The following is a 57,671-nucleotide window of genomic DNA, read 5'->3' as shown; positions in this document are numbered from 1 at the left end:
CAGGCCAGATCCTCGTCCTTGGCGGGACCATAGATCAGGTCCTCGGCCATGCGCTCGCCGAAGGTGGCGCGGTCGCCGTCCATCAGCTCGTCGCCGTCGCAGTCGTCGAGCACCGCGCGGAACAGCTCCTCCTTGGAGCCGAAGTAGCGGGAGATCAGGGCCGGATCGACCCCCACGTCGCGGGCGATATCGCGCATGCCCACCTGCTCGTAGCTCTCGGCCGCGAAACGTTTGGCGGCGGCGTCGAGAATCGCCGTGCGCGTCGCGGCGGCGTTGCGAGGGCGTGGGCAGACGGCGGCGAAACCCAATGTGATCTCCCTGGAAAGTCCCGAATCTGCGGCGTTCAGGTCCTGTCTTGCTGTTATCCCGATATGACGATGTCACCACGTGTTGACAAGCGTGAGGGTTCGTCACATCTAAGTCAACAGGCGTTGACCACCCCCCGGTAGATTGGGTCGCCGCCTGACAGGGAAATCCTCCGACAGGGAGATTGCGCGCATGCGCGGGCTGAAGATTCTGGCCGTGTCCGTCCTTCTGACGGGCGCGCTTTACGGCTGTTCGCAACGTTCGGAGGCCCAGGGGCCGCCGCCCGCCGCCCCGGTCACGGTCGCCGTGCCGCTGGCCGAGAGGGTTGTGGACTGGGACGACTTCACCGGCCGGTTCGAAGCGACCAGCCAGGTCGAAGTGCGCGCCCGCGTCGGCGGCTTTATCCAGGCGGTTCACTTCCGCGACGGCGATTTCGTCCGGCGCGGCCAGTTGCTGTTCACCCTCGATCCGCGTCCGGCTCAGGCCCAGCTGGCCGCCGCCCGCGCGGCGCTCAGCCAGGCCGAGGCCCAGCTGACGCTCGCCCGCACCAACCTGACCCGCTCGGAAGGGTTGCTGGCCAGCCAGGCCGTTAGCCAGGCCGAGGTCGACACCAACCGCGGCGCGCTGCAACAGGCCGAGGCGGCCGTCGCCTCAGCCCAGGCCAATGTCCGCGCTCGCCAGCTGGATCTGGAGTTCACGCGCGTCGTGGCTCCGGCGTCGGGTCGCGTATCGGACCGCCGCGTCGATCCGGGCAACCTGATCGCCGGTGGTTCGTCGCAAGCCGACGTCCTGACGACCATCGTCTCGTCCTCGCCGATCTACTTCGTTTTCGAGGCATCTGAGGCCCTGCTGCTGAAGTACCAGCGTGACGCCCGCGCGGGCCGCTCGGCCCCAGTGCGCGTGCGCCTGCAGGACGAGGCGGAGTTCACCCGCGCCGGTACGCTCGACTTCACTGACAACGCCGTCGATCCGGCGTCGGGCACCATCCGCGCCCGGGCTGTCATTCCCAACGCCGACGGCTTCCTGAAGCCGGGCATGTTCGCGCAAGGGCGCGTGGCCGGCGCCGGGGCCTATGACGCCCTGCTGGTCCCCGACAGCGCCGTCGCCACCGATCAGGCGCGCCGCGTGGTCATGGTCGTTAACGCCGACGGCACCGTCACGCCGACGCCGGTTCAGCTGGGGCCGCTGGTCGATGGGCTGCGGGTCATCCGCTCGGGCATCCGGCCGACGGACCGCATCATCATCGACGGCCTGCAACGCGCCATGCCCGGCATGAGGGTCCAGCCGACCAATGGCCGCATCCAGCGCCAGCCGCGCCAGGAGCAGGCCCCGGTCACCACCGCCCCGCCCGCCGCCACCGGCACCTCGGCCGGGGCCCTGACGCAATCGCTCGCCTCCGGCGACTGAAGGCCTGATCGATGAACATCTCGCGCTTCTTCATCGACAGGCCGATCTTCGCGGCCGTCCTGTCGGTCTTCATCACCCTGGTCGGGGTGTTCGCCTATCCGCTGTTGCCCCTGTCGCAGTACCCGGAGATCGCGCCGCCCACGATCACCATCAATACCGCCTATCCCGGCGCCTCGGCCGAGACCCTGGCCGAGACCGTTGCCGCTCCCATCGAGCAGGAGGTGAACGGGGTGGAGAACATGCTCTATCTGACGTCGTCCTCGACGTCGGACGGGGCGGTCGCCATCACCGTGACCTTCCAGCCGGGCACGGACCTGGATCAGGCCCAGGTGCTGGTCCAGAACCGGGTCGCGCTGGCCGAACCGCGCCTGCCCGAACAGGTGCGTCAGGTCGGGGTGGTGGTGAACAAGCAGACCACCAGTTTCCTGATGGTCATCGGCCTGACCTCTCCGGGCGAGGTGCTGTCCAACGACTACGTCGGCAACTACGCCAACGCCAACATTCGCGACCGCTTGCTGCGGCTCGAGGGCGTGGGCGCCGTCCAGGTTTTCGGCGGCGGCAACTATTCGATGCGGATCTGGATCGATCCGAACAAGGCCGCGGCGCGCGGGCTGAACGCCACCGACATAACCGCCGCGCTTCAGGCCCAGAACGTCCAGGCCGCCGCCGGCTCCATCGGCCAGCCGCCGTTCGCCACCAACGCCGCCGCCTTCCAGCAGCCGATCCAGGTCCAGGGCCGGCTGTCGGACCCGGAACAGTTCGCCGACATCGTCATCCGGACCGACCCGACCACCGGCGCCGTCACCCGCATCCGCGACGTGGCCCGTGTCGAGCTGGGGGCGCAGGACTACGGCATCCGCGGCTTCTTCGACGGCGAGCGCGGGGTCGGCATGGCCATCCTGCAACAACCGGGATCGAACGCGCTCGGCACCGCCGACCGGGTGCTGGCCGAAGTCGAGGCCATCCGCGCCGAACTGCCCCAGGGCATGGAGGTCAGCGTCCCCTACAACCCGACCGAATTCGTCGCCAAGTCGGTGGAGAAGCTGCAGACCACCCTGATCGAGGCCATCGTCCTCGTGGTCCTGGTCGTGCTGATCTTCCTGCAGAGCTGGCGCGCGGCCATCATCCCGATCGTGGCCATTCCGGTCTCGCTGGTCGGCACCTTCGCGGTGTTGCTCGGGCTCGGCTATTCGATCAACTCGCTCTCGCTGTTCGGCCTCGTCCTGGCCGTCGGCATCGTGGTCGACGACGCCATCGTCGTGGTCGAGAACGTCGAACGCTATCTGCGCCAGGGCCTCAGTCCCAAGGAGGCCGCCTACAAGTCCATGCAGGAGGTGTCGGGCGCCCTGATCGCCATTGGCCTGGTGCTGGTCGCGGTGTTCGTGCCGACCATGTTCGTGCCGGGGATTCCGGGCATCTTCTATCGCCAGTTCGCCGTGACCATCGCGGCCGCCTCGGTGATCTCCCTGTTCGTGTCGCTGACGCTGTCGCCGGCCATGTCGGCGGTGTTGCTGCGCCATCATCAGCCGCATGACGATGCGACCGCCCGGCGCGGCGGCTGGCGCGAGATCCCCTACCGGGCGGCCTGGGCCGGGCGTCAGTTCAACCGCGGTTTCGAATGGCTGTCGGAGAAGTACGGCCGCTTCACCGCGCGCGCGGTGCGGGTCATCGGCCTGGTTCTGGCGGTCTATGTCGGCATGCTGGCGCTCACCGCCTGGCGTCTGATCGACACCCCGTCGGGCTTCATCCCCGAGCAGGACCAGGGCTACCTGATCGGCGTCATCCAGCTGCCGGCCGGATCGTCGCTGGACCGGACCCAGGCGATCATGACCCAGGCGTCCGACATCATGAAGTCGACCGAAGGCGTGGACGGCACCGTGGCCTTCGCCGGCCTGGATGGCTCCAGCTTCTCGTTCGGCTCCAACGCCGCGACCATCTTCGTGCGGCTGGACGACTTCAAGTATCGCACCACGCGCGAAACCGCGGCCGTGGCTCTGGCCGGCGCCATCACCGGCGCGTCCCAGGGCATCCAGGGCGCCAACATCTTCGTCATCGCCCCTCCGGCGGTCCAGGGTCTGGGCAACGGCAACGGCTTCAAGATGATGATCCAGGACCGCCAGTCCGCCGGCTACGGCGCGCTGGAGGGGGCCACCTTCGCCATGATGGGCGCGGCGGCCCAGACCCCGGACCGGGTCCAGCAGGTGTTCTCCCTCTACAACACCGGCTCGCCGCGCGTGACCGCCGACGTCGACCGCGACCGGGCCCTGATGATGGGGGTCCAGCCCAACGACGTGTTCAACACGCTCGGGGTCTATCTCGGCTCGTCGTACGTCAACGACTTCAACCTGCTCGGCCGCACCTTCCGGGTGACCGCCCAGGCCGAGCCCGCCTATCGCGATGATCTCGCCGACATCGCCAATCTGAAGGTCCGCGCGTCCTCTGGCGCCATGGTCCCCATCGGCTCGCTGGCGACTTTAAAGGAGGAATCCGGACCTGCCCGCGTGGTCCGCTACAACCTGTTCACGGCTTCCGAGCTTCAGGGCGCGGCCGCTCCGGGCGTCTCGTCCGGCCAGGCGCTGGCCCACATGGAGCAGATGGCCGAACAGGTCCTGCCGCCGGGCTTCAGCTATGAATGGACCGAGCTGGCCTTGCAGGAGAAGGCGGCGGCCGGGGGCGCGGCGCCCATCTTCATCGTCGCCGTGCTGATGGTCTTCCTGGTGCTGGCCGCCCAATACGAGGCCTTCACCCTGCCGCTGGCCGTGCTGCTGATCGTGCCGCTGTGTCTGCTCGCCGCCATGCTGGGGGTGAACGCGCTGGGTCTCGACAACAACATCCTGGTGCAGGTGGGTCTGATCGTGCTGATCGCGCTGGCGGCCAAGAACGCCATCCTGATCGTGGAGTTCGCCAAGCAGGCTGAGGAGGAGCAGGGCCTCGACACCCGCGACGCCGCCGTCGAGGCCGCGCGCATCCGCCTGCGTCCGATCCTGATGACCTCCTTCGCCTTCATCCTGGGCGTGCTGCCCCTGGTGCTGGCCACCGGTCCGGGGGCGGAGATGAGCCGCTCGCTGGGGGCCGCCGTCTTCTTCGGCATGCTGGGCGTGACCCTGTTCGGCCTCGTCTTCACCCCGGTCTTCTATGTGATCACCCGGGCGCTGGCGAAGCGGCTGCCGCAGGGCGCGAAGAAGAAGCCGCCCACCTCCGGCGGCCACGACGAAGGCGACTTCGCCGGACCGTCCACCATCACCCAGCCTGGACCCGCGCCCGCGCTCGGCGCGCCGCGGCAGGGAGACGCCGCATGATCCGCTCCAAGATCACCCCCCTCCTGACCGCGGTCGCCGCCACCGCCCTGTTGGCGGCCTGCGCGGTCGGGCCGAAGGCGCCTGACGCCCCTCTCCCCCCCTCGGCGTCGGGCGCCTTCGTGAGCACGCCGGTCGGGACCGCCAACGGCGCGGTCTCGACGGCCGAGGCGCGCGACGACTGGTGGCGGCTCTACGCCGACCCGGTGCTGGACGGCCTGATCGAACAGGCCTTCGCCGAGAACAACGAGCTGGAAGCCGCGATCGCCAATGTCCGCTCGGTGCGTGCCACCCTTAGCGAGACCCGTGGCGGCCGCCTGCCCACCCTGACGGCCACGGCGTCGGGCACCTACAGCCGCCAGTCGGCCGGCTCGATCCCGCCCGGCCAGGGTCCCGGCGGGGCGCAGGAGGAGCTGGAGACCTACGACGTCGGGCTGGAGACCAGCTACGAGGTCGACCTGTTCGGTCGCGTCTCGGCCGCCATTCGCGCCGCCCGCGCCGACGCCGACGCCTCCGAGGCCGCCATGCGCACGGTCCAGATCACGGTAGCGGCCGAGACCGCCCGCGCCTATGCCGACGCCTGTTCGGCCAACGCCCAGATCGCCGTGGCGGAACGGACGATCTCGCTCCAGGGCCGCACTGCCGATCTGACCCGGCGCCTGCGGGACGGCGGGGCGGGTTCGGGCCTCGATGTCGCCCGGGCCGAATCCCAGCTGGCCTCCACGCGGGCCCAGTTGCCCACGCTGCGCGCCCAGAGGGACGGGGCTTTGTTCCGGCTCGCTACCTTGACCGGCCGCACCCCGGCCGAGGTCAGCGAGGCGGCGCGCGCCTGCACCCGTCCGCCCCAGCTGTCCCAGCCCATTCCGGTCGGCGACGGCGCGGCCCTGCTGGCCCGTCGCCCCGACGTCCGCGAGGCCGAACGTCGGCTGATCGCGGCGGCGGCGCGGGTCAATGTGGCCGTCGCCAACCTCTATCCCCGCATCACTCTGGGCGGCTCGCTGGGCGCCACCGCGCTCGACATCGGCGAACTGGGCGAGGAGGACAACTTCCGCTTCAGCCTGGGCCCGCTTCTGACCTGGTCCTACACCAACCCCGGCGTCGCCCAGGGGCGTGTGAATCGGGCAGAGGCCAACACCGACGCCGCGCTGGCCACCTTCGACCAGACGGTGCTTCTGGCGCTTCAGGAGACCGAGACGGCGCTGACCAACTACGCCAACGAGCTGGACCGCCGCGCCGCCCTGACCGAGGCCCGAGACCAGGCCGCCGAGGCCGCGCGCCTGGCCCGGTTACGCTTCGACGCCGGGGCCGACAGCTTCCTCTCGGTGTTGGACGCCGAACGCACCGAGGCTTCGGCCGAGGCGACGCTGGCGCAGTCGGAAGCCCTGGTCACGACCTACCAGATCGCCCTGTTCAAGGCCTTGGCGGGCGGTTGGGAAGCTTGACCGTCGATCAAGCAGATCGAGCATGTTTCGTGCTCGATCTGCCGTCTGTGTCGCGCCAATCGGAAATCGTTTGCGCTATCCGGCCCGCTTGTCGTTAAATGCTGCCATGCAGCAAAAGGGCCCTTCCGAGCCGCGAGGCTTCGTCGTCCAACCGCGCCGCCTGCCCAAGGCCGACGCGACCGCGCGCGTGCGCGATTTCGGCGAGATCATCGTCAAGCCGACGGCCGAGGCGCTCGAGACCCAGGCCGGGCGCTGCACCGACTGCGGCGTGCCCTTCTGCCAGAACGCCTGTCCGCTACAGAACAACATCCCAGACTGGCTGAACCTCGCCGCCGAAGACGACCTGCGCGAGGCCTGGCGCGTGGCCTCGGCCACCTCGACCATGCCCGAGATCTGCGGCCGCATCTGCCCGCAGGACCGGCTGTGCGAGGGCTCCTGCACGCTGAACCAGTCCGGCTGGGAGGCTGTGACCATCGGCTCGGTCGAAGCCTTCATCGGCGACACCGCCTTCGACAACGGCTGGGTCGAGCCGATCCGTCCGGCCCATGAACGCGGCGAGAGCGTCGGCATCGTCGGGGCGGGTCCGGCGGGCCTGGCCGCCGCCGACCGGCTGCGCGAGCAGGGCTATGCCGTCACCGTCTACGACCGTCATGACCGGCCGGGCGGCCTGCTGATCTATGGCATCCCCGGCTTCAAGCTGGAGAAGCGCATCGTCCAGCGCCGCATCGATCGCCTCGTCGACGGCGGCGTGGTCTTCGTCACCGGCTGCGAGGTCGGACGCGACGTGACCCTGCCCGAGCTGCGGGAACGGCACGACGCCGTGCTGCTGGCCTTCGGCGTTTATCAGGCGCGGGCGCTTCAGGTCCCGGGCGCGGGGCCGGGCGACACGGTCGCGGCGCTCGACTTCCTGATCCACCAGAACCGCCGCGATCTGGGCGACGCGGCCGGAGCCGACTGGCACACCGCCGAGGGCCGCGAGGTCGTCGTCGTCGGCGGCGGCGACACGGCCATGGACTGCGTCCGCACCGCGATCCGCCAGGGCGCCAAGTCGGTGACCTGCCTGTATCGGCGCGACCGTGAGAACATGCCGGGTTCCGCGCGCGAGGTCGCCAACGCCGAGGAAGAGGGCGTGGTCTTCGAATGGCTGGCCGCGCCCAAGGCCCTGATGTCGAAGCGCGATCAGGTCGCCGCCGTCCGCGCCGCCCGAATGGCCCTGTCCGAGCCGGAGTTCGGCAAGCGCCGCGAGATCGTCCCGGTCGCGGGCACCGACTTTGACGTCAAGGCCGACATGGTGATCGAGGCCTTGGGCTTCGAACCCGAGGCCTTCGCCGCCCATGACCCGGACCTGGCCCTGACCGACTGGGGGACGCTGAAGGTCGCGGGCCGCAGCAGCGCGACCAGCCTGCCGGGCGTCTTCGCCGCCGGCGACGCCGTGCGTGGCGCCTCCCTGGTCGTCTGGGCCGTGAAGGACGGGCAGGACGCCGCCGCCGAGATCGATCGCTATCTCCGCGCCGGTACGCAGGAGGTGGCGGCATGAGCCACCCCCTCCTCTCCGCTCACCCCGGCGAAAGCCGGGGCCCAGTTCTTTGGGCGAAGACTCTCACCCGCCTCATCCGAAAACCCAGTCCAACGCAGCATGCCTCGCGAAAGAACTGGGTCCCCGCTTTCGCGGGGATGAGCGGATTGGGAAGTGACTGAGATGAGTTGGCTGCAAAACCACGAGCGTGATCGTCAGAGATTGATCGACGCCCACGCCTATGATCCCTTATCCGAGCGCGACGCCTGCGGCGTGGGCCTCGTCGCCGCCATCGACGGCAAGCCGCGCCGCGAGGTGGTCGAACTCGCCATCAAGTCTCTGAAGAACGTCGCCCACCGGGGCGCGGTCGATCCGGATGGCTTGTCGGGCGACGGCGCCGGCCTGATGGTCGAGGCGCCGCAAGCCTTCTTCGCCGAACAGGTGCGGATGATCGGCCAGCGGCTGCGGCCCGGCCCCATCGCTATTGGCCAGATCTTCCTGCCGCGCACCGACCTGGGGGCCCAGGACCGGGCCCGCGCCATCGTCGAGACCGAGGTGCTCAGAGCGGGGTTCTATATCTACGGCTGGCGCCAGACGCCGATCGATCTGTCGGTCGTCGGCTCAAAGGCCGATGCCACCCGGCCGGAGATCGAGCAGATCATGCTGGCCGTGCCCGCTGACCTGGCCGGGGACGACAAGCGCGAGATCGTCGAGGGCGAGCTCTATCTGGTCCGCCGCCGCATCGAGAAGGCGATCACGGCCGAGGGCGTGCCGGGTTTCTATGTCTGTTCGCTGTCGTCGCGGTCGCTCATCTACAAGGGCATGGTGCGGGCCGAACTGCTGGACCGGCTCTATCCCGACCTGCTGGATCCGCGCTTCGAGGCGGCCTACGCCATCTTCCACCAGCGCTATTCCACCAACACCTTCCCCGAATGGCGGCTCGCCCAGCCGTTCCGCATGCTGGCCCACAACGGCGAGATCAACACGCTGAAGGGCAATCTGAACTGGATGCGGAGCCACGAGATCCGCATGGCCGCCACCGCCTTTGGCGACCACGGCGAGGACGTGAAGCCGGTGGTCCAGGCGGGCGGATCGGACTCCGCCTCGCTCGACAATGTGTTCGAAGTTCTGGTCCGGGCGGGGCGGCCCGCGCCGATGGCCAAGGCCCTGCTTATCCCCGAGGCCTGGGCCAAGGACGAAGGGCTGATGAAGCCCGAGCACCGGGCGCTCTACGCCTACTGCAACGCCGTGATGGAGCCGTGGGACGGCCCGGCCGCCATCTGCGCCACCGACGGCCGCTGGATCGTGGCGGGCAAGGACCGGAACGGCCTGCGCCCCTTGCGCGCCATGGAGACCCACGACGGCCTGCTTCTGGCAGGGTCCGAGGCCGGGCTGGCGGGCCTGCCCGAGAGCCGGATCAAGCGCCGCCTGCCCATCGGCCCCGGCCGCATGATTGTCGCCGACCTCAAGACCGGCGTCGTGCTGGACGAGACCCAGGCCATCGACGCGCTCGCCGCCGACCACCCCTATACGGAGTGGCTGGAGAACATGGTCGATCTGGAGCCCCTGATCGGCCCCGGACCCGAACCCCGCGCCGCCACCGGCGAAGCCCTGACGCGCCGCCAGATCGCGGCGGGATACAGCCGCGAAGACCTCGACCTCCTGCTCGATCCCCTCATCAAGGACGGCAAGGAGGCGGTCGGCTCCATGGGCGACGACGCCCCGCCCGCGGTGCTGTCGGCCCTGCCGCGCCCGCTGGCCCACTACTTCCGCCAGAACTTCAGCCAGGTCACCAACCCGCCCATCGATCCCCTGCGCGAAGCCGGGGCGATGAGCCTTAAGACCCGGTTCAAGAACCTGGGCAACATCCTCGCCGAGGAAGAGGCTCAGACGAACGTCTTCGTGCTGGACAGCCCGGTTCTGACCACCGGCATGTACGAGCGGATGCTTGATGTGGTCGGCGCGGGCTCGACCGTGGTGATCGACTGCTCCTATCCGCTGCCGGGGCCAGAGGATCGCGCGGGCGCGGGCCTGCGTGCCGCGCTTGATCGCATTCAGGCCGAGGCCCAGGCCGCCGTCGAGGGCGGGTCGGGGCTGGTCGTCCTGACCGACGAGCGGGCATCGGACAGCCGCATCGCCATCCCGATGATCCTGGCCACGGCCGCCGTACACAAGCGGCTGACGGATGCCGGTCTGCGGACCTACGTCTCCATCGTGGTGCGTTCGGCCGAGGTGCTGGACCCGCACGGGTTCGCCGTGCTTGTCGGGGTCGGTGCCACGGCGGTCAATGCCTGGCTGGCGCAGGAGATGTTCCAGGAGCGGCTGGATCGCGGCGCCTATCCGGGGCTGAGCCTCCGCGACGCCTGCCTGAACTACAAGGCCGGCATCGAGGCCGGGTTGATGAAGACGCTCGCCCGTAAAGGCATCAGCGTCATCTCCGCCTATCGCGGCGGCTGCGAGTTCGAGGTGCTGGGCCTGTCCCGCGCCGTCACAGCCGAGTTCTTCCCCGGTGCGCCCTCGCGCATCTCCGGCATCGGCCTGGCCGGTCTGGAGAAGGCGGCGATGACCCGCCACGCGCTGGCCTGGACCGAGGCGACGCCGACCCCGGCCATGGGGGGCTTGTTCCGCATCCGCGCCGGCGGCGAGGCCCACGCCAACGACGCCCGCACGATCCATCTGCTGCAGGACGCCTGTAATCGCGGCGACTATCGCCGGTTCAAGCAATACTCCGAGGCCGTGCGCGAGCAGCCCGATCTGGCCCCGCGCGACCTGCTGGACTGGAAGGAGGGCCTGACGCCCGTCCCGATCCATGAGGTCGAGAGCGTCTCGGACATCCGCCGTCGCTTCCTGACGCCGGGCATGAGCCTGGGGGCCCTGTCGCCCGAGGCTCACGGCGTGCTCAACGTCGCCATGAACCGCATCGGGGCGCGCAGCGTCTCGGGCGAAGGCGGCGAGGACCCGGACCGCTACGCGACCCGTCCCGACGGCGACAACATGAACTCGGCGGTCAAGCAGATCGCGTCGGGCCGTTTCGGCGTCACGGCCGAATATCTGAACCAGTGCCGCGAGATCGAGATCAAGATCGCCCAAGGGGCCAAGCCCGGCGAGGGCGGCCAGCTGCCCGGCTTCAAGGTCACCGAGTTCATCGCCCGGATGCGGCACTCCACGCCCGGAACGACCCTGATCAGCCCGCCGCCGCACCACGACATCTATTCGATCGAGGACTTGGCCCAGCTCATCTACGACCTGAAGTCGATCAACCCGGACGCGCGGGTGACCGTGAAGCTGGTCTCGGCGTCAGGCATCGGCGCCATCGCCTCGGGCGTCGCCAAGGCCAAGGCCGACTGCATCCTGATCGCCGGCCACAACGGCGGCACGGGGGCCTCGCCCCAGTCTTCGATCAAGCACGCCGGCCTGCCGTGGGAGATCGGTCTGGCCGAGACCCATCAGGTGCTGAGCCTGAACAACCTGAGGAGCCACGTCGTCGTGCGCGCCGACGGCGGCATGCGGACCGGCCGAGACATCGTCGTCGCCGCCATCCTGGGGGCCGAGGAATTCAACATCGGCACCGCAAGCCTGATTGCCATGGGCTGTCTGATGGTGCGCCAGTGCCATTCCAACACCTGCCCCGTCGGCGTCTGCTCCCAGGACCCGCGGCTGCGCGAGAAGTTCACCGGCACGGCCGACAAGGTCGTGAACCTGTTCAGCTTCATCGCCGAGGAGGTGCGCGAGATCCTGGCGTCGCTCGGCGCGCGGACGCTGGACGAGATCGTCGGGCGCACCGACCTGCTGCGTCAGGTGCGGCGCGGCGGGTCGCACCTGGACGACCTCGACCTCAACCCGCTGCTGGTCCGGGTCGAGGCCGCCGAGAAGAAGGCCTGGGCCGAGAAGGGCCGCGCCGAGGTCCCGCCGACGCTGGACGCCCGCATCCTCAACGACGCCTGGGCCTTCCTGGACCGAGGCCAGACGTCGGAGCTCAGCTATCCCATCTCCAACGTCATGCGGACGATCGGGGCGGGCGTCAGTTCGGCCATCGTGCGCCGCTGGGGGCCGACGGGGCCGACAGGCGTCCTGACGCTGAAGCTCGCCGGTTCGGCCGGTCAGTCGTTCGGCGCGTTCGGCGCGAAAGGGCTGAAGCTGGAGCTGACCGGCGAAGCCAACGACTATGTCGGCAAGGGGCTGTCCGGCGCCGACATCGTGGTCAAGCCCATTGAATGGCGCGAGCACCAGCCCGCCATCGGCAACACGACTCTCTACGGCGCCACCTCCGGTCGGCTGTTCGCGGCAGGCAGCGCGGGCGAGCGGTTCGCCGTCCGCAACTCGGGCGCTGAGGCCGTGGTCGAGGGGGCCGGCGCCCACGCCTGCGAATACATGACCGGGGGTCGCGTCGCGATCCTGGGGCCGGTGGGCTGGAACCTGGCGGCGGGCATGTCCGGGGGAGAGCTGTTCGTACTGGACGAGGCGGGTCGCACAGGACTGGCGCTGAATGGCGACCTGGCCTCCTTCGCGCCGGTCACCGAGGCGGCGGCGGGGCGGTTGAAGGCCCTGATCGAGGCGCATCTGGCGGCGACGGGATCGCCTCTCGCGCGGCGGCTGCTGGGAGCCTGGGGCGACAGCCTGAAGCGGTTCGTTCGCATCGTGCCGACCCCCGTCGCCGAGGCCGAGCGCAAGCTTGACGCAGGCGAGGCGGTTCCGGCGTGATGCTTCACGCGCTCTGTCCGATCCCTCCCCAAAGCTTCGTCATCACCGGGCTTGTCCCGGTGACCCATAGACACGGTCCTACGAAATGACGCACTGCGGCTCGAGGGTCGGTGCGAACTCGCGCCGTTCGCGTCTATGGGTGGCCGGGACAGGCCCGGCCATGACGATTTGGGGGTTGGTCGCCCTTGGTGCCGCTCTGCCCACCCAGGCCTCCGCCGCCCCCGCCCTCCTCGCGCATCAGGCGCCGCTGGCCATCGACGCGGCGGCGACGGGCTGGATCCTGGTGTCGACGGCGCTGGTCCTGATGATGACCCTGCCGGGGCTGGCGCTGTTCTATGGCGGCATGGTCCGCAAGAAGAACATCATCTCGACCATCGCCCATTCGGCGGCGTCCTTCATGGTCGTGACGGTGCTGTGGTTCGTCGTCGGCTACAGCCTGTCGTTCGGCGTCTCGGGCGAACCCACCAACGGCTTCATCGGCGGCTTCCAGGCCCTGTTCCTGAATGGCGTGACGATCGAGACGGCACACAGCCTGGCCCCCGGCCTGCCGGAATACCTGTGGATCGCGTTCCAGCTGACCTTCGCCATCATCACCCCGGCCATCATCGCCGGGGCCTTCGCCGAGCGGATGAAGTTCTCGGCCAGCGTCCTGTTCTTCGCCCTGTGGCATCTGATCGTCTATGCGCCGATCTGCCATCAGGTCTGGGGCGGCGGCTGGCTGGGCGGCTGGGGCGTGCTGGACTTCGCGGGCGGGGCGGTGGTCCACGTCAATGCCGGCGTAGCCGGCCTGGTCTGCGCGCTTGTGCTCGGCCCCCGCCACGGTTTCGGACGGGACAATATGGCGCCCGCCAACCTCGCCTATGCCGCAATCGGCACCGGACTGCTGTTCGTCGGCTGGCTCGGCTTCAACGCAGGCAGCGCATGGGCGGCGGACGGCATCGCGGCGGTGGCGGCGCTGAACACCATCCTGGCCCCCGCTGCCGCCGCCTTCGGCTGGATGGTGGTGGAGTGGATCGATCAGAAGCGGCCGACGCTGCTCGGCCTCCTGTCCGGTCTCGTCGGTGGCCTCGTGGCCGTGACCCCAGCCGCCGGTTTCGTTGACCCTAAGGGCGCCTTCCTGATCGGCCTCGTCGGCGGCCCGGCCTGCTATGCCGGTTCAGTCTGGCTCAAGCGCGCGCTGAAGTACGACGACAGCCTGGACGCCTTCGGCATCCACGGCGTGGGCGGCATCGTCGGCGCGGTCCTGACGGGCCTGCTCGCCAGCGCCTCGATCAACGGCCTGTCGGAAGGGGCCGACGTCGTGAAGCAGATCCTGGGTCTGCTCGCCGTTATCGCCTGGAGCGCGGTCGGGACCTGGATCGTGCTGGTGGTCTGCCGTTTCACCACAGGTCTGCGCGTTGATCGGGATGGCGAAATCGAGGGGCTGGACTACTCCCAGCACGGCGAATCCATCCACTGAACGCCCGGGGCGAAATTGCCACGCGCCCGTCGTGGTGAACGGATTTTGGAACTTTCTTCCAATTTCGTCTTGTGCGGCGCAGCGATGTCTGGCCTTATGGGCGAGTAGCAAGGAGCCGGCCGTGAGCCCGTCGACCCGTCACACCCCGAACGCCCGCACGGCTCGCGCCGTCGCAGCTTCGCGCGTCCAGACCGTCTCGATCGCCCTGAACACCCTCATTCTCAGCGTACTTCTTGGCCTGCTCGCCGGAGCGGCGTGGACGCTGACGACCTGAACCCAACCAAAACAGGATCGCTCGCAGCCACCCGCTCCCGAAAGGAAGCGGGTTTTTTGTTGCGCGCGGTCCGGAGAAGCCACCGGACCCGAACTCGTGACGACGCAAGATTTCACCTCCAGCCCCCGGCACCGCAGCGCGGTGGTCACGCGCGGTCCGAACCGCGCGGCAGCCCGCAGCTACCTGCGCGCGGCGGGCATGCAGGACGCCGACTTCGACAAGCCGATGATCGCGGTGGTCAACACCTGGTCGTCGGTCACGCCCTGCAACATGCACCTGGACCGTCTGGCCGCCGACGTGCGCGCGGGCATCCGGGCGGCGGGCGGATACCCGGTCGACTTCAACACCATCGTGGTGACCGACGGCATCTCCATGGGCACACCGGGCATGAAGGCCTCGCTGATCTCGCGCGAGGTCGTCGCCGACTCCATCGAGCTGGCGGTGCAGGGGCACCAGCTGGACGGCGTGGTCTGCATCGTCGGCTGCGACAAGACCATCCCAGCCGCCGCCATGGCCCTGGCGCGCATGGATATCCCCGGCCTGGTCTATTACGGCGGCACCATCCTGCCGGGCGTGGTTGGCGGGCGTGAGGTCTCCATCCAGGAGGTGTTCGAGGCCATCGGTGCGCATGGCGCGGGCGCGCTGGACGACGATGGGCTGAAGGCAGTCGAAAGCGCGGCCTGTCCCGGTGCCGGGGCCTGCGGCGGACAGTTCACGGCCAACACCATGGCCATGGCCCTGTCGGTCATGGGCCTGTCGCCGATGGGGGCCAACGACGTGCCCGCCGTCGACCCGGCCAAGGCGGAGGAGGGCGAACGCTGCGGCCGTCTGATCGTCGAGCGGGTCTTCGCCGGAGACACGGCGCGCAAATACATCACCCGCGCCAGCCTGAAGAACGCCGCCGCCGCCGTCTCGGCCTCGGGAGGATCGACCAACGCGGTGCTGCATCTGACCGCCATCGCGGCCGAGGCGGGGATCGCCTTTGGCGTCGAGGACATGAACGCGGCCTGCGAGGCCACGCCGGTCATTTGCGACCTGAAGCCCGGCGGGCGGTTCCTGGCCAGCCATCTGTACGCGGCGGGCGGCACCCGGCTGGTGACCCAGCGGTTGGCGGAGACGGGCAAGATCACCAACACCCCGACCGTCTCGGGCCGCAGCCTGTTCGCCGAGGCTGCGGAGGCGCAGGAGTCGCCCGGCCAGCAGGTGGTCTCGACCGTAGCTGCCCCATTCAGCCCGCGCGGTTCCTATGCCGTGATCTATGGCGACGTCGCGCCTGACGGGGCGGTGATCAAGCTGACCGGGCACAAGGTCGACCGCTTCGAAGGCCCGGCCTGCGTGTTCGATAGCGAGGAAGACGCCTTCCATGCCGTGCAGGATGGGTCGGTGGGCGAGGGCGACGTTATCGTCATCCGCTACGAAGGCCCGCAGGGTGGCCCCGGCATGCGCGAGATGCTGCAGGTGACCGCCGCGCTGAAGGGCCGGGGCATCCACGACGTCGCTCTGATCACCGACGGGCGGTTCTCGGGGGCCAGCTATGGTTTCGTCGCCGGACACGTTTCGCCCGAAGCGGCGGCCGGCGGACCGATCGCCCTGATCCGCGACGGCGACCGCATCACCATCGACGTCACCGCGCGCCGGATCGATGTCGCCGCCGACCTGGCCTCGCGCCGGGCCGGTCACACGCCCCCGCCGCTGAACGCCGCCACGGGCGTCTTCGCCAAATACCGCGCCTCGGTCGCCTCGGCGGCCCAGGGCGCGGTGACCATCCCCAATCCTCCGCCCGCTCAAGTCCGGGCCGACGCCAAGCAAACCCAGGAAGCCTGAGCCATGCAGATCTACACGAACGACGACATCCGCCCCGGTGCCATCGCCGGCCAGCGCATCGCCATCATCGGCTACGGCTCGCAGGGCCGGGCCCATGCGCAGAACCTGAAGGAAAGCGGCCACGACGTGATCGCCGGCGTTCGCCAGGGCGGCAAGGGTTGGCGGAACGCCACCGCCGATGGCATCGCCACGGCCGAGCCGGCGGACGCCGTGAAGGGTGCCGACATCATCGCCATCCTGACGCCCGACATGGCCCAGGCGGCGATCTACAAGGAGACGATCGAGCCGCACGCCAAGAAGGGCGCGGCCATCCTGTTCGCTCACGGTTTCTCGATCCTGTACGGCCGGGTCCAGCCGCGAAAGGACATGGACGTCATCCTGGTCGCGCCCAAGGGGCCGGGCGATCTGGTGCGCCGTGAATACGCGCGCGGACGGGGCGTGCCCGCCCTGTTCGCCATCGAGCAGGACGCGACCGGCAAGGCCCGCGACCGGGCCATGGGCTATGCCAAGGGCATCGGCGGGGCGACCGGCGGCCTGTTGGAAACCAGCTTCAAGGAAGAGACCGAGACCGATCTGTTCGGCGAACAGGCCGTCCTGTGCGGCGGGGCCAAGGAGCTGGTCATGGGCGGCTTCACCACCCTGGTCGAGGCCGGCTACCAGCCCGAGATCGCCTACTTCGAGTGCATGCACGAGCTGAAGCTGATCGTGGACCTGTTCTACGAGGGCGGCGTCACCAAGATGAACGAGTTCATCTCCGAGACGGCCAAGTGGGGCTCGGTCTCGTCCGGTCCGCGCGTCATCAACGCCGAGACCCGCGCCCGGATGAAGGAGATCCTGTCCGAGATCCAGTCGGGCCAGTTCGCCCGCGAATGGATCGCCGAGAACGAGGCGGGCAAGGGTGCCTACGATGCCCTGGTCAAGGCCGACGGCGACCACCTGATCGAGTCGGTCGGGGCGGGTCTGCGCGAGCGGATGGCCTGGCTGCACGCGCCGAAAACCGCCGAAGCCGCCTGATCCTGAAACTGCAAAAACGTCAGCGCCAATAGTGCCAATGTCCGCCGTCGCCACCGCCATCAGCGCCAATACCGCAAACCCGCCCCAGAGCGGCGCGCGGTTGCTCGTCCGCACCCTGGAGCGGCTGGGGGTCGAGGTGGTGTTCGGCTATCCCGGCGGGGCCATCATGCCGGTCTATGACGCCCTGACCGGCTCGGGCCTGAAGCACATCCTGGTCCGGCATGAGCAGGGCGCTGCCTTCGCCGCCGACGCCTGGGCGCGCTCGACCGGCAAGGTCGGGGTCTGCATGGCGACCTCCGGCCCCGGCGCGACCAACCTGATCACCGGCATCGCCAACGCCATGATGGATTCGGTGCCGATGGTCTGCATCACCGGCAATGTCGCGACCCATCTGATGGGCACCGACGCCTTCCAGGAGATCGACATCCTGGGCGTCACCCTGCCGATCGTGAAGCACAGCTGGGTTGTGCGCGACCCCGCCGATATTCCCGCCGTGATCGAGGAGGCCTTCCACGTCGCGCGCTCGGGCCGGCCGGGCCCGGTTCTGGTCGACCTGCCCAAGGACATCCAGGTCGGGATGGCGGCGGACGACTACGGCTTCCACTATCCAAACGAGGCTGAGCCCCTGGATCACGCGGCGATCGCCGAGGCCGAGCAGCTGATCCGCGCGGCCGAACGCCCGCTGATCTATGTCGGCGGCGGGGTGAAGATCGCGGGCGCGGTCGAGGCCCTGCGCGACTTCGCCGAGCGGACGGGCATCCCGGCGGTCTCGACCCTGAACGCCCTGGGCTCGATCCGCACAGATGCGCCGGGCTTTCTGGGCATGCTGGGCATGCACGGCACCCGTGCCGCCAACGAGGCGGTGCAGGAGAGCGATCTGCTGATCGTCTTTGGTGCCCGCTTCGACGATCGGGCGACCGGCAAGCTGAACGCCTTCGCGCCGCATGCGAAGGTCGTGCATTTCGACATCGACCCGGCCGAGATCGGCAAGCTGCGGGCCGTGCATGTGCCCGTCGTCGGCGACCTGACGGCCGGGATCGAGGCTCTGACGGCGCGGGTCACCACGGCCGCCCTGACCATCGATCCCTGGATCATCCGCTGCACCTCATCGGCCAAGCGCAACGCCTTCCGCTACGACGCGCCGGGAGAGGGGGTCTATGCGCCGGCCCTGTTGAATGAGTTGTCGAAGACGGCCGGCGATACGTTCGTCGCCGCCTGCGACGTCGGCCAGCACCAGATGTGGGTCGCCCAGCACTGCGAATTCTCGCGGCCCGAAGCCCATCTGACGTCCGGCGGTCTGGGGGCCATGGGCTACGGCCTGCCCGCCGGGCTGGGGGCCAAGATGGCCAACCCCGATGCGCACGTCGTGACCGTGTCCGGCGACGGCAGCTTCATGATGAACATCCAGGAGCTGGCGACGCTGCGCCGCTACGGCGTGGCGCTGAAGATCGTGCTGTTGGACAACTCCAGCCTGGGCCTGGTGCGCCAGTGGCAGGAGCTGTTCTTCGAGGAGAACTATTCCGAGGTCGATCTGTCGGACAATCCCGACTTCGTCGCCGTGGCCCAGGCCTTCGGCATCGAGGCCTTCCGAATTAGCCGGCGCGAGGAGGTCTCCGCCGGGATCCAGCGCCTGCTGGATGCGCCCGGCCCCTGCCTCGCGCACGTCCTAATCGACCCGAAAGAGAACGTCTGGCCGCTGGTGCCGCCGGGCAAGTCCAACGCCGAAATGATGCACAACACCCGCTTCGAGGGGGATATCTGATGACCGACACGATCCATATCACCATCGACCGCGCCGACGGTTCGCTCCAGCGCCTGATCGGCCTCGTCGAGCGTCGTGGCTTCCACATCGACGGCATGAGCCTGTCGGACGAGGGGGCCATGCGCCGCGTGTCCATGCAGGTGCGGGGCCGCGACGCCGGGCGCTGCGCCGACAACCTGGGCCGCCAGATCGACAAGCTGCACGGGGCGACCCGCGTCGGCTTCGCCGCTGCGACCTACGGCTTCCAGACCGGGGCGGCGGCATGACCACCGAACCTCGAGTATCCGATCCGAACCGCGTCGTCGTTTTCGACACGACCATGCGGGACGGCGAGCAGGCGCCGGGCTTCTCCATGTCCCCCGCCGACAAAGTGCGCATGGCGCGTCAGCTGAAGGCGCTGGGCGTCGACGTCATGGAGGCGGGCTTCGCCGCCGCCTCTCCGGGCGATGAGGACTGCCTGCGCGCCGTGGTCGGCGAGGTCGCCGAGGACGACAGCGGGCCCGTCTTCTGCTCCCTGTCGCGCTCGACCGAGTCCGACATCGACGCGGCGTGGCGGGGGCTGAGCGCGACCAAGCGGCGGCGCATCCACATCTTCCTGGGCACCAGCCCGATCCACCGCTCGGCCAAGCTGCGGATGACGACGGACCAGGTGATGGACGCCGCCATCCGCTCGGTCCAGTACGCCCGCACCCGGTTCGACGACGTCGAGTTCTCGGCCGAAGACGCGATCCGGACCGAACCGGAGTTTCTGGCCGAGGTGCTGGAGGCCGTGGCCGACGCCGGGGCCACGACCCTGAACGTGCCCGACACCGTCGGCTATTCGACGCCGGAGGAAATCCGCGAGCTGTATCGCTTCCTGATCGCCCGCATCCGGCCCCGGCATCCGGACGTGGTCTTCTCGACCCACTGCCACAACGACCTGGGGCTGGCGGTCGCCAACAGCCTGGCCGCCGTCGAGGGCGGGGCGCGGCAGGTCGAGTCGACCATCAACGGCATCGGCGAGCGGGCCGGAAACGCCTCGCTCGAAGAGGTGGTGATGGCCCTGCGCGTCAGGGCCGAGCGGTTCGGCGTGACGACCGGCATCGACGCGACCAAGCTGGTTTCGACCAGCCGCCTGCTGAGCGAGATCACCCATTCGCCGGTGGTCCGTAACAAGGCCATCGTCGGCATCAACGCCTTCGCCCACGAGGCCGGCATCCACCAGCACGGCATGTTCGCCGACGCCCGCACCTATGAGATCATGCGGCCACAGGACGTGGGCTTTGAGGGCAGCTTCTTCGTGCTCGGCAAGCACTCCGGCCGCCACGCTGTGGCCAAGCGCGCGGAAGTGCTGGGCCATCCCCTGGTCGGCACGCACCTGACCGACGCCTTCGCCGCCTTCAAGGCGCGGGCCGACGAGATCGGCGAGATCAACGACGCCGAGCTGACGGCCATCTGCGTCGCGACCCAGCCGAGGGAGCGCGAACATGCAGCCGCCTAGGACCCTGTTCGACAAGGTCTGGGACCGCCACGTCGTCGTTCCCGAGACCGCCGAGACGCCCGGCGTCCTCTATATCGACCTGCATCTGGTCCACGAGGTCACCAGCCCCCAGGCCTTCACCGAGATCGAGTCGCGGGGCCTGAAGGTCCGGCGGCCGGATCGGACCTTCGCGACCCTGGACCATTCGACCCCGACTCTGCCCGCCGGGCTGAACGGTCTGAAGCCCTATGTCACGCCAGAGGCCGAGGCTCAGGTGCATCGGCTGGAGGCCAACTGCGCTCGGCACGGCGTCACCCTGGCGGGCTGGGATAGCGCCGACCGGGGCGTGGTCCACGTCATGGGGCCGGAGCTGGGCCTCACCCAGCCCGGCATGACCGTCGTCTGCGGCGACAGTCATACGGCGACGCACGGTGCCTTCGGGGCCATTGCCTTCGGTATCGGCACGTCGGAGGTGGCCCATGTGCTGGCGACCCAGTGCCTGATCCAGAGGAAGTCCAAGGCCATGCGGGTGACGGTAGACGGCGCCCTGTCCCCCGGCGTTTCCGGCAAGGACGTGGCCCTGGCCGTCATCGCCGAGCTCGGCTTCGGCGGCGGCACCGGCTTCGTCATCGAATACGCGGGCGAGGCGGTCCGGTCGCTCGACATGGAGGGGCGGATGACGCTGTGCAACATGTCGATCGAGGCGGGCGCGCGGGCCGGCATGATCGCGCCGGACGACAAGACTGTCGCCTGGCTGAGGGGGCGTCGCCACGTCCCGACCGGCGGGGCGTTTGAGCGCGCTGCGGCCGACTGGCTGACGCTCGCGAGCGATCCCGGGGCGACGTTCGACTCCGAGGTGACGATCGACGGCAGTGCCATCAGGCCCATGGCGACCTGGGGCACGACGCCGGATGCGGGGTCCCCCATCGGCTCGCGCGTTCCGGAGCCGAAGTCCGACAGCGACCGCAAGGCCCTGGCCTATATGGGCTTTGAGGCCGGGCAGACGACGACGACCCAGGCGGTCGACGTGGTCTTCATCGGGTCCTGCACCAATGGCCGTTTGCCCGACCTGCGGGCGGCGGCGGACGTGCTGCGCGGCCGCAAGGTCAAGCCGGGTGTGCGCATGCTGGTCGTTCCGGGTTCCGAGGCCGTGCGGCGCGACGCCGAGGCCGAGGGGCTTCACACCGTCTTCACCGAGGCCGGAGCGGAGTGGCGCATCCCAGGCTGTTCCATGTGCATCGCCATGAACGGGGACTTCGTCCTGCCGGGGCAGCTGGCGGTCTCGACCTCGAACCGCAACTTCGAAGGCCGGCAGGGCAAGGGCGCGCGGACCATCCTGGCCAGCCCGGCGACGGCGGCCGCGAGCGCGATCGCGGGCGTGCTGACGGACCCGCGCGTCTATCTGACAGAGGCTGTCGATGCCTGAGCCCCTGAAGACGCTGACCTCCAAGGTGCTGGTCCTGTCCCAGGCCAATATCGACACCGACCAGATCATTCCGGCCCGCTTCCTGACGACCACAAGCCGCGAGGGCCTGGGCCGTCACGCATTCCACGACTGGCGCTACGAGGCCGACGGGACGCCCAAGCCGGAAGCCGTGCTGAACCGGATCGATCCGACAGAGCACCGCATCCTTCTGGCCGGCGACAACTTCGGCTGCGGATCATCGCGGGAGCACGCGCCCTGGGCCCTGGTGGACTACGGCTTCCGCGCCGTCATCTCGACCTCGATCGCCGATATCTTCACCTCCAACGCCCTGAAGAACGGTTTTCTGCCGGTGGTCGTCGATCAGGCGACCTGGGACGATCTGGCGGCGCATCCGGACCAGCCCGTGACCATCGACCTGGAGGCCCAGGAGGTGCGTCGGGGCAACCACGCCCCGGTCGCCTTCGCCGTCGAACCCTTCGCCCGCCAATGCTTGCTGGACGGGGTCGACACCCTGGGCTGGCTGCAGAAGTCCATGCCCGCCATCGAAGCCTATGAGCGCGCCCACGCGCCGGAGCCCGTCTGATGCCCAATACCCGGACCTACAACATCGTCCTCCTGCCCGGCGACGGCGTCGGCCCCGAGGTCACGGCGGCGGCCAAGGCCGTGCTCGGCGTTATCGGCGACTTCTACGGCCACCGCTTCGATTTCGCCGAGCATCTGATCGGCGGCGCGGCCATCGATGCCACCGGCGATCCCCTGCCGCCCGAGACGACCGCCGCCTGTCTGGCGGCCGACGGCGTTCTGCTCGGCGCAGTCGGCGGGCCCCAATGGGACGGCGGCAAGCGACGGCCCGAAGAGGGGCTGCTGGGCATCCGCAAGGCCATGGGCCTGTTCGCCAACCTGCGTCCGCTACAGGTGTCCCCGGTTCTGGCGCATCGCTCGCCGCTGAAGAAGGAGATCGTCGAGGGCGTCGATCTGATCGTGTTCCGCGAGCTGACCGGTGGCGTCTATTTCGGCGAGAAGACCCGGACGGCCGACATGGCCTCGGACCTGTGCATCTACACTGTGCCCGAGATCGAACGGGTGGCGCGCGCCGCCTTCAAGACCGCCCTGCAACGGCGCGGCAAGGTCACCTCGGTCGATAAGGCCAACGTCATGGAGACCAGCCGCCTGTGGCGCGAGGTCGTGACCCGCATCCACGCCGAGGAGTTCCCGCAGGTGAGGCTGGAGCACGCCCTGGTTGACTCCATGGCGATGCACCTGATCCGCAAGCCCCGCGAATACGATGTCATCCTGACCGAGAACATGTTCGGCGACATCCTGTCCGATGAGATCAGCGTGCTGGGCGGGTCGATCGGCCTGCTGCCGTCGGCGTCGCTGGGCGAATCGGGGCCTGGCCTGTTCGAGCCCATCCACGGCTCTGCGCCCGACATCGCGGGTCAGGACCTGGCCAATCCGGTCGGAACCATTCTGTCGGCGGCCATGATGCTGCGCCACAGCCTGGATATGGAGGACGAGGCGTCGTCCATCGAGGCGGCGGTGGCGGCGGTGCTGGCGGCGGGCGCGGTCACGGCCGATCTGGGCGGTGAGCTCGGCACCCGGACGGCGGCGGGGGCGGTCATCGACGCCATCAAGGCGATCCACTGGGCGGCCTCGCATCGGGTACAGATGCACTGGGGATGATCCGGGGTTAACCTTTTCGTCGCGGAGCCGTCACACAGTTGCGTTGTGCGTTGCAGCGAAGTTTCGGAGCAATAATCTTTTCAATGGCCGCGGATATGTGCTCTCTAGCACACGAAACTTGCGCAAAACCGCAATATACCCCTTGCGCCGAACAGCGTTGCGGTAAACAGTTCGCAACTGCGAGATCGAAGAGGGGATGCTCATGTCGCAGTTGCTTAATCGACTTCCGGGGGCGATCGCCCTCTGTCTGCTGACCGCAGCACTGTTCTACGCCGGGGGTGCCTTCGCGGCATCCGCCGAGCCTGTAACGGCCGCGGCCGCCGCCGTCGCCGAAACGGCCGAAGCCGTGACCACCGAAGCCGCCGCTGCCGTCGAGGCGGTCGCCGCGCCTGAGGAAGAGGCCGCTCCGGCCCCCGTGCTTCTGGCCCATCAGGCGGTGGCCGAACCTGACGCCGCCGCCAGCTCGTGGATCCTGACCTCCACGGCGCTGGTCCTGTTGATGACCCTGCCGGGCCTGGCCCTGTTCTACGGTGGCATGGTGAGGCGCAAGAACGTCATCGCCACCATCACCCAGTCTCTGGGCGTCGCCGCCGTGGTCAGCCTGGCCTGGTTCGCGGCGGGCTATTCTCTGGCCTTCGGCGTCGGCCAGCCGATGTTGGGCTTCGACGGCGACACGGTGCAGTCGTTCATCGGTAGCCTCGACGCCGCCTTCCTAAACGGCGTGACCATGGAGACGGCCTATTCCGCCGCGCCGGGTTTGCCGGAGTATCTCTGGATCGCCTTCCAGCTGACCTTCGCCATCATCACACCAGCGCTTGTGACCGGTGCCTTCGCCGAACGGATCAAGTATTCGGCGCTCCTGCTGTTCACCGGCCTGTGGACGCTCCTCGTCTATGCCCCGATCTGCCACTGGGTCTGGGGCGGCGGCTTCCTGGGCTCGGCGGGCGTGCTCGACTTCGCCGGTGGCGCGGTGGTGCACGTCAACTCCGGTGTCGCGGGTCTGGTCTGCGCCCTCTTCATGGGGCCGCGCAAAGGCTATGGTGCCGAGGTCATGAACGCCCACAACCCGGTCCTGACCATGATCGGGGCGTCTCTGCTGCTCGTCGGCTGGATCGGCTTCAACGCCGGCTCGGCCTGGGCGGCCGACGCCATCGCGGGCGTGGCCTTGCTCAACACCCTGCTGGCCGCCTTCGCCGCCTCCCTGACCTGGAAGATCGTCGAGGTGATGGAGAAGAAGAAGCCGTCGCTGATCGGCGTGCTGTCCGGCTTGGTCGCCGGTCTGGTGGCCATCACCCCGGCGGCGGGCTTCGTCGATCCCAAGGGCGCGGTCATCATCGGCCTGATCGCCGGTCCGGTCTGCTACGCCTCGTCGGTCTGGCTGAAGAAGCTGCTGCGCTATGACGACAGCCTGGACGCCTTCGGCATCCACGGCGCGGGCGGCCTGCTGGGTGCTATCCTGACCGGCGTCTTCGCCACCACGGCGGTGAACAGCCTGTCGGAAGGGGCCAACATCCCGACCCAGGCCATGGGCCTGGCCTGGACCATCGCCTGGTCCGCCGTTTTGACTTTCCTCATCCTGGTGATCTGCAAGTTCACCACCGGGCTGCGCGTCAGTGACGCTCAGGAGGCCGAGGGCCTGGACACCACCCTCCACGGAGAGGCGCTGGAAGGCGCCTGAGTGCCGCGTACCCGCCGGGGGCGATCCTCCCTTCGTGCCCGGCGGGCCCAATCCAACATCATCACGAGGGGATATCGAGATGAGACTGCAGACCACCTTCGCCGCGCTCGCCGCCGCGCTTCTGACTGGCACCGCTTCGGCCGTCTCGGCCCAGGACGTGGACATCGCCTTCAACGCCGCCGTCAGCACCGACTATGTCTTCCGGGGCGTCAGCCAGACCAATGAGGATCCGGCGATCTCGGGCGGCGTCGATCTGACCGCCGGTTCCTTCTACGCCGGGGCCTGGGCATCGAACGTCGACTTCGGCGATGACACCGATCTCGAGGTCGATCTCTACGGCGGATTCCGCACCGAGGCGGGGGGCTATGCGCTCGACTTCGGCGTGGTGGGCTACCTCTATGGCAATGCGCCGGGTGGGGCCGACTATGACTACGTCGAGTTCAAGGCTGCGGCCTCGCGCGCCGTGGGGCCGTTCACCGGGGGTGTGGCCCTGTACGTCTCGCCCGACTTCTTCGGCGTCGACGACGAGGCGGCCTATCTGGAGCTGAACGGTGCCTATGCCACGACGGTCGGCTGGACGGTGTCCGGCGCGGTCGGTCAGCAGTGGCTGGACGTATCCGACGACTACGTCACCTGGAACCTCGGCGCAGCCTATGCCGTGACCGACAACCTGACGCTGGACCTGCGTTATCACGACACCGACATCAACGGCCTGGCTATCGCCGAGGACCGCTTCGTGGCGACGGTGAAGGCAGCGTTCTGAGAAACGACAACAGCGCTCTCCCTGCCCCTGCGGGGCAGGGCAGATCGCGAAGCGATCGGATGGGGGCGGCAAGGCCATACAGTGGCAATGCCGGGCATTGGGCGCGCCCGGCCGTCCCCACCCGGTCTCCGCTGCGCTCCGACCACCCTCCCCCGAGGGGGAGGGAGAGATCCTTGACTACCGCCCGTAACGCTCGGCCACTGGAGCATAACGGTCCCAGACCTGCCGGTCGGCCAGCGAGCGCAACAGCTTGATATATTCCGCGTGGGTCCACGCCAGCGGCGTCGCCGAATTCGTGCCTTGGCCGGGGTCATAGTTGAATCGCGTGCGGTTGCCGACGCCGTCCCAGACCTGTTCAGGCAACAACAGACCTCCATTGGCGAAGCTCTCCATACCGGCGACGTAGGTGTCACGGATGCGGGCGAGTTCGCCGGGAGAGGCCGAGCCGCCCTGAAGCGCCCGCGCCAGTTCGTAGTGTCCGCGCTCTCCGGTGAAGAAGGGCCAGACCCGGCCGCGCTGGCCGGGCGTCATGCCGCCGACGCCGTAGCTTCCGCCCGTCTCGACATTCTCGCCGTAGCCGTCGTTGCCGTAGCGGCGGAAGGCCGGAAAGCCGTTGAGGTCATAGCGGACCCGCAGCCGATCCTCTCGGGTCTGATCGTCATACTCGGGCAGGGTGGCCAGGATCGACGGCGCATCGGCCCGGCGCACGCCATAGCGCACCAGCTCCAGGAAGCCGCCGTCGACGATCTGATCCTCGGGCAGGCCCTGCTGGGCGTTGGCCTCGCCGATCGGAGCGCGGTCGTTCGGATCCTCGTTGCGGGTGATGCGCACGAAGTATTCGCCATCGCCCAGCGAGCCGTTCGTCGTGAACATCCGGCTCTCGATCTTTGAGGCATAGTCGTCGGCGGTGGCCAGATAGCGGTCGGCGGAGGCCGTGTCGCCCGACGCCCGGGCGATCTCGGCGGCGGTCACCAGCCCCGCCACCACGGCGGCGGTGGTGGACGGAGAATAGCCCTCCTGCTCTTCCCACCGCTCCTGCTGGGTCCAAGGCGGGGTCACGGTGCGGTCGTTCCAGAGGATGCCCAGCGTGCCGCCGTCGACCAGGAAGTCTGCGGCCGGCTTGATCATGTCGCGGTACATCCGCGCCATCTCGGCGTCGGAGACCACGCCGTCCTTCCACAGCCGCCAGCCCAGCATGATCGGCATGGCCGTCTGGTCCAGCTGGACCGCGACCCATTCGATGGTCCCGTCGACCCAGGTCTTCTGCAGGAACCAGCCGGTGGCGCCCGTATTGCCCGGCGTCTCGGCGCGGACCTGGACCTGGGGCAGGTAGCGGAAGGCCGCCAGCGGCGTCTCGGTGTCGCCCAGCGCCAGCATGGCCATGGCCACCTGATAGAAGTCGCGCGGCCAGACGGCCTTGTAGCCGGTCGAGGGGTTGGTCGCGTCCACCGTGTCGCCCCAGGGGTTTGACAGGCTGGCGATCAGGGCACCGGCATAGGTGCGATCCTCCTGGACCTTCAGCATCAGGGCCGAGGAATAGGCGAGCCTGCCGCCGTCGGTGGACTGTTCGGCGAGCCGGGGCAGCTGGTCCAGCGAGGCGATGTAGTCCTCCCAGCCGACCGCCGCGCCTTCGCCGTTGAAGTTGGCCAGCACCGTCTCGTAGCCCGTGGCCAGGGCTCCGTCGGCCGCGCCTTCCGCGCCCTCGCGCGTTTCGCCGAAGCCGATGACGAAGTCGCGGGTCAGGCTCTCTCCCGCCCGGATCGTCGGCAGGCCGCCCGCCAGCATGATGTTACCACCCTCGTCGCCGGTCGAGCGATAGGCGATGTCCAGATCGCCGTCCGCCAGATCGGCGAGGGGATCAGACGCGCCGACGAACCCCACACTGGCGGTCTCGAAGGGTGCGCCGGGGCGCAGCAGCAGATGAGTGTCGCCCTCGAAGGCGTGCAGCGCTTCGGGCCTCGCCTCGCCGCGGTCCCCGACGCCGGTGTTGGCCACATGCGGCTCCAGCAGCAGCCAGGGCGTGACGTCGGACGACAGCGCGCGGACTGTGACGCGCATCATCAGGGCCTGTCGATCCGGATCGGTGAAGACGTGCTTCTCGATTTCGAAGCGACCGTTCCGGTCGGTGGTGGTGACGCGATAGGCGGGGGACAGGGGGCGACCCTGGGCGTCGGTGTGAAGATACTCGGTGCGGTCGGTCGTATCGGGGCCTTCGACGGCCAGGCCGCTTTCGGTGGCGACGGCGAAGCGCAGTTGCTTGATCTGGGCCTCGTGGATCAGGCCGTACATGGTCTCGGTCAGGACGCCGTCGGCGATGGAGAACCACACCCGCGACACTACGCCGGTCGGTCCGCCGTCCTGATAACGGCCATCGACATAGGCTTCGTAGGACGAGCCCGCGCCGGTCTTGGCGGCGTTGACCCAGGTTGGCTGGTCGCCCGGCGCGCCGGGGGCAATGGCGACGTCGGCCGGAACGGAAACGGCACCCTGCATCCGCATCGGCTGGGGCAGCAGGGCGCAGGCGCTGAGCGCCAGAGCGGCCGATCCGGCCATCAGGATCGAGGTCAGTCTACGCATGGCGGTCACTCTCAGGCAGCGGGAAGAAGGAAGGTCAGGGGCACGTCGAGGCGGCTGTTCCAGCTCTTCTCGTTGTGTTCGGCGGTCGGGAAGACTAGCGTCTTGAACCGGTCGGGGCCCCAGCCAGCGTCGCGGATCACCGCGTCGATGCGCGACTGAAAGAAGGCGTAGAACTGATCCAGCGTCTCGTCGCCCCGGTCCATGTAGAGGCGGTGGGTCGCCGGGTCGGGTAGACCGCGCCGGATGACGTCGGACCAGGCCTGGACCACCGCCTCACGCCAGGTGTTGAGCGCATCGCCCTCCAGCCGCTCCAGACGCAAGGGCCAGTGGGTCGACAGGCAGCCGGCGGCTCCGAAGACGTTCGGATGCTTCATCATGGCGTAGAGAGAAATCAATCCGCCCATGCTGCTTCCCATCAACATCGTGTCGTCCCGGCCGGGCAGGGTGCGGTATTCGGCGTCGATGCGGGGCTTCAGCTCCTCGACCAGGAACCGCAGATAGGCGTCGGACAGGGGCGGGCCGCCGTACATCGGCATCAGGCTGTCGCGGACCTCGACCGGCAGGGCGTCGATCAGGTCGGCGGGCACATATTCGCGCAGGCGCAGCGGCGTGTTCCAGACGCCGACGACGATGGGCGCGCGCACCTGACCGGTCTCGATCAGCCGCACCAGATGCTCGTCCACGCCCCATTCGCCGAATGCCGCGCGGGCTGGATCGAACAGGTTCTGGCCGTCGTGCATGTAGAGGACGGGATGGCGGTCGGGGCCCGCGTCATAGCCGGGCGGAAGCCAGACGGTGACATTCCGGGGTCCGAGATGCGCCGAGGCGACGGCCTCGTACTCGACCAGTCGACCGCCTGCGATCGCGCCCGTTTGGGCGAGCGCCGAGCCGGCGAAAGGCAGGGCGGCGAGGGTCGCCAACAGGTCGCGCCGGTTCACGCCTTCACCTCCTTGACCCTCAGGCTCATGGCCGCGGCGATGAAGAAGCTGATCCCGCCGACGACTAGCGCCCAGATCGCCTGGGACTGGAACAGGGCGTTCAGCATCAGGCCCAGAAGGGTGGCGGCCACCAGCTGGGGCACCACGATGAAGATGTTGAACACCCCCATGTAGACGCCCATCTTCCGGCCCGGCACGGCGCTGGACAGAATGGCGTAGGGCATCGAGACGATCGACGCCCAGGCGATGCCCACCCCGACCATCGGCAGCCACAGCATCTGTGGATCGCGGATCAGGAAGATGCCGATCAGGCCGATCCCGCCCATAGCGAGCGCCACCGCATGGGTGCCGCGCTTGCCGATGCGGCGCGCTAGAACCGGCAGGCCGAACGCCACCAGGGCCGCGACGCCGTTGTAGACGCCGAACAGCACGCCGACCCAGTCCGCGCCCTCGTTGTAGGCCGCCGAGGTCGTGTCCGAAGACCCGAAGTGGACGGCGGTCACGGCTGCGGTGGTGTAGATCCACATGGCGAACAGGGCGAACCAGCTAAAGAACTGAACGACCGCCAGCCCGCGCATGGTCTCGGGCATGCCGAACATGTCGTCGAGCACTTCGGTCAGACCATTGGATTTGGCGGCGCGGCGCAAGGCGGCGACGATCAGCTGCAACGCGCCGAAGCCCGCGACGAAACCAGCCAGGACATAAAGCTCCTTGCCGACGGCCTTGCGCCAGTCCTCGATCTCGGCGGGCAGGGCGGCGGCCTGGTCGCGCACGAACCAGACAGCGAGGAAGGCGAGCGCGCCGGCGATCAGCCACAGCATACCGCCCGACAGATAGCGCGAGGCGGGACGCATCGCCTCATGGGCCAGGGGTGCGGTGCGAGCACCTTCGAAGGCGTCGATCTGTTCGGGGCTGTATTCCTTCGTCGAGAAGACGGTCCACAGCACGGCCGTCAGCATGAAGGCTGCGCCCACGTAGAAGCTGATCCGCACGCTGTCCGGCACGATGCCTTCCGGCGCGGTATTGGCCACCCCGATCTGCGTCAGCACCCACGGCAGACAGGAGGCGAAGACCGCGCCCGTGCCGATGAAGAAGCTCTGCATCGCATAGCCCGTGGCCCGCTGTTCCTCGGGCAAGTTGTCGCCGACGAAGGCGCGGAACGGCTCCATGGTGACGTTGATCGCCGCGTCCATGATCCAAAGCGTCGCCGCTGCCATCCAGAGGACGGGGGCATTGGGCATGAAGACCAGGGCGATGGTCGTGGCGACCGCGCCGAACAGGAAATAGGGCCGCCGCCGTCCCAGCGGCCCCCAGGTCTTGTCGCTGAAATGGCCGATGATCGGCTGGACGATCAGGCCGGTCAGGGGCGCGGCGATCCACAGGATAGCCAGGCTGTCGACCTCGGCGCCCAGCGTCTGGAAGATGCGGCTGGTGTTGGCGTTCTGCAGGCCGAAGCCGATCTGGATGCCGAAAAAGCCGACGCACATGTTCCAGATGGCCAGCCGCGTCAGGCGCGGCCGCACGCTGGGAAAGGTCGCGGACAGGGTCAACGCCGCGCCCTCCCCAGCGGCACGAAGCGGATGGCCTGGCCGCCGCCGGGAGCGAGCACGAGCGTCAGGGTCTCGGCCGAGGTGACCTCGCGCTGCTCGATGACGATGTCGGTACGGCTGCGGCCGTTGCCGTCGCGCCAGTCGGCGTTCGGCCCATCGCGATAGATTTCTGCGCGATAGCGCACGCCGGGCTCGAGGAAGTTCAGGTCCGCCGACAGCACCCGCGGATGCTCGTCGGTGATGGAGCCCAGGAACCACTCCCGCCCATCGCGCTCGCGCCGTGCAATGGTGACGTAGTCGCCGATCTCGCCATTCAGGACGCGGGTCTCGTCCCAGTCCACCGCCACGTCCTTGATGAACTGGAACGGCCCGGGGTTGGCCTCGTAGTTGTCCAGCAGGTCGGCCGCCATCTGCAGCGGGCTGTAGATGGTGACATACAGCGCCAGCTGCTTGGCCCACGTCGTGGCGATGCCGTCCGGGCTGCGCGTCTCCATGCCGAAGATGCCCGGCGTATAGTCCATCGGCCCGGCCAGCAGGCGCGTGAAGATCAGATTGACCTCGTGCTCGGGCGGATTGCCCGGCTGGCCCCAGGCGCTGAACTCCATGCCGCGCGCGCCTTCGCGGGTGACCATGTTGGGCCAGGTGCGGCGCAGGCCCGTGTCCTTGAAGGGCTCGTGCGGATTGACGGAGATTCGACGCTCGGCGGCTTCCAGGGCCACGGCGAGGTGGTGACGCGCCATGGCCTGGCTTTCGTGCCAGGCGAAGGTCGGCTGGCCGTCAGGCCCGGTGACTCTCGCCCCGCCGGCGTCGGCGACGTAGCCGGTCTTCACTGCCCCGATGCCGAGGCGCTCATAGAGGTCGAAGCCGGCCTCCATCTGCTGCTCGTAGTGGTAGGCGTTACCGCCGGTCTCATGGTGGCCGATGATCTGTACGCCGCGCTCGCGGGCATAGGCGGCCAAGCCTTCCAGATCGACGTCCGGATAGGGCTGGGTGAAGGAATAGTCCCAGCCGTTGCCAAACCAGTTGCCGTCCCAGCCAACGTTCCAGCCCTCGACCAGCACCCCGCCGAAGCCGTGCTCGGCGGCGAAGTCGATGTGACGCCGGATATTCTCATTGGTCGCGCCGTGACGCGGGCCCGAGGCCCAGGTTTTGGTGTCCAGATGCATTTCCCACCAGACGCCGACGTACTTCATCGGCTGGACCCAGCTGACGTCGCCCAGGGCATTGGGCTCGTTCAGGTTCAGGATCAGGCTGGATTCGACCAGCGCTCCGGCCGTGTCGGTGATCTGCAGCGTCCGCCACGGGGTGGGGAAGGGGGCGTCCCTCTCGACCGCCGCATTCGTGAATCCGGGGGTCAGGGCCGCGACGAAGCGGCGGCCCTCTGACCGGCGCAGGTTCATGCCGGAATAGTCCACCAGCGCCGCTTCATGGATCGAGACGTGCAGGCCGGAATCGAGCCGCATCGTCATGGGCGTCTGCGTCGTCCCCGCGCCCTCGATGGGCGTGCGGTGATAGAGGTATTCCTCGCGGTTCCATTCCCAGGCGGGGATCCACCAGGCCTCGCCGTCCTCAGCGATGTTGAACTCGGTCAGCTCCGAACCGATGCGGACGGTGCGCAAGGCATCCTGCTCGGGAAACTCGTAGCGGAAGCCCAGGCCATCGTCATAGACGCGGAAGACGACGTCGAACGTCCGGCGCAGGTCGGCGCGCTCGGTGAAGGTGACGCGCAGCTCACGGTAATGATTGCGGATTTCGCGCCGCTCGCCCCATGGCTGCTCCCAGGTGTCGTCATGATCGGTGGGTGGCCGCGCGGTCAGCTCCAGGCCGCGCTCCAGCTTGGGCGCGTCGGTCAGGATGAAGCCCAGCCGTGAGGGTTCGATCACCGGGCGGCCCAGGCGGCTCACGGCATAACTGGGGCGACCGTCGCCGTCTGTTGTGACGCTGACAACCAGTGCGCCATTCGGGGAGGTCACCGACGCCAACGGCCGTTCCTGTGCGACCGAGGGCAAGGCCAAGGCCAGGAAGGCGAGGATCATCAACAGACTACGCATGGTGTTCACTCCCTGGGGGCTTCTATAGCGAAGCTCTTGCCAAGCGCCTCGCCCGGTGGGCAGATGCGCCGATGACGTGTTTTGCAGCAAAATTTGCACTGGTGATCCGGTGAGCCGCCGGTCGACCCGCCTTGAGGACATCGCGGCCCTGGCCGGAGTGTCCATCTCGACCGCGTCGCGGGCGCTCAATGACCATCCCGCCGTCAACGACCGCACCAAGCAGAAGATCTGGAAGCTGGCGCGCGAGCACGACTATCCGTTTCGCCGCTACATGCCGGCCGGCCCCATCGGGGCGTCTGGCACCATCGCCGTGGTGACACCGCGTCCGCAGGGCCGGGAGGGTCGACTCAGCGACCCGTTCTTTCTGGAACTTCTGGCTGGGGTCGGCGAGGCCGCCCGCGAGCGCGGCTGCGACATCGTTCTGAGCCACGTCTCGCCCCAGAACCTCGACGACCTGAACGCCGCCATGACCACCAACCGAGCGGACGGCGTGATCTTCCTGGGCCAGTCGACCCTGCACTCTGCCTTCAACCGCATGGCCGAGACCGACGGACGCTTCGTGGTCTGGGGCGCCGAACTCCCGGATCAGGTCTACTGCTCCATCGGCTCGGACAATGTCAGCGGCGGCCGCCGCGCGACGGCCCATCTGGCGCGCCTGGGCCGCAAGCGCATCGTCTTCCTTGGCGACCTCGATCCGCCCGAGGCCATGCAGCGCCAGCGCGGCTATGTCGAGGCTCTCGACGCGGCCGGTCTGGGCGTCGACCCGGACCTGATCCTTCCCGCTCACTTCGAGGTCGAGAGCGCCGAGGGAGCGGTCGATTCCATGCTGCGGCGCGGGCTCGATTTCGACGGTATTGTCTGCGCGTCGGACCTGATCGCGCTGGGGGCCGTGCGCGCCCTGCTGCATGGCGGCAAACGCGTGCCCGACGATGTCTCCGTCATCGGCTTCGACAATGTGCCGTTCAGCCGCTACTCGCGCCCGGCACTTTCGACCATCGCCCAGGACACGATGAAAGCCGGCCGGCTGATGGTGTCCAAGCTGCTGGACCACGCCGGGGAGGGTGGAGGGCGCTCCGAGCGCATCCCCACCGACCTGATCGTGCGCGAGACCTGCGGCGGTTGAGGTCATTCAGCGGGGCTCGCTCAGGACCAGCCCGGCCAGCGGTGGCAACTCGCCTGGCCACGGGTCGGAACAGTTGACTGCCTGAACCACGCCCCAGCCCGCGGGCGGACGCCAGGCGATCGGATCGTGGCCAATGTTGAAGGCGCAGAGCAGGTTCTCATCCCATTCCTGCCGCGTGAACAGCAGCAGGTGATCGGGCGAATCCAGCATGGTCATCGATCCAGTCCGCAGGGCCGGATGAGCCTTCCTGAGCGCGATCAGACGGCGCGCCAGATGTAGGGTCGCCGAGGGATCCTTCTCCTGCTCAGCCACGGCCAGCGCCCGGTGGCGCGGATCGACCGGCAGCCAGGGCTCGGCCTCCGAGAAGCCCGCGAAGCCGTTGTCGGCCTTCCACGGCATGGGTGTGCGCGCCCCGTCGCGCCCCAGGGTCTCGGGCCAGTTGATGATGGCTTCGGGATCGACCAGCCGCTCGAACGGCACCTTGGCCTGGGGCAGTCCCAGCTCCTCGCCCTGATAGACGAAGACGTTGCCGCGCAGCGTCATGAGCAGCAGCAGCGCCATCTCGGCGAAGGCCTTCTCGTCGCGGCCCTCGACCCAGCGTGACAAGGCGCGCGGCGCGTCGTGGTTGGAGAAGGTCCAGGACGGCCAGCCTTCACCTGGTCCGCCCGGCCACATGGCGGGGCCCCGGTCGACAAGGTCGGTCGTCAGCCGGTCGGCGTAGAGATAGAGGAACCCATAGGCCGAATGCAGCCGGTCCGGCCCCTGGGTGTAGAGCTTCATTTCCTCATTGGCCCGCTCGCCGCCGACCTCGGCGACCAGGAAGCGGTCGTCGCCATAGCTGTCAGCCACCTGTCTCAGGCGTGTCAGGAAGGCGGGGATGTCCTCGTGCGACTGGTTGAAGAAGTGGTGCTGATAGTCGAATGGCCGCGTCCGCTTGCCAGGCGTCAAGACGGGCGGATTATCGGTCAGCGCCGGGTCGTGCATCGAGAAGTTCAGCGCGTCGCAGCGGAAGCCATCCACCCCCCGATCCAGCCAGAACCGCGCGACCGACAGCAGGGCCTCCTGCACCTCCGGGTTCCTGACGTTGAGCTGCGGCTGCTCCTTCAGGAAGTTGTGCATGTAGTACTGGTGCCGGCGCGCGTCCCAGGTCCAGGCCGGGCCGCCGAACACCGACTGCCAGTTCGAGGGCGGCGTGCCGTCCGGCTTGGGATCGGCCCAGACGTACCAGTCCGCCTTGGGATTGGACTTGTCCTGGCGACTTTCCTGGAACCAGGCGTGCAGGTCCGAGGTGTGCGAATAGACCTGGTCGATGATGACCTTCAGGCCCAGTCGGTGGGCCTTTTCCACCAGCCGGTCGAAGTCATCCATCGTGCCGAAGATTGGATCGATGCCGAGGTAATCGGCGACGTCGTAGCCGAAGTCCTTCATGGGCGAGGTGAAGAAGGGCGATAGCCAGACCCCGTCCACGCCCAGCGAGGCGATGTGCTCCAGATGCTCGGTCACGCCCGGTAGGTCGCCAATTCCGTCACCGTTGGTGTCGGCGAAGCTGCGGGGATAGACCTGATAGATCACCGCCCCGCGCCACCACTCGCGGCGGGGCTCGGCCACCGCGATGGGTAGGCTGTGCGTTCGGGGGCTCAGGGCTTCTAGCGTCAACGCACACCTACTCGGATCGGCACAGGATGAAATCGAGCGCGGGCACGGTGACCCGGACGCTGGCGGGGGCGGTCGCTGCCGTCGGGCAGGCACCGCGAGACGAGGACCATGCGACCGAGGCGGCGTCCACCTCGATGTTGGCGGAAATCTCGGAGGTCGACGTGTTGTAGACGATCAGGGTCTCTCCCGCCTCGCCGTCGATGCGGCGCGTGACGGCGAACAGGCCCGGTTCCTCGGCTGCGAACCGCACGGTCTGAAGGCCCCGGCGCAGGCGTGGGTCCGCCGCGCGCAGCCGCGCCATTTCCGAGATCGCGCGATAGAGCGGTGCTTCGGTGGAATAGGGGGCCTGGGCTCCGCCGATGATCCGGTCGTCGGCGTAGCTGGCGACCTGTGTAGGAAAGAGCGTCTGCCGAGCCCCGCCATAGCCGCCGTCGCCCGTGAATCCCTGTTCGTCGCCGTAGTAGATCGTCGGCACCCCCCGGCTGAACATGAGGAAGGCGTGGGCCAGCGTCGTGCGCGCCAGCAACTCCTCGTCCGAGATGTCGGGCCTCGACATCAGGATGAAGTTGCCGATTCGGCCCATGTCATGGTTGCCGAGGAAGGTCGGCAGAGCCAGCGCCGCCGCCTCCCCGCCCTCGTAGAGCACGTCGGTGGAGAACAACCGCGCCAGGGTGTCGGGCGCCGCATCGCGCGCCACGATCTCCGTCACCGTCGACTGGAAGCCGAAGTCCAGAACGGTCGGATAGCGATCGACCCGGGTGTAGCGGGCCAGCTGGGCCGGATCGACGTCATAGACCTCGCCGAAGATATGAAAGTTCGGGATGCCGTTGGCTTCGGCCCGTTCCAGCATGGCCGGGACGAAGGCCTGCCAGAACTCCGGATTCACATGCTTGGCCGTGTCGATGCGGAAGCCATCGACCTTGTAGCGATCGATCCAGTCGCCAAAGATCTCGATCATCCCTTCGATGACGCGCGGGTGCTCGGTCATCAGGTCGTCGAGGCCCGCGAAGTCGCCGTCCGTCGAGCTCTCGTTGCGAAACGTCGTGTCGCCCCGGTTGTGATAGTAGATCGGGTCGTTCAGCCAGGCCGGGACCTTCACCGTCTCCTCGCCCTCAGGGATGTAGGGCGTGTAGGCATAATCCGGCCGTGTCAGGCGCTCGAAATTGGTCCCGTCAAATCCGTCGTTGATCGGCTCGCCGTCCACCCCGCCGCGCCGGGTGTAGGGATAGTCGGCCCGGCTGCGGTAGGCGCAATCGTTGGCCGGGCATTCCCGGTATCGGATCACGTCGGCCGTGTGGTTGGCGACGATGTCCATGTAGACCTTCATGCCGCGCGCATGGGCGGCTTCGACCAGGGCCGCCATGTCGTCATTCTCGCCGAAGTGAGGATCGACCCGGGTGAAGTCGGTCGCCCAGTAGCCGTGCGCGCCCGAGAACTCCCGGCCCGGCTCGCCCTGAACCGGCTTGTTCTTGAAGATCGGCGCGACCCAGATGGCGGTGGCGCCCAGGCCCTGGATGTAGTCCAGCTGCTGCATCAGGCCGACAAGGTCGCCGCCCTGGTAAAAACCGGCGTCGGTCGGATCGAAACCATGGTTCAGCCGTCCGCCCGGTATTCCGCCCGTGTCGTTGGAGGTGTCGCCGTTGGCGAAGCGGTCGGGCAGCAGGAAGTAGATCACCTCGTCCTGGGGCAGGCGCTGTCTGTAGGTGGCATCCGCCTGGGCCAGGGCCGCCGGTGCTGACAGGGCGGTCGCCGCAGCCAGCATCGCCAGGATGCCGCGTCTCCTCGCGCCCATGGACGCCCTCCCTTGCTTCACTCCCGGCCGGACGCGACGTGGCAAACCGGTCTCTTTGCAAGATTTTGCAGCGATGTTTCCCCGTGTCAATCCTGCAACGATGCGGCTGTGACTCAGGACTTGTGGACATGGTGCGCCGCAATAACGGGCGATATCGCCTCCGGGACGGCATGACGCATTTCCGACAGGTTGATTACGGGCTTGCAAGGACGCGCAAACTTTGCATAGATTTGCGAAGCGGGACGGGATCGGTTCGATAGAAACGCGAGACGTCCGCAGGGAGGAAGAGAATGAGCCATCGCACCAACACGCGCGCCCGCCTGCTGTCGGGAGGCGCCATCGGCGTCCTCGCCGCTCTGGCTTTTGCCGGCGCCGCCCACGCCCAGACCGCGCCGCAGGACGAGGACGCGACCGAAGTTGACGAGATCATCGTCACCGGCATTCGCGCGGCGATCCAGAGCTCGATCGCGGCCAAGGCCCGCAACACCTCGATCGTCGAGGTCATCACCGCCGAGGACATCGGCAAGCTGCCGGACGTGTCGATCGCCGAATCGCTGGCGCGGCTGCCTGGTCTGACGGTCCAGCGTCTGGACGGCCGGGGGCAGCTGATCTCGGTGCGGGGCCTGGGCCCTGACTACACCACCGCCCTCCTGAACGGCCGCGAGCAGGTCACCACCGGCGACAACCGCGGCGTTGAGTTCGACCAGTATCCGTCGGAACTGCTGAGCGGCGTGACCGTCTACAAGACGCCGGACGCCCAGCTGATCGGCCAGGGTCTGGGCGGCACCGTCGATCTGCAGACCGTCCGGCCGCTGGCCTTTGGACGCCAGGCGCTCGCGGCCAATGTTCGCTACGAGCTGAACGACATCGGCGCCCTGAACGCCGGTTCGACCGATGAGGGCGTCCGTTACTCGGTCTCCTACATCGACCAGTTCCTCGATGGCACCCTGGGCATCGCTCTGGGCTATGCCCACATCGAAAGCCCCTATCAGTCCGAGCGCTTCAACGCCTGGGGCTATCCCAACGCGTCCAACGGGGCCTTCGTCATCGGCGGCACCAAGCCCTACGTCATGTCGTCGGAGCTTGAGCGCGACGGCTTCATGGGAACCCTGGAGTTCCGTCCGAACGACCGCTTCCACACCACGGTCGACGCCTTCTATTCCGAGTTCCAGAACACCCAGATCCTGCGCGGGATCGAGTTCCCTCTGGCCTGGGGTGGGTCTTCAGGAGCGTGTGGCACGCCACAGGTCCAGACCCCGACCTGCCGACCGGGCCCCGTCCTGACCATCAATACGACCGAGGACGGGTTCGTCACGGCCGGGTCGTTCTCCAACGTCAAGGGCGTTCTGCGCAACGACGTGAACACCCGCGACAGCGAGATCCTGTCGGTGGGCTGGAACACGGTGTTCAACGCGACCGACAACTGGTCCTTCATGGCCGACCTGAACATGTCGCGGGTCGAGCGGACGGACGTGGTGCTGGAGACCTACGCGGGCACGGGACGCGATGTTGCTGGCGCGCTCGATACGCTTGGCTTCACCATCAACGACGATGGCGTGCCGCGCTTCACCAGCCAGCTCAACTACGCCGATCCGAACCTGATCCGCCTGACCAGCCCTCAGGGCTGGGGCGGGGACATCATTCCCGGCGGCCAGGACGGCTATCTCAACAACCCCTCGATCGAGGACGAGATCAACGCGGTCCGCCTCGAGACGCGCTATGACTTCGGCGACGAAACGCCCTTCAGCCGCCTGACGGTCGGGGTCAACATCTCCGAGCGCGAGAAGACCTTCGTCAACGACCAGTTCTTCCTCGGCATTCCGGGGGGCGGGTCGCCTATGGTCCCCACGGCCTTCCTGCTGCCGGCGACCCAGTTGACCTATCTCGGCCTTGGCGGGGTGCTCAGCTATGACGCCCTGGGCCTGGTGAACTCCGGATTCTACAACCTCGTGCGCAACCCCAATGCTGACGTCCTGTCGGGCAACTGGTCTGTGACGGAGAGGGTGGACACCGGCTACGTCCAGCTGGGGATCGACCACATGCTGGGCTCCATGCCCCTGCTCGGAAACATCGGCGTCCAGTATGTGCGCACCGACCAGAGCTCGAACGGCTTCGCGGCGTCGGGCACCGGGGCCAGCACGGCGTCCGTCCCCGTCAGTGGTGGGGCCGAGTACGACGAAATCCTCCCGGCGGTGAACCTGATCCTGGAGATGCAGCCGGACTTCTTTGCCCGCTTCGCGCTGGCCCGGACGCTGGCCCGGTCGCGCATGGACGACATGCGCGCCTCGCGCAACTTCGGCTTCAACAACACCTTCAACATCCCCGGTGCCACGCCGGATGTGAACTCGCCCTGGAGCGGGGGCGGCGGCAACCCCGACCTGCGTCCCACCACGGCCAATGTGGTCGACCTGTCGTTCGAGAAATACTTCGCGGATCGCCGCGGCTACGTCTCGCTGGCTGGCTTCTACAAGGACCTGGAGACCTTCGTCTTCAACCGGAACCAGATCTTCGATTTCACCGGTTATCCGACAGGCGGGATCGTTCCGGTGATCAACCAGGGTGTCGTCTCGGCCCCGGATAATGGTCAGGGCGGCTACATTTCGGGGGTCGAGTTCGCGGTGTCCACGCCGTTCGACATCTTCCACCCGTCGCTGGAAGGCTTCGGGGCCCAGTTGTCGATTTCGCAGACGTCCTCCGAGATCAAGCCGGACGGCCAGAACGCCACCGCTCTTCCCGGCCTGTCGGAAACGGTCGCCAACCTGACCGTCTACTACGAGAACAACGGCTGGCAGCTGCGTGCGTCCAACCGCTATCGCTCCGACTTCCTGGGCGAGGTCGCCGGCTTCGGCAACGGCCGCACCCTGCGCTCGGTCGCGGCGGAGAACATCGTCGACGCCCAGATCGGCTATGAGTTCCAGTCTGGGATCCTGGAAGGGGCCAGCGTCCTGTTCCAGGTCAACAACCTGACCGACGAGCCGTTCAAGACGTTCCAGAACGGCGACGAGCGCCAGACGATCGACTTCCAGCAGTATGGCCGGACGTTCCTGTTCGGCATCAACTACCGCTACTGATGATCGACCTTGGCCGCCCATCCCCCCGAGGGGCGGCCGCCTCCTCCTGAGGCAACCTGGCCGCGCGGATCCGCTCCGCGCGGCCATTTTTCTGTCTGGACGCGACGCGCGAACCGCGCGACTCCTTGATCCGTAACCGTTTGCGGGCTGACGCCGCCCGATCCCATCAGAGGCCGCCAACCATGACGACCGAAACCGCCGCCGCGCCACCCAAGGGCACGGGCCTTGCCTTCGCCTATGTGACGACGCTGTTCTTCGCCTGGGGTTTCGTGACGTCGCTGATCGGCCCGCTGATCGCCGCCGTGCGCCGGGTCTTCGAGCTATCCTATGCCGAGGCGACGCTGACGACCTTCGCCTGGTTCATTGCCTATGGCATCGCCTCGATCCCGGCTGCGGCCCTGCTGGCGCGGCTGGGCTACAGCCGCGCCATCATCTTCGCCCTTGTGACTATGGTCGCAGGCTGTCTGATCGTGCCCATCGCCACGATCGTCGATTGGTATCCGGGCGTGCTGATCGCCCTGTTCGTCATTGCGTCGGGCGTGACCCTCCTGCAGGTCGGCGCCAATCCTCTGGTGGCCGCTCTCGGTCCCCAGAAGAGCTCCCACGCACGGCTGAACTTCTCGCAGTTCTTCAACTCGCTGGGTACCACGCTCGGGCCGCTGCTCGCCGCGCCGATCCTGCTGACGGGGGGCGTGTTCGCCGCCGACGCCGTCATCACCGATCCGGCGGTGCGGGCCGAATCGCTGCGCAGCATCGATATCGCCTTCCTCGCCGTCGGCCTGTTCTTCGCCGTCGTTGCCGCATTCATCTTCACGGCGCGCAAGACCATCAACGCCGCTGCCCCGGCCCCGACCGCCGAGGACCGCATGTCACCCCTGGTGGCGCTGAAGTCGCCCTGGGCCGTCTTCGGCGCGCTCGCCATCTTCTTCTACGTCGGCTCGGAAGTGACCATCGGCGACCTGATGACGGATTTCCTGCATCGGCCCGAGATCCTCGATATTCCGATCGCCCAAGCGGGCCAGTTGGTGGCCTTCTACTGGGGCGGGGCCATGGTCGGACGCCTGATCGGCGGTCTGCTGATGCTGACGTCCATCCGCGCCAGCACGATCCTGATCTTCAATACGGCGGTCGCGGCGATCCTGTGTCTGGTCGTCACCCAGACGGGCGGAACCACCGCCGCCTATGCGGCCATCGCCATCGGCTTCTTCAACTCGATCATGTTCCCGACCATCTTCACCCTGACGCTGGAGCGGTCGACCGCGCCGGTACCGGCCACGTCGGGCCTGCTGGTCTTCGGCATCATTGGCGGAGCCATCCTGCCGCCGATCGCGGGGTCGATCGCGGACAACTCGGCGACGCTCAACCCGCTCTTCTACGTGCCGATGGTGGGCTATCTGATCCTGGTCGCCTTCGCCCTCGCGGCATCGCGGGCCAAGACCCATTCCATCGCGGCGTCGGGCACTCCTGGCGGGCACTGAGGCACGTCAGGGATTCTCCGGGCTGACAGACGCGAGCGCGCATTGTAAGCGGTTACACTCCCAGTATGGAGGTCCGCGTATTCGTGTCTCGTCTTCCCTGCCGTCGCAGCGTCCTGATGGGCGCGGCCGCCCTGGGCGCTAGCATGCTCATGACCGCAAGCCAGACTCGCGCCCGTGTCGCCACCCACGCCGAGCGCATCGAGGCGCTTATCGCCCGCATGACCATCTTCGAGAAGGCGGGTCAGCTGAACCTGGTCGGCGACCCGTTCCGGTTCCGGCCCCAGGATGTCAATCCGCTGGACGGCCAGGGCGACCCGGCGCGTATCACCGGCCTGATCCGCGAGGGCAAGGTCGGCAATCTGTTCAACGGCATCGGTGCTGAGGCCGGCCGCCGCATCCAGACGATCGCGGTCGAGGAGACCCGGCTGGGCATCCCTCTGCTGTTCGCCGCCGACATCATCCACGGGCTGAAGACGGTCTTCCCGGTCCCGCTGGCCGAAGCCGCCGCCTTCGATCCGGACCTCGCTTACCGCACCGCCCGGGCGGCGGCGCTGGAAGGCGCTGCGTCCGGCGTGCACCAGACCTACGCCCCCATGGTCGACGTGGCCCGCGACCAGCGCTGGGGGCGGGTCGTCGAAGGGGCCGGCGAGGATGTCTGGCTGAACGAGGTCCTGGCCGCCGCCCGTACGCGCGGTTTTCAGGGCGAGCGGGGCCTGGCCGACCGCGACGCGCTTCTGGCCACGCCCAAGCACTTCGCCGCCTATTCCGCCGCCGCCGGTGGGATGGACTACAACACCACCGACATGTCGGACTCGACCCTGCGCGGCATCTATCTGCCGCCATTCCAGGCCGCCTTCCAGGCCGGGGCCTTGTCGGTCATGACCGGCTTCAACGACCTGAACGGCGTGCCGGCGTCGGGCAACCGCTATCTGCTGACCGAAATCCTTCGCGAGGAGTGGGGCTTCGAAGGGTTCGTCGTCTCCGACTACACCTCCGAACAGGAGCTGATCGCCCACGGCTTCGCCGAGGACGGCCGGGACGCCGCCCGCATCGCCCTGATGGCCGGCATCGACATGTCGATGGTGTCCGGCCTGTTCCTGGAGCACATCCCCGATCTGGTCGAGAAGGGCGATGTTCCCATGGCCCGCGTGGACGAGGCGGTCCGCCGCGTCCTGACGACCAAGGCGGCCCTGGGTCTGTTCGACGACCCCTATCGCGGCTGTGACCCCGAGCGGGAGCGCATCGTCGTCGGCTCGCAGGCGCACCGGGACCTGGCCCGCGAGGCCGGGGTCAAGTCGATCGTCCTGCTGAAGAACGAGGGCGTCCTGCCGCTGAAGCCATCGGGTCAGAAGATCGCCCTGATCGGGCCCTTCGCCGACGACGTCGAGAATATCTTCGGTCCCTGGACCATCTGGGGCGACGAGAGCCGTCGCATCTCGCTGGAGGCCGGTTTCCGTGCGGCGATGGCCGAGGCCTCGCTGCTGACCGTAGCCAGGGGCTCGGATGTCGAGACGGCGCTGGAGGGCGGCATCGACGCCGCGGTCGCCGCCGCGCGCGATGCCGACGTCGTCGTCCTGGCGCTCGGCGAAAGCACGCGCATGTCGGGCGAGGCCCAGTCCCGCACCGAGATCGATGTGCCTGCCCCTCAGCGCGCCCTGGCAGAGGCCGTTTCTGCGCTCGGCAAGCCTGTCGTCGTTCTGCTGCGCAACGGCCGGGCCCTGGAGCTGTCCGGCGCGGTCAAGGACGCCGACGCCATCCTCGTCACCTGGTTCCTCGGCGGAGAAATGGGTCACGCGGTGGCCGACGTGGTGTTTGGCCAGGCCTCGCCGTCCGGCCGCCTGCCGGTCAGCTTCCCGCATCGCTCGGGCCAGCAGCCCTACAGCTACGACCACAAGACCACGGGCCGCCCGGCCGACAACAGCCTGGCCAGCCAGGAGTACGTCGCCCGCTACCGCGAGACGACGAACACGGCGTTGTATCCGTTCGGCCACGGCCTGACTTACGGCGACGTCCGCTATGGCACCGTCACGCCCGCTCAGGCGTCACTGTCCTGGAACGGCGAGGTCGAACTGTCGGTGGAGGTCACCAACGCGGGGGGCCGCGCCGTGGAGGAAACGGTCCAGCTCTACATTCGGGACCGCGTGGCCAGCCTGACCCAGCCGGGGCGCCGGCTGCGCGACATCCGCAAGGTCGCGCTGGGCCCCGGAGAGACCCGAACGGTTCGCTTCACCCTGCGCCGCTCGCAACTGGAGTTCATCGGCGCCGAAGGTCGCTCGACGGTCGAACCTGGCCTGTTCGACGTCTGGCTGTCGGCCTCGGCCCAGACGGGCGAGCCCGCAACCCTGAGGCTGACCCCGGCTTGAACCTGGCGCGCGGGCGGGCGATGACGAGCCGATGTTCTCGCGCCTTTTTCAGAAGCCTGGTCGTAAAGGGCCCGCGCGGACTCCGGACGATTGCGTCGTCTGGGCCGTCGGCGATATCCACGGCCGGTCGGATCTGTCGGGACCGCTGATCGCGGCGATCCGCGCCGACCTCGCCGCCAGCGTGGCGGCCCGGCGGGTTCTGGTCTTCCTCGGCGACCACGTCGATCGCGGCCCGGATAGTCGGGGCGTGCTGGATCAGGTGGTTGAGGTCGCGGCCGATCCTTCGCTCGAGGTCCACTGCCTTCGCGGCAACCATGAGGACCGGATGGAGGCCTTCCTCGACGATCCGTCGCTGGGACCCGGCTGGTGCGACTACGGCGGGCGCGAGTGCCTGATGAGCTATGGCGTCGTGCCGCCGGCCATGCGCGGCGATGCGGTCGGCTGGGTCGAGGCGTCCCAGGCGCTGCGGGCGGCCTTGCCGGACAGTCACCTCCGCTTCCTGCGACGCCAGGGCCACAGCGTCGCCATCGGAGACTATTTCTTCGCCCATGCCGGGGCGCGGCCCGGCGTGGCGCTGGACGCCCAGTCGCCGGACGACCTGATGTGGGTGCGTCAGGAGTTCCTCGATCATCCCGCGCCGTTCGAAAAGGTCGTGGTCCACGGCCACACCCCGGCGGACGCGGTCGTGTCGGACGCGCGCCGGATCGGCGTCGACACCGGTGCCTATGCGACCAATGTCCTGTCCGCCGTGCGGCTTGAAGGGGAAACGCGCGTGCTGCTTCAGGCGGCGGGGCGCGGCGAGCGGGTATCGCTGTCGACCCGACCCTTATCGGTCTGACGCGCCGATCGCGCCCGAAGCGCTGTCACGATGTCCCGGGCGATGAGGCCGGACAGGCTCCACGGCTCGATCAGATAGCGCCGCGCCAGCCGCTTCGGGTCGTGCACCAGCCGGAACAGCCACTCGACGCCCATCCGCCCCATCCAGCGCGGGGCCTCGGCCTGCGCTCCCGCCTCATAGTCGAAGGCGGCACCGACCGAGAAGATCACGCAGTTGGGCAGGGCCTCGAGATTGTTCAGGATCCACAGCTCCTGACGCGGCATGCCCATGCCGACGAACAGGATGTCGGGGGCGAAGGCGCGGACCTGCTCGACCACCGCCGCGTTCTCGGCCGAACCCGGCGTGGCGTCGAAATAGCCGTCCCGGACGGCGATGTTCGCGCGCGGATGCTGTTGGCTCAGCCGGATGCGCGCGGTTTCGACCACATCGGGCGCGCCGCCGACATACATGACCCGCCAGCCGTTGCGGTTGGCCAGGCTCCAGAAATGCTCGCGCCAGTCCAGATAGGTACAGCGGTGAAACGCTCGCCCGTGCAGACCCAGCGCCTTGGCGAAGTGGATCAGGGGGGTGGAATCCACCTCCACCAGATCGGCCCGGTCGAAGAACCCCTGCAGCTGCGGATGCTTCTGCAGCAGGGCCAGGGAGTTCAGATTGTGGTTGGCGACGATGGCCTTCCGACCCTCGGCGATCCAGGTCTCGACGTGGTGCAGAACTTCTTCCGGCCGCACCAGGTCGACGGTCTGGCCCAGCAGCTGCACCCGCTCGCGCGCGCGGCGCGCTCTCCGGAACGGGCGACGCGGTTCGGCCCGCCGGTCGTCGGCGAAGGCGGCGTCGGTCAGGGCGTGGGCGGCGTCGGCCATGGCTGACCCTGCCCCGGCTGCCCTCAAGGTCCGGTAATCGAACAGGCTTAACGCACCGGCAGCACTCGCATTTCATGGCTTGCGAACCCGTGCCGCTGGGCTATGGCGTGCGGGTCATCGCGGTCGGAAGGGGTCTTCATGCGCGTCACCATGATCGGCACGGGCTATGTCGGCCTGGTCTCCGGTGCCTGCTTCGCCGACTTCGGCCATGAGGTCGTCTGCGTCGACAAGGACCCGTCCAAGATCGAGCGGCTGAACCGGGGCGAGATTCCGATCTTCGAGCCCGGCCTCGATGAACTGGTCGCCAACAACGTCAAGGCGGGCCGCCTGTCCTTCGCCGTCGACGGCGCCGAGGCCATCCGCAACGCCGAGATCGTCTTCATCGCCGTGGGCACGCCGACGCGCCGGGGCGACGGCCATGCCGACCTGTCCTACGTCTATGCGGCGGCGGAGGAGATCGCCGGACTGATCGAGGGCTTCACCGTCGTGGTGACCAAGTCGACCGTTCCGGTCGGCACGGGCGACGAGGTCGACGCCATCATCCGCCGAACCAATCCGGATGCCCACTTCGCGGTCGTCTCGAACCCGGAGTTCCTGCGCGAGGGTGCCGCCATCGAGGACTTCAAGCGCCCCGACCGCGTCGTGATTGGTGTCGAGGACGAGCGAGCCCGGGCCGTCATGGCCGAGCTCTATCGCCCGCTCAGCCTGAACGAATTCCCGGTGGTCTATACTTCGCGGCGGACGTCGGAGCTGATCAAGTACGCCGGCAACGCCTTCCTGGCGATGAAGATCACCTTCATCAACGAGATCGCCGACCTGTGCGAAAAGGTCGGCGCCGACGTGCAGCAGGTCGCCAAGGGCATCGGTCTGGACGGCCGCATCGGCTCCAAATTCCTGAACCCCGGCCCTGGCTATGGCGGCTCGTGCTTTCCGAAAGACACCATCGCCCTCGTCCGCACGGCCCAGCAGTACGAGGCCCCCGTCCGCCTGATCGAGACGACGGTGGAGGTCAATGATGCGAGAAAGCTCGCCATGGCCGATAAGATCCGCCGCGCCGCCGGCGGCGACATCGCGGGCCAGACTGTCGCCATCCTGGGCCTGACGTTCAAGCCGAACACCGACGACATGCGCGACAGCCCCAGCCTGTCGATCATCCCCGAGCTTCAGCGCATGGGCGCGACGGTGCGGGCGTTTGATCCCGAGGGCATGGCCGAGGCGCGACACCTGCTGAGCGACGTCCACTTCGCCGATGGCCCCTATCAGGCGGTCGAGGGGGCCGACATCCTGGTCATCCTGACCGAGTGGGACCAGTTCCGCGCTCTGGACCTGAAGCGGATGAAGACGCTGATGCGGCGGCCGTTGCTGGTCGACCTGCGCAACATCTATCGCCCGCATCAGGCCCGCAACGATGGCTTCGAATACGTCGGGGTCGGAAAGCCTTGAGCGCGGGCCCCGTCCTCGTCACCGGGGCGGCCGGCTTCGTCGGCGTGCATGTGGCCCTGCGGTTGCTCGAGCGCGGCGAGACGGTCATCGGTGTCGACGACTTCAACGCCTACTATGATCCCTCACTGAAGGACCTGCGCGCCGCGCGGCTTCAGGCCCATCCGGGCTTTCGCATGGTGCGCGGCGACATCGCCGAGCCCGATCTGATCGCCGGCATCGTCCGCTCCGAGGGCGTGCGTCGCGTCGTCCACCTCGCGGCCCAGGCCGGAGTCCGCTACTCGCTCGAAAACCCCTTCGCCTACCAGCGGTCCAACCTTCAGGGCCATCTCGCCGTCCTGGAAGCCTGCCGCCATGGTGGGGTCGAGCATCTGGTCTACGCCTCCTCCAGCTCGGTCTATGGCGACCGGCCACTGACGGGGCAGGGGTTCCGGGAAGAAGACGCGGCGGTAACCCCGGTGTCGCTCTATGCCGCGACCAAGCGGTCCTGCGAGCTGCTGAGCCAGAGCTACGCCTCGCTGTACGGCTTCCCCCAATCGGGCCTTCGATTCTTTACCGTCTATGGCCCGATGGGGCGGCCCGACATGGCCTACTTCGGCTTCACCGAGGCCATCATGGCTGGTCGGCCGATCGAGGTCTTCGGGCAGGGGCGCATGGCGCGCGACTTCACCTACATCGACGATATCGTCGACGGCGTGATCGGTGTGCTGGATCGTCCTCCGGCGCAGGGCGGCCACGAGATCTACAACATCGGCGACAGCCATCCGGTCGGCCTGATGGACATGATCGCGACGCTGGAGCGCCTGCTGGGGCGCGAGGCGGTCAAGGTCATGCGGCCCATGCAGCCTGGCGACGTGACGGCCACCTATGCGGACGTCACCCGGCTCAACGCCCTGACCGGCTACGCCCCCAAGGTCGAGCTGGCCGAGGGCCTGGACCGCTTCGTCCGATGGTGGCGCGACTGGCGCGGTGTCTGACCGTGGTGGAGCCATCGCCTTCGCCGCCTGGCGCTTTGGCCGCGGCAGGGCGAAGGAAAGCTGGCGGCCGAAACAGCGACCGCTCCGACAGCTCGAGGCCTATCTTGCTTCGATCTCGCGGCTGAAGATCCGCGAGACCAGGGTCCAGTTGACCAGCAAGGACAGGGCGGCCGCTGCGACGAGGATGGCGGCGGCCGTCAGGGTATCCGAGGCCCTCATCCACAGGGTCAGACCGGCGATCGCCGTCAGTCGGACGCCCAGGGCGATCAGCGCCGAAGCCGCCGTGGCCGCAAGCCGACGCAACGACAGGCGGCTTTCGCCGGTTCCAAAGGCCCAGGTCTCGAACAGCAGGTAGTTGGTGAGGAGGGCGGCGACGAACCCGCCCGCCGCCGCCAGCGTCAGGTCCAGCCCGATCCACCGGTTCAGGATCAGCGCCAGACCAAGGTCGATGCCGAAGCCGACCACGACCACGGCGAGGTAGCGCCAGGACCGCCTCATGCGAACACCGCCTCGGGCCGCACGTCGCGCCACCGCTCGTCGATGGCGGGCAGCGCCTCCAGCAGGTCGAAGACGTTGTCGAGTTTGGCCCCCAGAATGCTGACCATGCGAGGGCAATCGGCGTGCCGATGAATCAGGATCGGGCGGGCGTCGTCGATCTCGTTCTGTGTTCGCACCGTCTTGACGTCCCACAGCGATCGCTCATGCCGCGCCTCGATCATGCACGGGAGGTAGCGCGCTGCATCGAGGATCATCTCGCGCGCCCGCGACTGACGCGGCAGCGTCTCGGCGATCGACCGCGTGGGCCCCGTGCGGTCATCGGTCCATGCGGCATGGGGCGTGTAGCGGACATGCGTCAGGGAATGCAGGTCTTCTGCCGGATAGGGCATGGTCGAAAAGAAGGGACCGTCCATCACCGTGATGGCGAGGTTGGACAGGTCAGGGGGCGGTGCCACCAGCGCGACCTCAGCCCATTCATGCTTGATGGCCAGCCCTGGAAGGCTGGACGCGAGCGCCAGATCGTTCAGGCCCGCATAGGTGACGTTGAACGCAGCATCTGCGATGAAGTCTCCGCCGCCCGTTTCGATGCGCAGGCCGGTTTCCATGTTGGCGATCCGGCGAGCCTCCAGTCCGGTTCGCACGACGACGCCAGCAGCATCCAATCGTTGGGCAAGGGACTGGCGCAAGGCTCGCCAGTCGAAGGCGAACTCCTGGCAGGCATAGACCGCCTCGATCTGCTCGGGGTCGAACAGGGCGGTGTCAGCGCGACTGGCCTGGGTGAAGGGGGCTTCCAGCGCGTGGAACAGGGCCGAGAAGCGCGACGCGGTGACCTTCGAACGATGCCGGGCCACGGCGTAAAGCATCCGGAAATCGCGAACGATCGCGTCTGGAAAGGCCGCGGTGAACCGGGCTTGCAGAGCCCGCGACCGGCGCGCGGTGATCATGCTGCGCGGATAATGAAATCCCGTATGCACCCTCGCCTGATTGACCTTTGAAGCTCGGGTCAGAAGCTCTGGCTCGCGTTCCAGAAGCAGAACGCGGTCGCAGGCGGTTCGGAGCACCAGGGCAAGGCAGCAGCCGAAGAAGCCGCCGCCGATGACCACCGCGTCCCAGGCCGGCCGGCTCATGTCGGGTCGAGCCTTGGATGATAGGCGCGGGTAATGGTCCGCCACAGCACGACCAGGAGATCAAACAGGGGACGAAACCCCCGGATCTTGGTCGGAATGGCTTCGCCTTTCGGATAGACGCGTGACGTTGGGACCTCGCGCACGCGATAGCCCAGCTGCGACGCCCGCACGGTCAGATAGGCCAGGAGTTCATAGCGCACGAAGACGTCCCGAAACGGCTGGACGCGGGGATCGAGCAGATAGTCGCGCGAATAGGCCCGATAGCCTTGGGTGGTGTCGGTCAGCCATCGCCCGGCCGCCAGACTCAGCACGGGCGCATGGATCAGCCGGATCGCCAGGGTACGCAGCCAGGGGGTGTTTTCCTCATGTCCGCCGCGTATGTACCGGGATGCCTGGACGTAGCCATAGCCGTCGTCCAGCGCCGCCAGGAATCGCGGCACGGTCTCGACCCCGTCCTTGCCATTGCCGTCGATGGTCACGACGCCGTCGTAGCCCTCATCGAGCACCCACGCGTAGGCGCAGCGCAGTTGCGCCGAAAGGCCCCCGGGGCCCCGCTTGGTCAGGCAGGCACGAACGCCCAGAGCCCGGAGGCATTCAGGATCGGTAGAGCCGTCTGTCGAGCCGCCGTCAGCGATGACGATATCCGCCGTCATGTCGAGGCCAATCGACTTCATCAAGGCCAACTGACCCCGGATCCGCTCTCCTTCGTTCATGACCGGTATGACCACGGCATGGCGGGTGCGACGGGCCTCGAAGACCTCGACGTCGAACACGGGAACGCTCCAGTTTCGCCGCGCAAGTTCGCTGCCTGGCGTCATGGGCTGGTCCCGTTGGAGCCGTCGTTCAGCGCGACGTTGAGCAGATCGGCCTCCCTGAAGAAGCTGACAGCCCCGATCTCCTCGATCACCTCGTCGCGCTGGCGGCTGTCGATGAGTTCAAGAAGCCGGGCCTGGGCCAGAGAACCGATCGCCGCCCATAGCGACAGGAAGGCCGTCAGGCCGCTGAGCGCCATGGAGATGGTGAACCAGCCAGGCTGAAGCTGTTCGATCAGCAGCAGGGCACCCACCGCATAGGCCGCATAGCCGATGGATGCGATCAGCGTGAACACCGCGATCAAGGCGAAGCCCTTCAGGAACCGGGGTCCGGACGCGGAAATCAGCTCCACGAGCAGGTCGATCCGGCGTCCCCTCAGCAGTCGGTCTGTCAGATGGCGGTCGTCAACCAACTTGCGGACATAGCGTTCAGGCGCGCGTTTCGCCTCGAATCGAAGATCGAGCCCTGCCGTCGGGCGCGCCAGAAGCCGCGTCAGACTGGTCCGGGGGAGTGCGATCGTTCGAAGGTCGCGCGTATCGACGCGGTATCCCGAGAGCACACGCAAGGGCCCGTGAAGTGCCAGCAGCTCTGTCCTCGCTGTCCGCCGCGCGCCCATCACGATGCGTCCGGTGGTCAGGGCCTGCTCAGCAAACGCGGTGAGGTCCAAGCGCGCGGCTTCGTTATGGTCGGTCAGGACCACAACATCGCCCAGCGCCTCCGCCGCCGCCAGTCGACGACGTCGATAGGGATTGGTGCCGTCGGCAACGATCAGAATGCGCAGATTGGTCAGTCGCGCCAGATCCCGGCCGGCTGACAGCACCTCTGGCCGATGGGCTTCGCCGATGACGAGGATCACTTCGTAATGCCGGTTCCTCTCGGCCAGATGCCCCACAAGCTCGGTCAGGCGCGCAGGCAGGCCTTCATCCCTGTCACCGACGAGACAGAAGGAGGCGAGGTGTTCCACCGTCATTTCTGGTCGCCCTGGCTCTGGCGAATGGCCGTCTGGGCCCGCTGCACGCCGGTCACGAGGCGAGCCAGGTTGTCCCCTTCCGTGGATCGCATCTCGATGGAGGTCCAGTGACCACAACCAACCCTGCGCAGGGCTGAGAGAATTTCGGTCAGACGAGACACCTCGGCAGGTGCCAGAGCGAGCTCCGGTTCGCTGATGTGCACGTGACCGATGACGTCCGCTGTCCTTGGCAGGGTGTCGAGGGTCGATGCCGTTTCCCCGTTCATGGTCAGGGCTCCGATATCCAGATTGACCTTGATGCAGGGGTGGCCGAGCCGTTGGACGAATGCGACCGTCTCGGCGAACGTGTTCAGGAAGTTCGCACCATAGGCCCTGGGGATCGGTTCCAGCGAGATCCTGGTTCCGATCGCACGGCAACGGTCGCCCAGCCGATAGATGAGATCGATGGCCATCTGTTCGGCGGCGTCGTGATCGAGATGATCGGGAATCCTGCGCGCGGCGGGAGATCCGAGCACCAGGTTCGGACACCTCAGTCTTCCCGCCAGATCAATGGCCGCCTGCATGCCGGTTTCGAAGACCTGTCGCCCGATCTTGTCCCCAAACAGGCTGGCCTGGTGCTGTCCGAACAGCAGCGACTGCATGGAAACCAGTGCGAGGCCGCGTCTCTCCAGGCGGGACCGCCACGAATCGATGACGGCCTGGTCGGGCCTGACCGGATCGGGCTGTCCGGCAAACGCCAGTCCCGGAGCGATTTCCAGTCCTTGGACACCGAGAGCCTGAAGTCGATCAAGTGCGGCTTCGTCCTCGTCCGTCCGCCAGGCGATGTTCGATACAGCCAGCTGCATCACCAGCACCCTGCGTCCCAATCCGTCTGGATCGCCTCGATCACCTGTTCGCGGGAGCGCAGATAGGAGCCGATGCCGCCCAGGGCTTCGGCATGAAGCGTGCGCATGTCCTCCGTCCGACGAGGGGCCTCGCTGAGGGCGAGAGGGCGCCCTGTCAGACGCTCGCAAAGATCGCCCGCGCGCCAGGGCTCTACCGCCAGGTGGAGCAGATCGAGATCCAGGGCGACTGCTGCCGATATGTCATCGGCGAGGCTGCCCAGCCCGTAGAACTGAAACCGGCTGTCGGGATGGGTGAACGCCGTCGCGCTGAACCCGGCGTCCACGACCGCCTCGATCAGGGCCGCACCCTCTGGATGATCCGACAGGGCGTCGCGGTCCAGTGTCATCAGGCCGGTCGCCGTGTCGGCGATATAGACCGTCTGAAGCGTCCCGGCGGGGCCGCCGTGCAGTCGAGCCCGCAGGATCTCGAAACGATCCGGCTTCAGGAAAGCGGGCATGGGGTGGCGCAGGTCGAAGAGAAAGTTCTTCCGAAGACCCGGGCCGAACACGGCCGGAAGGCGCAGGATCAACGTCCGGAAGCGTTCGGCGAGCGCAGTCTCCAGCCAGCGACGATGCCGACCATAGGCGAGGGTCGTCTCGAACTCCGTCGTCGTCTCATCTGCCCCGGCCGCTGGATCGGCAAGCACCGCGATCGTTGAAATGAGCACCAGCCGTTCGATCCTGGCCCTGGTCAGCGTGTTGACGAGGCTCTCCAGGTTCGCCAGGTCGCGGACCGGGTCCGCATTCGCCCGCCACATGGTCGCTGGCGCGCCGGCGCAAATCACGGTGTCGAACGTCTCGCCAGAGATGCGGTCGATGGTGGCTGACGCATAGGCCGCATCGAAAGCGACATGGCTTGCGAGCACGCCGCCCACGAACCCAGTCGATCCAATCAGCGCCGTGCGTCCCCAGCTGGGTCGCGCGTCCCTCATGCCAAGCCCCACCTCAGTCCCCGGGCCAAGTTTAACGGCTCGCGGACGTTTGGGACAGCCTTGGACCGTGGCTGGTCTACCCGCTGGTCGAACGTTTTCGTTCCAGCCACCAAAGGCTCGTCAGAGCCGCGATCAGCCCTAGAAACCAGGGCCAGGGAGACCCATCAGTCGTCTGGCGCCACGCCGCCTGTTCCCGCTCCACGGCGGCATGGGCGAGGTCCAGCGTCTTGGCTCCAAGCTCGGTGGCGAGGAGGGACGGTGCCGCATCCGCACCATGGACATAGACCAGACCGAGCTCGGTCTCGCCTCGCATCACGGCGTGCCAGCCGGCGTCCCGTGGCCAGATGGCGGCGCAACTCGACGGCCCAGCGCGCGCATCCAGAAGGGGTTGGGTCCGGGCCCCGGTCGGGGCGATCATGACGTCGTCTTCGGAAATCCCGCAGAGGCTGGCTCTTTGCCCGGCCCGGGCCATCCCGTCGAGCCGAGGGGACGGCTGCCCTTCGCCGCGCGCCAGCACGGAGAACATGCGGCTCCACAAGGCATCGTAGCGCTCTGACTGGCCCGAGAGGACCAGAGCGTAGCTATTGGCCACCATCCACACGCCGACGCGGCCAGCGCCAAATGGCCGCCAGGTCGCGAGCGGCACCCCGTCTGGGTCGCTGAGCAGCGTTGCCGACTCGGCTCCAGCCTGGACGAAGTCCCGGCGAACCAGTTCGGGAACCGGTGCGGCCGTGTCATCTGGGGGAGTTGGGTCGGGACGGGTCCCGGAGGCGGCCTCCACCGCAAGGGGGCGCAAGGTCTCGCCGCCCGTCAGCGGCGCACCCAGCGCTGCCCAGTCGCTCTGCGTGGTCTGCGACAGAGGCCCCGTCGGCCGCAGCAGCAAGCCCATTCCACCCGCGACCGCCGCGCGAACAGCGGCGCGTTCGTCGCCGCCGAGCATTTCCCAGCGGCGTTCGTCGATGACCAGCAGATCGGCTTCGGACAAGCGGGCGGTGGTGATCGGCACCGGTCGAACGGTGAGATCGACACCCGCGCCCAAGGCCAACTGTAGGGATAGATCGATGCCGATGCCTTCAGCCCAGCGGCGAAGGAAGCGAAGCTCGGGACCCGGCGCGCCAGCCATGACGACGACGCGAGGCGGCGAGTCTTCGCGCGTTTGCAAGGGAATCTCGATCCGCTCCAGGACCTGCCCACGAGCATCCTTCAGGCGAAGGTCAAAAAGGGCTGATCCGGCCGCGCGCGCCGCCCCCTGCACAGCGAAGCGAGAGCCTGATGTCACCGGCATGCGCGCGACGACGGCACCGGAAGGGTCGACCAGTTCCACGGTGCCGCTCGCCACGGAGCCTACAGAGCCGCTGACAGTGAAGCGCGCGCCCGGCGCGACGGGCTGCGGGAGCTCAAGGTGAGTGAAGCCGATGGGTGGCCTCGCGAGATCGAAGTCGACAGGCCGGTCGACCGTCCATTGGTCTCTGGCGACCAGACCGTTGCCGAGCACGCGCAGCCGACCAGCCTCTGGATGACGGCGAAGCGCCGTGGCGAGGTCCGGAACCCTCTCGCCCACGCCGAGAGAGGCCTCGGGAAGGCTCACGATCACATCACCGGGCCGAGCGTCCACTGCAACTGGAGCGCCGGCGGTTCGCACCACCATATGGCCGCTGCGAAGACCCACATCGGGTGGGTCAAGCGTCAGATAAAGCAGCGCGGCAGCGAGCAGATTCAGGGTGAGCAGGGCGGGGAAACGCCAAGATGGCCCTGCCGCGCCATGAGGGGCTCCGCGTCGCCAGAACGCAAGGCGGATCAGGCCAATGGCCACCCCGGTGGCGATCAGGAAAACCAGCCACAGGTCGGACGGCCCGCTCATCGGATGGCGTCCAGATAGCGGCGACCGCGCGCCGGTGGTGTGGCACGACGTTCGACGGCCGTGGCGCGAGGCTGGATGGCGCTCCACAACAGCACGCGCAGGCGGCGCCGGCAGTCTGCGCAGGTGGGTTCGGACCGCACCGTGTCGATGGCGGCGCGGAGCGACAAGGGGTCGGCGATGCGGCCTGCGTTCTGCCGCACCCAGGCGTCCAGGGTCTCGAGCTCCAGTCCCGGGCGCGCGCCGGGCCGGTCCTCCAGCGCACGCCACGCGGTCACGGCCGGGCTCTCCGGGCCGCGTTCCGGGGCGGGGGCAAGAGCGCCTGCGACGATGTCGTCGCGTTCGCCGGTCAGGCGGCGCGACATGTCGACGGGCGGCAGGTCCGAGCCAACGCGGCCCAGGAAGATGCGCGTGGCCTGCTGCGCTTCCTTCAGCAGGTCCAGAGCGCGGTAGGCATGGGGCAGGGCTTGCGCCGGTTCGCCCTGTCGCAGAGCCCGTTCCGAGGCCCACATGGCGTCCAGCGCCTGGGACAGGGTGGATCGTGTGCCGGGGTCAAACAGGGTCGCGGCATCGCCGCTATCATGGGCATGGCCGAATTCGTTCAGCACATCCACCGCCGAGCCGAAGAAGCCGCCACCCTCCGGGGCCGGGCCATGGTCGTGGCCATCGTCGTAGCTGTGGCCCTCTTCCAGGGGGGGCCGCTCTGGGGTCCGCGCCGGAGTTTGGGTCGTCGAGGCCGCCGGGGCGTCATTGGTCGGCAGCGGCGCCACCACCGGGCGCGCCGGGGCGTCGTTGGTGGGAAGGGCGTTGCCGACCGGCTCGTTCTCGCCGCCGAGGAACTGGCCGTAGCGGTTGCGCAGGGTCGCCTGGTCGCCTCCGAGCGCGTTGGACCGGCTGATGAAGGTCTGACGGTCCAGCCGCCGCTGCTCGGCGATCAGGGCCTCGGCGTCGATGATGATCTGGCGCTGGCTGCGGAAGTAGGCCGGCAAGACCGATTGAGCCATGCCGTCCAACCCATCCGCCAGACCCAACGCCGAGGGCCAGCGCAGGATGACGCTCGGCCCCTCGACCCTCTGGGCCCCGCTAGGCCGATTGTCGGTCACGATCAGCTGCACGATCATGTCCGAGGCGGGCTCCATGCCTTCGCGCGCCAGGTCGAAGGTGACGGCGAATCGCCGTTGCCGCGCTTCTCCGGTGCCTGCGATACCCCGCGTGGTCTCGGTCACCGTGACCTGTTCGCCCTCGCCCTTGGCCAAGGTGATGCGCAGGGTGGCGGCGGACATCACGCCGTAGTCGTCCGACGCCTCGAACACGACGGTCCAGCGGGTCTGGCCCGGCGCGATCTGGACCAGCTGGCTGTCGGGCTCGATCAGGCGGATGGCCGGCGGGGCGTCGGCGACGACGTCGATGCGGCCCAGCCGCTGGCGCGCCAGATCGGGGGCCTCGACGCGATAGAGGAAGGGTTGGCTGGCGATCCGGCTGGCGAACCAGGCCTCGCCGGTTCGGACGAGCGGAAGGGGCGCGGCCTCGGGGAAGGACAGGGCGGCCGAGGCCGGGGCGGGTGACAGGCCGACGGTCCATTCCAGCCGAGAGCCCTCCGGCACGCTGGCGTCCAGCGTCGCCTGCTCGCGGGCGGGCAGACCGGTGTAGGCGGGCGGGACGATGCGCAGGCGGAACGATGTCAGGACGGGCGGACCGGATGCGTCTGGCGCGGTCGGATCGGTTGAGGCGGCGCTCTCGGTGCGGGCGGCGGGCCACAGCAGGATCGCGGCGGCGAGAACCACAGCCGCCGCCCAGGCGACGGCGATGGATCGCCGGGACCAGGGCGGGTTCAGGTCGAGGCTTGCCGCCTCTCCGGCGCGAGC

General features: G+C 68.2%; 40 protein-coding genes (1 of these 40 running past the window's edge). 24 read left to right on the top strand and 16 right to left on the bottom strand.

The window, feature by feature from the left end; all coding sequences use genetic code 11:
• Window positions 1-308 carry the 5' portion of a TetR/AcrR family transcriptional regulator gene (locus IP78_RS10930; RefSeq protein ID WP_231680992.1) on the bottom strand. 262 nt of this gene lie to the left of the window's left edge, so 308 of the gene's 570 nt are visible here — the first part of the coding sequence; it begins with the start codon at window positions 306-308; its stop codon lies off the left edge, out of view.
• Between the two features lie 190 nt (window positions 309-498).
• On the opposite strand from IP78_RS10930, the gene IP78_RS10925 reads away from it, so the two are divergent.
• From IP78_RS10925 to IP78_RS10850, 17 genes are all read left to right on the top strand, one after another.
• Window positions 499-1,713, top strand: a complete 1,215-nt coding sequence (locus IP78_RS10925) for an efflux RND transporter periplasmic adaptor subunit (protein ID WP_054111713.1) — start codon at window positions 499-501, stop codon at window positions 1,711-1,713.
• An 11-nt stretch (window positions 1,714-1,724) separates the two neighbouring features.
• Window positions 1,725-5,012, top strand: coding sequence for an efflux RND transporter permease subunit (locus IP78_RS10920; protein ID WP_054111712.1), 3,288 nt, complete (start codon window positions 1,725-1,727; stop codon window positions 5,010-5,012).
• Entirely contained in the window at window positions 5,009-6,451 is a 1,443-nt protein-coding gene (locus IP78_RS10915) for an efflux transporter outer membrane subunit (protein WP_054111711.1), read from the top strand. Before IP78_RS10920 ends, IP78_RS10915 begins: the two co-directional genes overlap by 4 nt.
• A gap of 106 nt (window positions 6,452-6,557) precedes the next feature.
• Window positions 6,558-7,988 (top strand): NAD(P)-dependent oxidoreductase, encoded by a 1,431-nt coding sequence (locus tag IP78_RS10910; RefSeq protein WP_054111710.1) that lies wholly within the window; start codon window positions 6,558-6,560, stop codon window positions 7,986-7,988.
• A gap of 162 nt (window positions 7,989-8,150) precedes the next feature.
• Window positions 8,151-12,668: a glutamate synthase large subunit gene (gltB, locus tag IP78_RS10905; protein ID WP_054111709.1), complete on the top strand. Its 4,518-nt coding sequence runs from the start codon at window positions 8,151-8,153 to the stop codon at window positions 12,666-12,668.
• A 160-nt stretch (window positions 12,669-12,828) separates the two neighbouring features.
• Window positions 12,829-14,127, top strand: a complete 1,299-nt coding sequence (locus IP78_RS10900) for an ammonium transporter (RefSeq protein ID WP_054111708.1) — start codon at window positions 12,829-12,831, stop codon at window positions 14,125-14,127.
• A 121-nt stretch (window positions 14,128-14,248) separates the two neighbouring features.
• Complete coding sequence (locus IP78_RS15300) at window positions 14,249-14,401, top strand: hypothetical protein (protein WP_156320377.1); 153 nt, start codon at window positions 14,249-14,251, stop codon at window positions 14,399-14,401.
• Between the two features lie 96 nt (window positions 14,402-14,497).
• The gene (locus IP78_RS10895) at window positions 14,498-16,225 is read left to right on the top strand and encodes a dihydroxy-acid dehydratase (RefSeq protein ID WP_197272440.1); all 1,728 of its coding nucleotides are present in this window, start codon (window positions 14,498-14,500) and stop codon (window positions 16,223-16,225) included.
• A gap of 3 nt (window positions 16,226-16,228) precedes the next feature.
• On the top strand, window positions 16,229-17,239 hold the full coding sequence (gene ilvC / locus IP78_RS10890) for a ketol-acid reductoisomerase (protein WP_054111707.1): 1,011 nt from the start codon (window positions 16,229-16,231) through the stop codon (window positions 17,237-17,239).
• A 37-nt stretch (window positions 17,240-17,276) separates the two neighbouring features.
• A complete protein-coding gene (gene ilvG / locus IP78_RS10885; RefSeq protein WP_054111706.1) occupies window positions 17,277-19,001 on the top strand; it encodes an acetolactate synthase 2 catalytic subunit in 1,725 nt (574 codons plus the stop codon).
• Entirely contained in the window at window positions 19,001-19,267 is a 267-nt protein-coding gene (locus IP78_RS10880) for an ACT domain-containing protein (RefSeq protein WP_029414732.1), read from the top strand. The genes ilvG and IP78_RS10880 overlap by 1 nt, the downstream gene beginning before the upstream one ends.
• Window positions 19,264-20,481, top strand: a complete 1,218-nt coding sequence (locus IP78_RS10875) for a 2-isopropylmalate synthase (protein ID WP_054111705.1) — start codon at window positions 19,264-19,266, stop codon at window positions 20,479-20,481. Before IP78_RS10880 ends, IP78_RS10875 begins: the two co-directional genes overlap by 4 nt.
• Window positions 20,468-21,886 (top strand): 3-isopropylmalate dehydratase large subunit, encoded by a 1,419-nt coding sequence (gene leuC / locus IP78_RS10870; RefSeq protein WP_054111704.1) that lies wholly within the window; start codon window positions 20,468-20,470, stop codon window positions 21,884-21,886. Before IP78_RS10875 ends, leuC begins: the two co-directional genes overlap by 14 nt.
• Window positions 21,879-22,469: a 3-isopropylmalate dehydratase small subunit gene (gene leuD / locus IP78_RS10865; protein WP_054111703.1), complete on the top strand. Its 591-nt coding sequence runs from the start codon at window positions 21,879-21,881 to the stop codon at window positions 22,467-22,469. Before leuC ends, leuD begins: the two co-directional genes overlap by 8 nt.
• Window positions 22,469-23,569, top strand: coding sequence for a 3-isopropylmalate dehydrogenase (gene leuB / locus IP78_RS10860; RefSeq protein WP_054111702.1), 1,101 nt, complete (start codon window positions 22,469-22,471; stop codon window positions 23,567-23,569). The genes leuD and leuB overlap by 1 nt, the downstream gene beginning before the upstream one ends.
• A gap of 202 nt (window positions 23,570-23,771) precedes the next feature.
• Window positions 23,772-25,247, top strand: coding sequence for an ammonium transporter (locus tag IP78_RS10855; RefSeq protein ID WP_156320376.1), 1,476 nt, complete (start codon window positions 23,772-23,774; stop codon window positions 25,245-25,247).
• A gap of 79 nt (window positions 25,248-25,326) precedes the next feature.
• Window positions 25,327-26,010, top strand: a complete 684-nt coding sequence (locus IP78_RS10850) for a TorF family putative porin (protein WP_054111701.1) — start codon at window positions 25,327-25,329, stop codon at window positions 26,008-26,010.
• Between the two features lie 177 nt (window positions 26,011-26,187).
• Here the strand turns inward: IP78_RS10850 and IP78_RS10845 are convergent, their stop codons facing one another.
• The 4 genes from IP78_RS10845 to IP78_RS10830 all read right to left on the bottom strand — a co-directional run bounded on the left by IP78_RS10845 (window position 26,188) and on the right by IP78_RS10830 (window position 33,126).
• Entirely contained in the window at window positions 26,188-28,509 is a 2,322-nt protein-coding gene (locus IP78_RS10845; RefSeq protein ID WP_369814690.1) for a glucan 1,4-alpha-glucosidase, read from the bottom strand.
• Window positions 28,510-28,598: 89 nt separating this feature from the next.
• Window positions 28,599-29,525, bottom strand: a complete 927-nt coding sequence (locus IP78_RS10840; RefSeq protein WP_197272439.1) for an alpha/beta hydrolase — start codon at window positions 29,523-29,525, stop codon at window positions 28,599-28,601.
• Window positions 29,522-31,012 (bottom strand): MFS transporter, encoded by a 1,491-nt coding sequence (locus IP78_RS10835; RefSeq protein WP_054111723.1) that lies wholly within the window; start codon window positions 31,010-31,012, stop codon window positions 29,522-29,524. Before IP78_RS10835 ends, IP78_RS10840 begins: the two co-directional genes overlap by 4 nt.
• A 59-nt stretch (window positions 31,013-31,071) precedes the next feature.
• Window positions 31,072-33,126: a glycoside hydrolase family 97 protein gene (locus IP78_RS10830; RefSeq protein ID WP_054111699.1), complete on the bottom strand. Its 2,055-nt coding sequence runs from the start codon at window positions 33,124-33,126 to the stop codon at window positions 31,072-31,074.
• 109 nt (window positions 33,127-33,235) lie between these two features.
• On the opposite strand from IP78_RS10830, the gene IP78_RS10825 reads away from it, so the two are divergent.
• The gene (locus tag IP78_RS10825; RefSeq protein ID WP_054111698.1) at window positions 33,236-34,249 is read left to right on the top strand and encodes a LacI family DNA-binding transcriptional regulator; all 1,014 of its coding nucleotides are present in this window, start codon (window positions 33,236-33,238) and stop codon (window positions 34,247-34,249) included.
• 6 nt (window positions 34,250-34,255) lie between these two features.
• Here the strand turns inward: IP78_RS10825 and IP78_RS10820 are convergent, their stop codons facing one another.
• Window positions 34,256-35,857: an alpha-glucosidase gene (locus IP78_RS10820; protein WP_054111697.1), complete on the bottom strand. Its 1,602-nt coding sequence runs from the start codon at window positions 35,855-35,857 to the stop codon at window positions 34,256-34,258.
• Between the two features lie 55 nt (window positions 35,858-35,912).
• Window positions 35,913-37,697 (bottom strand): alpha-amylase family glycosyl hydrolase, encoded by a 1,785-nt coding sequence (locus tag IP78_RS10815; RefSeq protein ID WP_054111696.1) that lies wholly within the window; start codon window positions 37,695-37,697, stop codon window positions 35,913-35,915.
• 290 nt (window positions 37,698-37,987) lie between these two features.
• On the opposite strand from IP78_RS10815, the gene IP78_RS10810 reads away from it, so the two are divergent.
• From IP78_RS10810 to IP78_RS10795, 4 genes are all read left to right on the top strand, one after another.
• Window positions 37,988-40,768, top strand: a complete 2,781-nt coding sequence (locus IP78_RS10810) for a TonB-dependent receptor (protein ID WP_054111695.1) — start codon at window positions 37,988-37,990, stop codon at window positions 40,766-40,768.
• A gap of 182 nt (window positions 40,769-40,950) precedes the next feature.
• Window positions 40,951-42,246, top strand: a complete 1,296-nt coding sequence (gluP, locus tag IP78_RS10805) for a glucose/galactose MFS transporter (RefSeq protein WP_054111694.1) — start codon at window positions 40,951-40,953, stop codon at window positions 42,244-42,246.
• Window positions 42,247-42,389: 143 nt separating this feature from the next.
• Window positions 42,390-44,609, top strand: coding sequence for a glycoside hydrolase family 3 N-terminal domain-containing protein (locus tag IP78_RS10800; protein ID WP_054111722.1), 2,220 nt, complete (start codon window positions 42,390-42,392; stop codon window positions 44,607-44,609).
• A gap of 31 nt (window positions 44,610-44,640) precedes the next feature.
• Entirely contained in the window at window positions 44,641-45,447 is an 807-nt protein-coding gene (locus IP78_RS10795) for a metallophosphoesterase family protein (RefSeq protein ID WP_054111693.1), read from the top strand.
• Here the strand turns inward: IP78_RS10795 and IP78_RS10790 are convergent.
• Entirely contained in the window at window positions 45,390-46,307 is a 918-nt protein-coding gene (locus tag IP78_RS10790) for a WecB/TagA/CpsF family glycosyltransferase (RefSeq protein ID WP_054111692.1), read from the bottom strand. The genes IP78_RS10795 and IP78_RS10790 overlap by 58 nt on opposite strands.
• Window positions 46,308-46,445: 138 nt before the next feature.
• Here IP78_RS10790 and IP78_RS10785 point away from each other — a divergent pair, with 138 nt between their 5' ends.
• Both IP78_RS10785 and IP78_RS10780 read left to right on the top strand, forming a co-directional pair.
• On the top strand, window positions 46,446-47,750 hold the full coding sequence (locus IP78_RS10785; RefSeq protein WP_054111691.1) for a UDP-glucose/GDP-mannose dehydrogenase family protein: 1,305 nt from the start codon (window positions 46,446-46,448) through the stop codon (window positions 47,748-47,750).
• Entirely contained in the window at window positions 47,747-48,724 is a 978-nt protein-coding gene (locus tag IP78_RS10780; RefSeq protein WP_054111690.1) for an NAD-dependent epimerase/dehydratase family protein, read from the top strand. The genes IP78_RS10785 and IP78_RS10780 overlap by 4 nt, the downstream gene beginning before the upstream one ends.
• 99 nt (window positions 48,725-48,823) lie before the next feature.
• Here IP78_RS10780 and IP78_RS10775 read toward each other — a convergent pair whose 3' ends face one another.
• The 8 genes from IP78_RS10775 to IP78_RS10740 all read right to left on the bottom strand — a co-directional run.
• On the bottom strand, window positions 48,824-49,222 hold the full coding sequence (locus IP78_RS10775; protein ID WP_054111689.1) for a GtrA family protein: 399 nt from the start codon (window positions 49,220-49,222) through the stop codon (window positions 48,824-48,826).
• Window positions 49,219-50,349, bottom strand: coding sequence for an FAD-dependent oxidoreductase (locus tag IP78_RS10770; protein ID WP_054111688.1), 1,131 nt, complete (start codon window positions 50,347-50,349; stop codon window positions 49,219-49,221). The genes IP78_RS10775 and IP78_RS10770 overlap by 4 nt, the downstream gene beginning before the upstream one ends.
• Entirely contained in the window at window positions 50,346-51,167 is an 822-nt protein-coding gene (locus IP78_RS10765; protein WP_054111687.1) for a glycosyltransferase family 2 protein, read from the bottom strand. The genes IP78_RS10770 and IP78_RS10765 overlap by 4 nt, the downstream gene beginning before the upstream one ends.
• On the bottom strand, window positions 51,164-52,132 hold the full coding sequence (locus tag IP78_RS10760) for a hypothetical protein (protein WP_054111686.1): 969 nt from the start codon (window positions 52,130-52,132) through the stop codon (window positions 51,164-51,166). Before IP78_RS10760 ends, IP78_RS10765 begins: the two co-directional genes overlap by 4 nt.
• Complete coding sequence (locus tag IP78_RS10755) at window positions 52,129-52,977, bottom strand: sugar phosphate isomerase/epimerase (RefSeq protein ID WP_231680993.1); 849 nt, start codon at window positions 52,975-52,977, stop codon at window positions 52,129-52,131. The genes IP78_RS10760 and IP78_RS10755 overlap by 4 nt, the downstream gene beginning before the upstream one ends.
• Window positions 52,977-53,948 (bottom strand): NAD-dependent epimerase/dehydratase family protein, encoded by a 972-nt coding sequence (locus IP78_RS10750; protein ID WP_156320375.1) that lies wholly within the window; start codon window positions 53,946-53,948, stop codon window positions 52,977-52,979. Before IP78_RS10750 ends, IP78_RS10755 begins: the two co-directional genes overlap by 1 nt.
• Window positions 53,949-54,024: 76 nt before the next feature.
• The gene (locus IP78_RS10745; protein ID WP_054111683.1) at window positions 54,025-55,809 is read right to left on the bottom strand and encodes a hypothetical protein; all 1,785 of its coding nucleotides are present in this window, start codon (window positions 55,807-55,809) and stop codon (window positions 54,025-54,027) included.
• Window positions 55,806-57,671, bottom strand: a 1,866-nt coding sequence (locus tag IP78_RS10740; RefSeq protein WP_054111682.1) for a DUF4175 family protein, incomplete at its 5' end; no start/stop codon positions are given. The genes IP78_RS10740 and IP78_RS10745, both read right to left, overlap by 4 nt.

The organism is Brevundimonas sp. AAP58 (genome assembly GCF_001295975.1).
Taxonomy (GTDB): domain Bacteria; phylum Pseudomonadota; class Alphaproteobacteria; order Caulobacterales; family Caulobacteraceae; genus Brevundimonas.
The sequence above is the reverse complement of the archived record's forward strand: the minus strand, read 5'-3'. Positions and strand labels throughout refer to the sequence as shown.

What these genes read in the sequence shown, in the direction of transcription:
- IP78_RS10925 (WP_054111713.1), top strand. Translation starts at nt 499, where the DNA reads ATGCGCGGGCTGAAGATTCTGGCCGTGTCCGTCCTTCTGACGGGCGCG.
- IP78_RS10920 (WP_054111712.1), top strand. Translation starts at nt 1,725, where the DNA reads ATGAACATCTCGCGCTTCTTCATCGACAGGCCGATCTTCGCGGCCGTC.
- IP78_RS10915 (WP_054111711.1), top strand. Translation starts at nt 5,009, where the DNA reads ATGATCCGCTCCAAGATCACCCCCCTCCTGACCGCGGTCGCCGCCACC.
- IP78_RS10910 (WP_054111710.1), top strand. Translation starts at nt 6,558, where the DNA reads ATGCAGCAAAAGGGCCCTTCCGAGCCGCGAGGCTTCGTCGTCCAACCG.
- gltB (WP_054111709.1), top strand. Translation starts at nt 8,151, where the DNA reads ATGAGTTGGCTGCAAAACCACGAGCGTGATCGTCAGAGATTGATCGAC.
- IP78_RS10900 (WP_054111708.1), top strand. Translation starts at nt 12,829, where the DNA reads ATGACGATTTGGGGGTTGGTCGCCCTTGGTGCCGCTCTGCCCACCCAG.
- ilvC (WP_054111707.1), top strand. Translation starts at nt 16,229, where the DNA reads ATGCAGATCTACACGAACGACGACATCCGCCCCGGTGCCATCGCCGGC.
- ilvG (WP_054111706.1), top strand. Translation starts at nt 17,277, where the DNA reads ATGTCCGCCGTCGCCACCGCCATCAGCGCCAATACCGCAAACCCGCCC.
- IP78_RS10880 (WP_029414732.1), top strand. Translation starts at nt 19,001, where the DNA reads ATGACCGACACGATCCATATCACCATCGACCGCGCCGACGGTTCGCTC.
- IP78_RS10875 (WP_054111705.1), top strand. Translation starts at nt 19,264, where the DNA reads ATGACCACCGAACCTCGAGTATCCGATCCGAACCGCGTCGTCGTTTTC.
- leuC (WP_054111704.1), top strand. Translation starts at nt 20,468, where the DNA reads ATGCAGCCGCCTAGGACCCTGTTCGACAAGGTCTGGGACCGCCACGTC.
- leuD (WP_054111703.1), top strand. Translation starts at nt 21,879, where the DNA reads ATGCCTGAGCCCCTGAAGACGCTGACCTCCAAGGTGCTGGTCCTGTCC.
- leuB (WP_054111702.1), top strand. Translation starts at nt 22,469, where the DNA reads ATGCCCAATACCCGGACCTACAACATCGTCCTCCTGCCCGGCGACGGC.
- IP78_RS10855 (WP_156320376.1), top strand. Translation starts at nt 23,772, where the DNA reads ATGTCGCAGTTGCTTAATCGACTTCCGGGGGCGATCGCCCTCTGTCTG.
- IP78_RS10850 (WP_054111701.1), top strand. Translation starts at nt 25,327, where the DNA reads ATGAGACTGCAGACCACCTTCGCCGCGCTCGCCGCCGCGCTTCTGACT.
- IP78_RS10845 (WP_369814690.1), bottom strand. Translation starts at nt 28,509, where the DNA reads ATGCGGATGCAGGGTGCCGTTTCCGTTCCGGCCGACGTCGCCATTGCC.
- IP78_RS10835 (WP_054111723.1), bottom strand. Translation starts at nt 31,012, where the DNA reads ATGTGCGTCGGCTTTTTCGGCATCCAGATCGGCTTCGGCCTGCAGAAC.
- IP78_RS10830 (WP_054111699.1), bottom strand. Translation starts at nt 33,126, where the DNA reads ATGCGTAGTCTGTTGATGATCCTCGCCTTCCTGGCCTTGGCCTTGCCC.
- IP78_RS10815 (WP_054111696.1), bottom strand. Translation starts at nt 37,697, where the DNA reads ATGGGCGCGAGGAGACGCGGCATCCTGGCGATGCTGGCTGCGGCGACC.
- IP78_RS10810 (WP_054111695.1), top strand. Translation starts at nt 37,988, where the DNA reads ATGAGCCATCGCACCAACACGCGCGCCCGCCTGCTGTCGGGAGGCGCC.
- gluP (WP_054111694.1), top strand. Translation starts at nt 40,951, where the DNA reads ATGACGACCGAAACCGCCGCCGCGCCACCCAAGGGCACGGGCCTTGCC.
- IP78_RS10800 (WP_054111722.1), top strand. Translation starts at nt 42,390, where the DNA reads ATGCTCATGACCGCAAGCCAGACTCGCGCCCGTGTCGCCACCCACGCC.
- IP78_RS10795 (WP_054111693.1), top strand. Translation starts at nt 44,641, where the DNA reads ATGTTCTCGCGCCTTTTTCAGAAGCCTGGTCGTAAAGGGCCCGCGCGG.
- IP78_RS10790 (WP_054111692.1), bottom strand. Translation starts at nt 46,307, where the DNA reads ATGGCCGACGCCGCCCACGCCCTGACCGACGCCGCCTTCGCCGACGAC.
- IP78_RS10785 (WP_054111691.1), top strand. Translation starts at nt 46,446, where the DNA reads ATGCGCGTCACCATGATCGGCACGGGCTATGTCGGCCTGGTCTCCGGT.
- IP78_RS10775 (WP_054111689.1), bottom strand. Translation starts at nt 49,222, where the DNA reads ATGAGGCGGTCCTGGCGCTACCTCGCCGTGGTCGTGGTCGGCTTCGGC.
- IP78_RS10770 (WP_054111688.1), bottom strand. Translation starts at nt 50,349, where the DNA reads ATGAGCCGGCCGGCCTGGGACGCGGTGGTCATCGGCGGCGGCTTCTTC.
- IP78_RS10765 (WP_054111687.1), bottom strand. Translation starts at nt 51,167, where the DNA reads ATGACGCCAGGCAGCGAACTTGCGCGGCGAAACTGGAGCGTTCCCGTG.
- IP78_RS10760 (WP_054111686.1), bottom strand. Translation starts at nt 52,132, where the DNA reads ATGACGGTGGAACACCTCGCCTCCTTCTGTCTCGTCGGTGACAGGGAT.
- IP78_RS10755 (WP_231680993.1), bottom strand. Translation starts at nt 52,977, where the DNA reads ATGCAGCTGGCTGTATCGAACATCGCCTGGCGGACGGACGAGGACGAA.
- IP78_RS10750 (WP_156320375.1), bottom strand. Translation starts at nt 53,948, where the DNA reads ATGAGGGACGCGCGACCCAGCTGGGGACGCACGGCGCTGATTGGATCG.
- IP78_RS10745 (WP_054111683.1), bottom strand. Translation starts at nt 55,809, where the DNA reads ATGAGCGGGCCGTCCGACCTGTGGCTGGTTTTCCTGATCGCCACCGGG.